General features: G+C 68.8%; 54 protein-coding genes, 1 tRNA gene, 2 pseudogenes and 2 riboswitches (2 of these 59 cut by a window edge). Of the genes and pseudogenes, 42 read left to right on the top strand and 15 right to left on the bottom strand.

What is annotated here, in order from left to right:
• Together BDD16_RS16435 and BDD16_RS16430 are read right to left on the bottom strand one after the other, a co-directional pair.
• On the bottom strand, positions 1-305 hold the 5' portion of the coding sequence (locus tag BDD16_RS16435; RefSeq protein ID WP_179634944.1) for a zinc-dependent metalloprotease. The gene continues 2,482 nt to the left of window position 1, outside the view; the window shows 305 of its 2,787 coding nt (coding positions 1-305); the start codon lies at positions 303-305; its stop codon lies off the left edge, out of view.
• An 85-nt stretch (positions 306-390) separates the two neighbouring features.
• Positions 391-2,445 carry an NAD(+) synthase gene (locus tag BDD16_RS16430; RefSeq protein WP_246332578.1) on the bottom strand — a complete coding sequence of 685 codons (2,055 nt, stop codon included), beginning with the start codon at positions 2,443-2,445 and terminating at the stop codon, positions 391-393.
• Between the two features lie 79 nt (positions 2,446-2,524).
• Between BDD16_RS16430 and BDD16_RS16425 the strand changes: the two genes are divergently transcribed.
• From BDD16_RS16425 to BDD16_RS16415, 3 genes are read left to right on the top strand one after another with little or no spacing between them, the layout of a single operon-like run.
• Entirely contained in the window at positions 2,525-3,682 is a 1,158-nt protein-coding gene (locus tag BDD16_RS16425; RefSeq protein WP_179634943.1) for a GNAT family N-acetyltransferase, read from the top strand.
• A 21-nt stretch (positions 3,683-3,703) separates the two neighbouring features.
• Entirely contained in the window at positions 3,704-5,038 is a 1,335-nt protein-coding gene (locus BDD16_RS16420) for a DUF1615 domain-containing protein (RefSeq protein ID WP_218897846.1), read from the top strand.
• Position 5,039: 1 nt separating this feature from the next.
• Complete coding sequence (locus BDD16_RS16415; RefSeq protein WP_179634942.1) at positions 5,040-5,981, top strand: LysR family transcriptional regulator; 942 nt, start codon at positions 5,040-5,042, stop codon at positions 5,979-5,981.
• Between the two features lie 9 nt (positions 5,982-5,990).
• On the opposite strand, the gene BDD16_RS16410 is transcribed toward BDD16_RS16415, so the two are convergent.
• Positions 5,991-6,911 carry a LysR family transcriptional regulator gene (locus BDD16_RS16410; RefSeq protein ID WP_179634941.1) on the bottom strand — a complete coding sequence of 307 codons (921 nt, stop codon included), beginning with the start codon at positions 6,909-6,911 and terminating at the stop codon, positions 5,991-5,993.
• Between the two features lie 39 nt (positions 6,912-6,950).
• Here BDD16_RS16410 and BDD16_RS23405 point away from each other — a divergent pair.
• The 7 genes and pseudogenes from BDD16_RS23405 to tcuB all read left to right on the top strand — a co-directional run.
• Positions 6,951-8,024, top strand: a pseudogene (locus BDD16_RS23405) (4-oxalomesaconate tautomerase); the annotation flags it as partial.
• Between the two features lie 132 nt (positions 8,025-8,156).
• Positions 8,157-9,119, top strand: coding sequence for a Bug family tripartite tricarboxylate transporter substrate binding protein (locus tag BDD16_RS23400; protein ID WP_375139097.1), 963 nt, complete (start codon positions 8,157-8,159; stop codon positions 9,117-9,119).
• A gap of 56 nt (positions 9,120-9,175) precedes the next feature.
• A complete protein-coding gene (locus tag BDD16_RS16400) occupies positions 9,176-10,279 on the top strand; it encodes a porin (protein WP_179634939.1) in 1,104 nt (367 codons plus the stop codon).
• A 159-nt stretch (positions 10,280-10,438) separates the two neighbouring features.
• Positions 10,439-11,194, top strand: a complete 756-nt coding sequence (locus BDD16_RS16395) for an SDR family oxidoreductase (protein WP_179634938.1) — start codon at positions 10,439-10,441, stop codon at positions 11,192-11,194.
• A gap of 53 nt (positions 11,195-11,247) precedes the next feature.
• Positions 11,248-12,231, top strand: a complete 984-nt coding sequence (locus BDD16_RS16390; RefSeq protein ID WP_179634937.1) for a Bug family tripartite tricarboxylate transporter substrate binding protein — start codon at positions 11,248-11,250, stop codon at positions 12,229-12,231.
• Positions 12,232-12,250: 19 nt separating this feature from the next.
• Positions 12,251-13,663 (top strand): FAD-dependent tricarballylate dehydrogenase TcuA, encoded by a 1,413-nt coding sequence (gene tcuA, locus BDD16_RS16385; RefSeq protein ID WP_179634936.1) that lies wholly within the window; start codon positions 12,251-12,253, stop codon positions 13,661-13,663.
• Positions 13,650-14,813: a tricarballylate utilization 4Fe-4S protein TcuB gene (tcuB, locus tag BDD16_RS16380; RefSeq protein WP_179634935.1), complete on the top strand. Its 1,164-nt coding sequence runs from the start codon at positions 13,650-13,652 to the stop codon at positions 14,811-14,813. Before tcuA ends, tcuB begins: the two co-directional genes overlap by 14 nt.
• Before the next feature lie 41 nt (positions 14,814-14,854).
• Here the strand turns inward: tcuB and BDD16_RS16375 are convergent, their stop codons facing one another.
• Positions 14,855-16,636 carry an ABC transporter ATP-binding protein/permease gene (locus tag BDD16_RS16375; RefSeq protein ID WP_179634934.1) on the bottom strand — a complete coding sequence of 594 codons (1,782 nt, stop codon included), beginning with the start codon at positions 16,634-16,636 and terminating at the stop codon, positions 14,855-14,857.
• 93 nt (positions 16,637-16,729) lie between these two features.
• Positions 16,730-17,269, bottom strand: a complete 540-nt coding sequence (ppa, locus tag BDD16_RS16370) for an inorganic diphosphatase (RefSeq protein ID WP_179634933.1) — start codon at positions 17,267-17,269, stop codon at positions 16,730-16,732.
• Positions 17,270-17,592: 323 nt separating this feature from the next.
• Here ppa and BDD16_RS16365 point away from each other — a divergent pair, with 323 nt between their 5' ends.
• From BDD16_RS16365 to BDD16_RS16350, 4 genes are all read left to right on the top strand, one after another.
• On the top strand, positions 17,593-20,049 hold the full coding sequence (locus tag BDD16_RS16365; RefSeq protein ID WP_179634932.1) for a sodium-translocating pyrophosphatase: 2,457 nt from the start codon (positions 17,593-17,595) through the stop codon (positions 20,047-20,049).
• Between the two features lie 299 nt (positions 20,050-20,348).
• Complete coding sequence (locus BDD16_RS16360; RefSeq protein WP_179634931.1) at positions 20,349-21,686, top strand: polyhydroxyalkanoate depolymerase; 1,338 nt, start codon at positions 20,349-20,351, stop codon at positions 21,684-21,686.
• A gap of 103 nt (positions 21,687-21,789) precedes the next feature.
• Positions 21,790-22,452, top strand: a complete 663-nt coding sequence (rsxB, locus tag BDD16_RS16355) for an electron transport complex subunit RsxB (RefSeq protein WP_179634930.1) — start codon at positions 21,790-21,792, stop codon at positions 22,450-22,452.
• Between the two features lie 21 nt (positions 22,453-22,473).
• Positions 22,474-22,549 (top strand) — tRNA-Ala (locus BDD16_RS16350).
• A 154-nt stretch (positions 22,550-22,703) separates the two neighbouring features.
• Here the strand turns inward: BDD16_RS16350 and BDD16_RS16345 are convergent.
• The 6 genes from BDD16_RS16345 to BDD16_RS16320 all read right to left on the bottom strand — a co-directional run bounded on the left by BDD16_RS16345 (position 22,704) and on the right by BDD16_RS16320 (position 26,263).
• Complete coding sequence (locus tag BDD16_RS16345) at positions 22,704-23,555, bottom strand: family 16 glycosylhydrolase (RefSeq protein ID WP_179636194.1); 852 nt, start codon at positions 23,553-23,555, stop codon at positions 22,704-22,706.
• Between the two features lie 222 nt (positions 23,556-23,777).
• Complete coding sequence (gene infA, locus BDD16_RS16340) at positions 23,778-24,038, bottom strand: translation initiation factor IF-1 (protein ID WP_179634929.1); 261 nt, start codon at positions 24,036-24,038, stop codon at positions 23,778-23,780.
• A 28-nt stretch (positions 24,039-24,066) separates the two neighbouring features.
• A complete protein-coding gene (locus BDD16_RS16335) occupies positions 24,067-24,816 on the bottom strand; it encodes a class I SAM-dependent methyltransferase (RefSeq protein ID WP_179634928.1) in 750 nt (249 codons plus the stop codon).
• A 170-nt stretch (positions 24,817-24,986) separates the two neighbouring features.
• The gene (locus BDD16_RS16330) at positions 24,987-25,232 is read right to left on the bottom strand and encodes a hypothetical protein (RefSeq protein ID WP_179634927.1); all 246 of its coding nucleotides are present in this window, start codon (positions 25,230-25,232) and stop codon (positions 24,987-24,989) included.
• A 63-nt stretch (positions 25,233-25,295) separates the two neighbouring features.
• Positions 25,296-25,877, bottom strand: a complete 582-nt coding sequence (locus BDD16_RS16325) for a DUF2242 domain-containing protein (RefSeq protein ID WP_179634926.1) — start codon at positions 25,875-25,877, stop codon at positions 25,296-25,298.
• A gap of 14 nt (positions 25,878-25,891) precedes the next feature.
• Complete coding sequence (locus BDD16_RS16320; protein WP_246332577.1) at positions 25,892-26,263, bottom strand: hypothetical protein; 372 nt, start codon at positions 26,261-26,263, stop codon at positions 25,892-25,894.
• Positions 26,264-26,361: 98 nt separating this feature from the next.
• Here BDD16_RS16320 and BDD16_RS16315 point away from each other — a divergent pair, with 98 nt between their 5' ends.
• A complete protein-coding gene (locus BDD16_RS16315; protein WP_179634925.1) occupies positions 26,362-27,834 on the top strand; it encodes a nickel-dependent hydrogenase large subunit in 1,473 nt (490 codons plus the stop codon).
• 9 nt (positions 27,835-27,843) lie between these two features.
• Complete coding sequence (locus tag BDD16_RS16310) at positions 27,844-29,205, top strand: sensor histidine kinase (protein ID WP_179634924.1); 1,362 nt, start codon at positions 27,844-27,846, stop codon at positions 29,203-29,205.
• Between the two features lie 15 nt (positions 29,206-29,220).
• On the opposite strand, the gene BDD16_RS16305 is transcribed toward BDD16_RS16310, so the two are convergent.
• From BDD16_RS16305 to BDD16_RS16295, 3 genes are all read right to left on the bottom strand, one after another.
• On the bottom strand, positions 29,221-30,408 hold the full coding sequence (locus BDD16_RS16305; protein ID WP_179634923.1) for a PilT/PilU family type 4a pilus ATPase: 1,188 nt from the start codon (positions 30,406-30,408) through the stop codon (positions 29,221-29,223).
• Between the two features lie 172 nt (positions 30,409-30,580).
• On the bottom strand, positions 30,581-30,736 hold the full coding sequence (locus BDD16_RS16300) for a hypothetical protein (RefSeq protein ID WP_179634922.1): 156 nt from the start codon (positions 30,734-30,736) through the stop codon (positions 30,581-30,583).
• Positions 30,737-30,903: 167 nt separating this feature from the next.
• Entirely contained in the window at positions 30,904-31,701 is a 798-nt protein-coding gene (locus tag BDD16_RS16295) for a restriction endonuclease (RefSeq protein WP_179634921.1), read from the bottom strand.
• Between the two features lie 507 nt (positions 31,702-32,208).
• Here BDD16_RS16295 and BDD16_RS16290 point away from each other — a divergent pair.
• The 21 genes from BDD16_RS16290 to BDD16_RS16190 all read left to right on the top strand — a co-directional run bounded on the left by BDD16_RS16290 (position 32,209) and on the right by BDD16_RS16190 (position 49,947).
• The gene (locus BDD16_RS16290) at positions 32,209-33,288 is read left to right on the top strand and encodes a hydrogenase small subunit (RefSeq protein WP_179634920.1); all 1,080 of its coding nucleotides are present in this window, start codon (positions 32,209-32,211) and stop codon (positions 33,286-33,288) included.
• Positions 33,289-33,326: 38 nt separating this feature from the next.
• Positions 33,327-35,183: a nickel-dependent hydrogenase large subunit gene (locus tag BDD16_RS16285; protein WP_179634919.1), complete on the top strand. Its 1,857-nt coding sequence runs from the start codon at positions 33,327-33,329 to the stop codon at positions 35,181-35,183.
• 35 nt (positions 35,184-35,218) lie between these two features.
• Positions 35,219-35,797 carry a HupE/UreJ family protein gene (locus tag BDD16_RS16280; RefSeq protein WP_179634918.1) on the top strand — a complete coding sequence of 193 codons (579 nt, stop codon included), beginning with the start codon at positions 35,219-35,221 and terminating at the stop codon, positions 35,795-35,797.
• Positions 35,798-35,808: 11 nt separating this feature from the next.
• Entirely contained in the window at positions 35,809-36,534 is a 726-nt protein-coding gene (cybH, locus tag BDD16_RS16275; RefSeq protein WP_179634917.1) for a Ni/Fe-hydrogenase, b-type cytochrome subunit, read from the top strand.
• A 1-nt stretch (position 36,535) separates the two neighbouring features.
• Entirely contained in the window at positions 36,536-37,192 is a 657-nt protein-coding gene (locus BDD16_RS16270; RefSeq protein WP_179634916.1) for a HyaD/HybD family hydrogenase maturation endopeptidase, read from the top strand.
• An 8-nt stretch (positions 37,193-37,200) separates the two neighbouring features.
• Positions 37,201-37,515: a HypC/HybG/HupF family hydrogenase formation chaperone gene (locus BDD16_RS16265; RefSeq protein ID WP_310732867.1), complete on the top strand. Its 315-nt coding sequence runs from the start codon at positions 37,201-37,203 to the stop codon at positions 37,513-37,515.
• Positions 37,512-37,994: a thioredoxin domain-containing protein gene (locus BDD16_RS16260; protein WP_246332576.1), complete on the top strand. Its 483-nt coding sequence runs from the start codon at positions 37,512-37,514 to the stop codon at positions 37,992-37,994. The genes BDD16_RS16265 and BDD16_RS16260 overlap by 4 nt, the downstream gene beginning before the upstream one ends.
• The gene (locus BDD16_RS16255; protein WP_246332575.1) at positions 37,985-38,914 is read left to right on the top strand and encodes a hydrogenase expression/formation protein; all 930 of its coding nucleotides are present in this window, start codon (positions 37,985-37,987) and stop codon (positions 38,912-38,914) included. Before BDD16_RS16260 ends, BDD16_RS16255 begins: the two co-directional genes overlap by 10 nt.
• Positions 38,911-39,156 carry a rubredoxin gene (locus BDD16_RS16250; protein WP_179634914.1) on the top strand — a complete coding sequence of 82 codons (246 nt, stop codon included), beginning with the start codon at positions 38,911-38,913 and terminating at the stop codon, positions 39,154-39,156. Before BDD16_RS16255 ends, BDD16_RS16250 begins: the two co-directional genes overlap by 4 nt.
• Positions 39,149-39,607 (top strand): [NiFe]-hydrogenase assembly chaperone HybE, encoded by a 459-nt coding sequence (hybE, locus tag BDD16_RS16245; protein WP_179634913.1) that lies wholly within the window; start codon positions 39,149-39,151, stop codon positions 39,605-39,607. Before BDD16_RS16250 ends, hybE begins: the two co-directional genes overlap by 8 nt.
• Positions 39,604-40,716 (top strand): hydrogenase formation protein, encoded by a 1,113-nt coding sequence (locus BDD16_RS16240; RefSeq protein WP_179634912.1) that lies wholly within the window; start codon positions 39,604-39,606, stop codon positions 40,714-40,716. Before hybE ends, BDD16_RS16240 begins: the two co-directional genes overlap by 4 nt.
• The gene (locus BDD16_RS16235; protein WP_179634911.1) at positions 40,709-41,056 is read left to right on the top strand and encodes a hydrogenase maturation nickel metallochaperone HypA/HybF; all 348 of its coding nucleotides are present in this window, start codon (positions 40,709-40,711) and stop codon (positions 41,054-41,056) included. The genes BDD16_RS16240 and BDD16_RS16235 overlap by 8 nt, the downstream gene beginning before the upstream one ends.
• A 20-nt stretch (positions 41,057-41,076) precedes the next feature.
• Positions 41,077-41,967, top strand: a complete 891-nt coding sequence (hypB, locus tag BDD16_RS16230; protein ID WP_179634910.1) for a hydrogenase nickel incorporation protein HypB — start codon at positions 41,077-41,079, stop codon at positions 41,965-41,967.
• A 2-nt stretch (positions 41,968-41,969) separates the two neighbouring features.
• Positions 41,970-43,184 carry a Kae1-like domain-containing protein gene (locus BDD16_RS16225; protein ID WP_179634909.1) on the top strand — a complete coding sequence of 405 codons (1,215 nt, stop codon included), beginning with the start codon at positions 41,970-41,972 and terminating at the stop codon, positions 43,182-43,184.
• Between the two features lie 3 nt (positions 43,185-43,187).
• A complete protein-coding gene (locus BDD16_RS16220; protein ID WP_179634908.1) occupies positions 43,188-43,442 on the top strand; it encodes a HypC/HybG/HupF family hydrogenase formation chaperone in 255 nt (84 codons plus the stop codon).
• On the top strand, positions 43,439-44,578 hold the full coding sequence (hypD, locus tag BDD16_RS16215) for a hydrogenase formation protein HypD (protein WP_179634907.1): 1,140 nt from the start codon (positions 43,439-43,441) through the stop codon (positions 44,576-44,578). The genes BDD16_RS16220 and hypD overlap by 4 nt, the downstream gene beginning before the upstream one ends.
• Before the next feature lie 74 nt (positions 44,579-44,652).
• Complete coding sequence (hypE, locus tag BDD16_RS16210) at positions 44,653-45,711, top strand: hydrogenase expression/formation protein HypE (protein WP_179634906.1); 1,059 nt, start codon at positions 44,653-44,655, stop codon at positions 45,709-45,711.
• A 150-nt stretch (positions 45,712-45,861) separates the two neighbouring features.
• On the top strand, positions 45,862-46,785 hold the full coding sequence (locus tag BDD16_RS16205) for a phospholipase A (RefSeq protein WP_179634905.1): 924 nt from the start codon (positions 45,862-45,864) through the stop codon (positions 46,783-46,785).
• Between the two features lie 12 nt (positions 46,786-46,797).
• On the top strand, positions 46,798-47,430 hold the full coding sequence (locus tag BDD16_RS16200) for a 3'-5' exonuclease (protein ID WP_179634904.1): 633 nt from the start codon (positions 46,798-46,800) through the stop codon (positions 47,428-47,430).
• Between the two features lie 31 nt (positions 47,431-47,461).
• Positions 47,462-48,943, top strand: a complete 1,482-nt coding sequence (locus BDD16_RS16195; RefSeq protein ID WP_179634903.1) for a sigma-54-dependent transcriptional regulator — start codon at positions 47,462-47,464, stop codon at positions 48,941-48,943.
• Complete coding sequence (locus tag BDD16_RS16190) at positions 48,940-49,947, top strand: NADH-quinone oxidoreductase subunit B family protein (RefSeq protein ID WP_179634902.1); 1,008 nt, start codon at positions 48,940-48,942, stop codon at positions 49,945-49,947. Before BDD16_RS16195 ends, BDD16_RS16190 begins: the two co-directional genes overlap by 4 nt.
• On the opposite strand, the gene BDD16_RS16185 is transcribed toward BDD16_RS16190, so the two are convergent.
• A complete protein-coding gene (locus BDD16_RS16185) occupies positions 49,940-50,509 on the bottom strand; it encodes a PadR family transcriptional regulator (RefSeq protein WP_179634901.1) in 570 nt (189 codons plus the stop codon). The two genes, BDD16_RS16190 and BDD16_RS16185, sit on opposite strands and share 8 nt — an antisense overlap.
• Before the next feature lie 108 nt (positions 50,510-50,617).
• Here BDD16_RS16185 and BDD16_RS16180 point away from each other — a divergent pair.
• The 5 genes and pseudogenes from BDD16_RS16180 to gcvP form a co-directional block, all read left to right on the top strand.
• Positions 50,618-52,636, top strand: a pseudogene (locus tag BDD16_RS16180) (NADPH-dependent 2,4-dienoyl-CoA reductase); the annotation flags it as partial.
• A 111-nt stretch (positions 52,637-52,747) separates the two neighbouring features.
• Positions 52,748-53,134: a nuclear transport factor 2 family protein gene (locus BDD16_RS23075; protein WP_246332812.1), complete on the top strand. Its 387-nt coding sequence runs from the start codon at positions 52,748-52,750 to the stop codon at positions 53,132-53,134.
• Between the two features lie 22 nt (positions 53,135-53,156).
• Positions 53,157-53,262: riboswitch (glycine riboswitch) on the top strand.
• 12 nt (positions 53,263-53,274) lie between these two features.
• Positions 53,275-53,414: riboswitch (glycine riboswitch) on the top strand.
• A gap of 59 nt (positions 53,415-53,473) precedes the next feature.
• A complete protein-coding gene (gcvT, locus tag BDD16_RS16175; protein WP_179634899.1) occupies positions 53,474-54,607 on the top strand; it encodes a glycine cleavage system aminomethyltransferase GcvT in 1,134 nt (377 codons plus the stop codon).
• Positions 54,608-54,669: 62 nt separating this feature from the next.
• The gene (gene gcvH, locus BDD16_RS16170; RefSeq protein WP_179634898.1) at positions 54,670-55,041 is read left to right on the top strand and encodes a glycine cleavage system protein GcvH; all 372 of its coding nucleotides are present in this window, start codon (positions 54,670-54,672) and stop codon (positions 55,039-55,041) included.
• 89 nt (positions 55,042-55,130) lie between these two features.
• Positions 55,131-55,671: the 5' portion of an aminomethyl-transferring glycine dehydrogenase gene (gene gcvP, locus BDD16_RS16165; RefSeq protein ID WP_179634897.1), read on the top strand. It continues 2,372 nt past the right edge of the window; 541 of the gene's 2,913 nt are visible here — the first part of the coding sequence; its start codon is at positions 55,131-55,133; its stop codon lies beyond the right edge, outside the window.

Here is a 55,671-nt window from a genome sequence, read left to right as displayed (position 1 = left end):
TTGAAGTCGTGCACCGACAACTCCAGCCAGACCTTCTCGTCTTTCTGCCAGGCGGTGATCATGCCGCCGAAGCGGCGTGCGTCACGGGTCACCAGCGCGAACGGTGGCAGCGGATTGGGGGCGACGGGCGTGGCCGCGGCGGCCGGCGCTCCGGCGGCGGGCGCGACACCCGCCGGGGCGCTGGCGGCGCTGGCCGGACTGCTGGCGGAGGCAGCCGCCACCGGGGTCGTCGCGGTCGGCCCGTGGGCACAGCCGGTCAAGGCCACCAGGGCGGCAGCAAGGGAGGTCAGGGAGCGCGGCGACATGCGGGTCCAGTGCAACGAAGGGATCAGGCCGATGGTTCAGGCTGGGGACGGAACGGAACCGCGGATTGTGGCCGCCACCGACCGCTCAGTCGGGCACCCGCTCCAGATCGCCCAGCCAGACCGTGGCTTCTGCATCGCTTGGCGCGCGCCAGTCCCCGCGCGGCGACAGCGAGCCGCCCGAGCCGACCTTCGGCGCATTCGGCACGCAGCTGCGCTTGAACTGGCTGGTCTTGAAGAAGCGCCACAGGAAGGTGCGCAGGTGGCGCTTGATCTCCGGCAGCGGGTAGGCGTTGTGCGCGCCGATGCCCTCGGGCCAGCGGCCGGTCTGCGCGTCGCCCCAGGTGTGCAGCGCGAGGAAGGCCACCTTCGACGGCGCGAAGCCGAAGCGCAGCGTGTAGTAGAGGTGGAAGTCCTGCAGCTCGTAGGGGCCGACGCTCGACTCGCTCGACTGCTGCGGCTGCCCGTCGGCATTGCCGGGCACCAGCTCCGGGCTGATCTCGGTGTTCACCACGTCGATCAGCGCCTGGCTGCAGTCCGGCCCGAACTCGCCCTTGCCCGCCACCCAGCGCACGAGGTGCTTGATGAGCGTCTTGGGCACGCTGGCGTTGACGTTGTAGTGCGACATGTGGTCGCCCACGCCATAGGTGCACCAGCCCAGCGCCAGCTCGCTCAAATCGCCGGTGCCCACGACCATCGCATTGTGGTGGTTGGCGAGGCGGAACAGGTGGCTGGTGCGCTCGCCGGCCTGCACGTTCTCGAAGGTGATGTCGTACTGCGGCTCGCCATCGGCAAACGGGTGGTCGATGTCGTCGAGCATCTGCTGGCAGCTCGGGCGGATGTCGATGGTCTGCGCCGTGCAGCCCAGGGCATCCATCAGCCGCAGCGCCTGGTCGAGCGTGCGCCCGCTGGTAGCGTAGCCGGGCATGGTGTAGGCGCGGATATGGGTGCGCGGCAGGCCGAGCCGGTCCATCGTCTTGGCGCAGACCAGCAGCGCGTGCGTCGAGTCCAGCCCGCCCGAGACGCCGATCACCAACTGTTTCACGCCCGAAGACTGCAGCCGCTTGGCCAGCGCCTGGACCTGGATGTTGTAGACCTCCTCGCAGCGCGCGTCGAGGCTGCGTGGGTCGGAGGGCACGTAGGGGAAGCGGTCGACCCAGCGCCGCAGCGGCAGCTCGGCATCGTCCGGGCGTTTCAGGCCGACAGGCACGGTTCGGAACGCGGCCACCTCGCTGCGGTGGCGCGCCGCCGACGCGGCATAGCTGGTCTGGCGCATGCGCTCGCGGGACAGGCGCTCCAGATCGACATCGGCGGTGAGCAGCTGCGCGTCCATGCGGAAGCGCTCGGACTCGGCCAGCATCGCGCCGTTCTCGCAGATCAGCGCGTGGCCGTCCCAGGCGAGGTCGGTGGTCGACTCGCCGTAGCCGGCCGAGCTGTAGAGATAGGCCGCGACACAGCGCGCCGACTGCTGCGCCACCAGCGCGTGGCGGTAGTCGGCCTTGCCGATGGTGACGTTCGAGGCCGAGAGGTTCACCAGCACCGTCGCCCCGGCGAGCGCGGCGAACGACGAGGGCGGGATCGGCACCCACACGTCCTCGCAGATCTCGATGTGGAACTTCAGGCCCGGCAGGCCGGTGCCCGCGTCGAACAGCATCTGGGCGCCGAAGGGCACCGTCTGGCCGCAGAGCGTCACCTCGGTGGAGATCGCCTGCGTGGCCGGCGCGAACTGGCGCGCCTCGTAGAACTCGCCGTAGTTCGGCAGGAAGGTCTTGGGCACGACGCCGAGCAGGCGGCCGTCGAGCACCACCGCCGCGACGTTGAACAGCGCGTGGTCGACCTGCAGCGGCAGGCCCACCACGGCCACCGCATGGATGCCGATCGAGGCCGCGACCACCGCGGCGAGGGCCCGCTCGCAGCCGTCGAGCAGCGCGCGCTGGTGGAACAGGTCGTCGCAGGAATAGGCGGACAGGCCGAGTTCGGGGAAGGCCACCAGCACCGCGCCCTGGGCGGCGGCCTGGTGGTGCAGCGCGATGGTCTGCTGGGCGTTGAACGCCGGATCGGCCACGCGGCAGACGGGCACCGCCACGGCGACACGGGCGAAGCCGTGGGTGTACAGGTTGAAGAACGGTTCCGTGGAAGCCAAGGCGATATCTCCAGAACGGTCGAAGGGGGTCGGGAACTGAGGCGAACTGTAGCCGCCCGGCATGCGAACATCCGCGGCCATGACCTTGACCCTCCGCCTGCACGAAGACCCGGCCGCGCTCGACGCCGACGCGTGGAACGCCCTGCTCGCCGACTGCCCCGCGCCGACGCCCTTCCTGCGGCACGCATTCCTCGCGGCCCTGCACCGCAGCGGCAGTGCTGTCACCGCCACTGGCTGGCAGCCCGTCTTCATGACACTGGCCGACGCGCACGGCACGCTGCAGGCCGCCGCCGCGCTCTACCTGAAGCGCCATTCCTACGGTGAATACGTGTTCGACTGGGCCTGGGCGGACGCCTGGCAGCGGGCGGGTCAGCGCTACTACCCGAAGCTGCTCGGCGCGGTGCCGTTCACGCCGGTGCCGGGTTCGCGGCTGCTGGCGCGGTCGGACGCGGCGCGGGCGACGCTGCTGCAGGCGATCGAGACCTTTGCGCGCGACCAGGGGCTGTCGTCCGCCCACCTGCTCTTCCTCGACGACGCCGACCGCGCTGCCGCGCAGGCCCAAGGCTGGTTGATGCGCGAAGGCGTGCAGTTCCATTGGTCGAACCGCACGCCCGCGCCCTACGCCGACTTCGCCGACTTCCTCGCCAGCCTGACGCGCGACAAGCGCAAGAAGATCCAGCAGGAGCGGCGCTATGTGCGCGAAGCGGGCGTGACCTTCGAGGCGCTGCGTGGCGCGGATATCACCGAGGCCGACTGGGACTACTTCTACCAGTGCTACGACAACACCTACCGCGAACACCGCTCGACGCCGTATCTCACGCGGGCGTTCTGGGCCGAGGTGGCGCGCACGATGCCCGACCACTGGCTGCTGTTCGTCGCCCGCCGCGGCGGGGAACGGGTGGCGGCGTCGCTGGTGGCGCTCGACCCGGCGCAGCGCGTGGCCTATGGGCGCTACTGGGGCTGCACCGAAGCCATCCAGCACCTGCACTTCGCCGCCTGCTACCACGAGCCGCTGGACTGGTGCGTGCGCGAGCGCTTCGTGCGCTTCGAAGGGGGCGCGCAGGGCGAGCACAAGATGGCGCGCGGGCTGCTGCCGGTGAAGACCACCTCGGCGCACTGGCTGCGGCACCCGGGATTCGCCGATGCGGTGGCGCGGTTTCTGGATGAGGAGACCGCCGGCATCGCGGCCTATGTGGGCGAGTTGCGGGAGCGCAATCCGTTCAAGTCGGAGCCATGAGAGCCCGGATAATCGCCGCCCATGACACGCACCCTGCGCCTTGCCGCCCTCGCCCCCGTGATGGCCGGACTGGCCGCCTGCGGCACGCTGCCCAGCGACCGCCTGCCGCCCGCCCCCGCCCCGGCGCCCGTGATCACGCTGCCGACGACACCCGTTCCGGCGCCCACGCCGGGACCGGGATCGGCGCCGACGCCAGCGCCCGTCCCGGCACCCGTCCCCGTGCCACCCCCACCGCCGGCCCTGCCCCCGCTGCCCCCCGCGCCGCCACCGCCGCCGCCTCCTGCGCCGGTCAGCGCGGCCGAGGTGCGCGCTGTCGCGCTGCGCGTGCTGCCGCCGAACATCACCGACCGCAGCGCCTGGGCCGACGACATCGCCACCGCCTTCGCCGCGCTGTCGATCCCGGCACAGGCGCACAAGGTCTGCGCGCTGGCCGCCGTGATCGAGCAGGAATCGACCTGGCAGGCTGACCCACCAGTGGCCAATCTCTCGAAGATCGCCAAGGCCGAACTCGACAAGAAACGCGAGCGCTTCGGCATCCCGAAGGCGGTGATGGACCTCGCGCTGTCGAAGACCTCGCCGGACGGCCGCACCTACCAGCAGCGCCTGGACCGGCTGCGCACCGAGCGCGAACTCTCGCTGCTCTACGAGGACATGATCCGCGAGATCCCGATGGGCGCGCAGCTCGCGGGTGGCCAGAACCCGGTGCGCACGGGCGGCTCGACCCAGGTCAGCGTCGCCTTCGCCACCGAACAGATGCGCGACAGGCCCTACCCGTGGCGGCCGGCCGGCACACCGCGCGAAGAGGTGTTCAAACGGCGCGGCGGGCTGTACTTCGGCGCGGCGATGCTGCTGGACTACCCGGTCTCGTACAACCGGATGCTCTACCGCTTCGCCGACTACAACGCCGGCCGCTACAGCAGCCGCAACGCCGCCGTGCAGGCCCTGCTGGTGCAGCTGACCGGCCAGAAGATCGACCCGGATGGCGACCTGCTGCGCTACAAGGGCGGCGAGCCGGTATCGCCGCGCACCGAGCCGAGCCAGGCGTGGCGCGCCCTGCTGGCGCTGCAGGCCGAGCTGGGCGTGAACGCGGCACAGATCGAGCGCGACCTGAAGCTGGAGAAGCGCTTCGAGTTCGAGCAGTCGCCGACCTACCGGCGGCTGTACCAGCTGGCCGACAAGCGCGGGCTGAGGCCACCGCGCGAGCAGCTGCCCGACATCGACCTGAACAGCCCGAAGATCTCGCGCAAGCTGACGACCGCATGGTTCGCTGATCGCTGCGAGGCGCGGTATCGAACCTGTCTGGCACGGGACACGGTGGCGCCGCCGGTGCCGGCCGCCAGCGATCCGCGGCCCTGAGATGGAACTGCGGCAACTGCGCTACTTCGTGAAGGTGGTCGAGCTGGGGGGCATGGGCCGTGCTGCACGCGATCTGGGCGTGGTCACCTCCGCGCTGAGCCAGCAGATCAGCCGGCTGGAGAGCGAGCTGTCCACCCGCTTGCTGCAGCGCACCCGGGATGGCGCGGTGCCCACCGATGCGGGCGTGGCCTTCTGGCACCAGGCCCAGCTGGTGCTGCGCCACGCGGACGCCGCGATGATCGCCGCGCAGCAGGCCCGCCTGTCCGGCTCGGTCAGTGTCGGGCTCGCCCCGTCCACGGCGGCGGTGCTGGGCTTGCCGCTGATGCAGGCCATGCGGGCACGCTACCCGGAGGTGCGCCTGCACCTGGTCGAGAACCTGTCGGGCCACCTGACGGCGATGCTCAACGCCCGGCAGCTCGACCTGGCGGTGCTGTTCCAGGTGGACGCGATGCGGCGCTGGAGCGTGCTGCCGCTGCTGGACGAGCTGCTCTACCTCGTCGGTCGGGCAGACCAGCTCGACCGGCCCGAGGACGCCGCCCCGATCGGCCTCGACCAGCTCGGCGCGCTCGGGCTCGGCCTGGTCCTGCCCAGCGGGCCGCACGGGCTGCGGGCCTTGCTGAACACGGCGTTTGCGCGCGCGCGGGTCGAGCCGCTGATCGTCGCGGAGATCGACGGGCTGGCGATGCTGATGGATGCCGTGCAGGCCGGCCTGGGCGCGACGATCCAGCCGGGCGCGGCCACCGCGCGCCAGCCGCCGGGCTCGTTGCGGCTCATCCCCATCGCCGACGCACACGCCCGGCGCAGCAACCTGCTGGTGAGCCTGTCGGACGACGAGCTGTCGCCCGCGGCGCTGGCCGCGCGCGTCGTGCTGGCCGACGTGGCGGGGGAACTGGTCCGCCAGGGGCGCTGGATCGGCGCCCGGCTGCTGCCCGAGCGGCCCTGAGCAGCCCGATCAGTCGCCCGCGCCCGGGCGGCCGGACATGCGCTCCATCTCCATCAGGAAGGCGTGCAACTGCTGGGCCGCCGGCGAGAGCGAACGCCCCTTGCGCCGGATCACCCCCACCGTGCGCTTCACCACCGGGTCGGACAGCGGCACGCTGACCAGCAGCGGGTGGTCCTCGTCCGGCATCGCCATGGACGGCACGGCGGCGACCCCCAGCCCGGCCTCGACCAGACCGAGCGTGGTCGTGACGTGCTGCACCTCGTAGATGCTCTGCGGCCGCTCGCGCAGGCTGGCCAGCGCCTGGTCGAGCAGCACCCGGTTGCCCGAGGACTGGCTGACCGAGATGAAGTCGTAGCGCCGCAGGTCGCTCCACGCGACGCTGCGCTCGCGGGCCAGCGGGTGGTCGCGGCGGCAGGCGGCGACGAAGCGCTCCTCCAGCAGCGGCTGGAAGTCGATGTCCGGCTCCTGGCTGCCGATGAAGTTGAGCCCGAAATCGGCCTGCCCGCGCGAGACGGCCTCCAGCACCTCGTTGGCGCTGGCGTCGAGGATGCGCACGCGGATCTTCGGGTAGACCTCGTGGTAGCGGCGGATCACCTTGGACAGGAAGTAGTACACCGCCGACGGCACGCAGGCGATGCTCACCTCGCCCATGCGCGTGGCTGACACACCCCGGATGCCCAGCAGCGTTGCGTCCAGGTCGTCGAGCAAATCGTTCACCTTGCGCGCGAAGTCGCGGCCCACGGCGGTGAGCGTCACGCTGCGCGTCGTGCGGTCCAGCAGCCGCACGCCCAGGGCGTCCTCCAGCTTCTCGATGCGGCGGCTGAACGCCGGCTGCGACAGGTTGATCGACTCGGCCGCCTTGCGGAAATTCTGCAGCTCCGCCACCGCGCGGAAGGCCAGCAGGTCGTTGAGGTCGAAGTTGAGGGCCATGGCGAACGTTTCCGGGCAGTGAAACCATGCGGTTGATTGATGCACTCAGTCTATCAATTGATCCCAACAATGCAATTCACACGCATGGATCGGAACGGGATGATGCGGCCCATGCACCCGATCACCCTCCCCTGTGTCCTGATGCGCGCCGGCACCTCGCGCGGCCCGTTCTTCCTGCGCGACTGGCTGCCGGCCGACGAGACCGCGCGCGACGAAACCCTGATCGGCGCGATCGGCGCGTCGGACCTGCTGCAGGTGGACGGCGTCGGCGGCGGCAGCACGCTCACCAGCAAGGTCGCCATCGTCTCGCGCTCCAGCCAGCCGGACTGCGACGTGGACTACCTGTTCGCCCAGGTCGGCGTCGGCCAGCGCTCGGTGGACACGCGGCCCAACTGCGGGAACATGCTCTCGGGCGTGGCGCCGTTCGCCATCGAGCAGGGCCTGGTCGCCGCGCAGGACGGCCAGACCACGGTCCGCGTGTTCAACGTCAACACCCGGGCGCGCATCGACGTGACCGTGCTGACCCCGGGCCGGCGCGTCACCTATGACGGGCTGACCAGCATCGACGGCGTGGCCGGCACCGCCGCACCCATCCGGCTGAACTTCCTCGACGCCTGGGGCTCGGTGACCGGCTCGGTGTTCCCGACCGGGCAGCGCATCGACGTGATCGACGGGGTCGAGGTGACCTGCATCGACGCGGCAATGCCGCTGATGATCGTGCGCGCCGCCGACCTCGGTGTGGGCGGACGCGAACCGCCGATCGAACTGGACGCCAACCGCGCCCTGCTGGAACGGCTGGAGCGGCTGCGCCTGGTGGCCGGCGAGCGCATGGGGCTGGGCGATGTCTCGACCAGCGTGATCCCGAAGCCGGTGCTGGTCAGCCGCGGCCACGACGACGACAGCGTCACCTCGCGCTACTTCACGCCACGCCGCTGCCACGCCTCGCACGCGGTCACCGGCGCCATCGGCGTGGCCACCGCCTTCGCGCTGCCGGGCACGGTCGCCAGCGGCCCGACCTCGGTGGCCGGCGTGCGCAAGCTCTCGGTGCTGCACCCGCAGGGCCGCATCGATGTCGAGGTGGCCATCGACGGCGACGGTGCCGACGCCCGCATCCAGCGCGCCTCGCTCGTGCGCACCGCCCGAAAGATCCTGCAGGGGGAGCTGCACATCCCCGACTACGTCTTTTCCCGCCCGATCCAGATCCGTGACCAAAACCATGACCAGATTCATGAAGGAGACAACCCCATGCTGAAGCACCTGATCGCCCCGACCCTGGCCGCCACCCTGGCCGCCACCGCCCCGGCCGCCCACGCCTTCCCGGACAAGGCCATCACCATCGTCGTGCCGACCGCCGCCGGTGGCGGCAACGACGCGATGGCCCGCACCATCGCGCAGAAGCTCGGCACGCTGCTCGGCCAGACCATCGTCATCGACAACCGCGCCGGCGCCAACGGCTCGATCGCCAGCGAGTTCGTCGCCCGCGCCCCGGCCGACGGCCACACGCTGATGTTCGGCTACATCGCCACGCACAGCATGAACCCGGCGCTGCAGAAGCTGCGCTACGACCCGGTCAACGACTTCGAGCCGATCGGCCTGGTCGGCTACTCGGCCACGCTGATGGTCGCCAACGCCAATGTGCCGGTCAAGGACGTGAAAGACCTCGTCGCGCAGCTCAAGGCCAAGCCGGACAAGTACACCTACGCCAGCGCCGGCAACGGCACCGCACCGCACTTCGCCGCCGAGCTGTTCAAGATGAACGCGGGTGTGGTGATGCTGGGCGTTCCGTACAAGGGCTCGGCGCCGGCCGTCAGCGACACCATCGGCGGGCAGACGCAGTTCATGTTCCCGAGCCTGTTCACCGCGCTGCCGCACGTCAAGGCCGGCAAGCTCAAGGCGCTGGCCGTCGCGGGCCCGAAGCGCTCGGCCAGCCTGCCGGACGTGCCCACGCTGAAGGAGGCGGGGGTGGACGGCGTCGACGTGATGCAGTGGTACGGCCTGTTCGCACCGGCCAGGACCCCGAAGCCGATCGTGGAGCAGCTCAACAAGGCGCTCAACCAGATCCTCAACGACAAGGACATCATCAAGCGCATCGAGGACCACGGCGCCGACGTCGAGTCCAGCACGCCCGAGCAGCTCGGGGCGCTGGTCAAGTCCGAGCTGACGAAGTGGAAGGGTGTCGTGCAGAAGGCCAAGCTGACCGCCGATTGATCGCCCTGAGACACCCACCAAAACAACAGCAACAGCAACAACGACAGCGACAAGCCATGAGCACCTCCCTGCACCTCATTCGCGCCTGTGCGGCGACCAGCCTGGTCCTCGGCGCCCAGACGACCTTCGCCCAATCGGCGTCCACCAGCAGCGTGACGGTCGCTGGCGTGGCCGACGTCGGCGTCCGGCAAGTCCGCAACGAAGGCCAGACCGCCCGCAACACCGTGGTCAACGGCTCCAATTCGACCAGCCGCCTCATCGTGCGCGGCACCGAGGATCTGGGCGCCGGCTGGTCCGCCGGCTTCCATCTGGAGCACGGGATCCTGCTGGACACGGGCACCGCGGCGTCGTCCACCCAGTTCTGGGACCGCCGCGCCACCCTCAGCCTGGCCCACACCCGGGCGGGCGAGGTGCGCGCCGGCCGCGATTTCGTGCCGAGCTACGTGGCCTGGAGCCGGCACGATCCGTTCAGCTATGTGGGCGTCGGCAGTTCGAGCAGCCTGGTCTCGGCCACCCCGACCGGTCCGATCAAGTCGGCCTTCGGATCGACACCCGCGACGACCGTGCGGGCCAACAACGCGGTGCAGTGGCTGCTGCCGGCCGGACTGGGCGGCGTGGAAGGCGGTGTCCTGCTGGCACCCGGCGAGGGTCGGGCGTCGGCCAGCGGTCTGGCGCGGGTCATCGGCCTGCGGCTGGGGTACGCGGACAAGCAGCTCAACGTGTCGGCCGCCACCACCCGCACCGACAACGACCTGACCACCACCAGCGGCCACTTGCAGGACACCACCCTGGGCGGCGGCTACGACTTCGGCATCGTGCGCGTCTCGGGTGCGCTGCGCCGGTTTGAACAGGCCGCGGCGCAGCAGACCAACCTGCTGCTCGGCGTGCGCGTGCCCATGCGCAGCGGTGAAGTCAAGCTGTCCTACAACCGCGCCCGCTTCGGTGGCAAGGTGGGCAACACCAGCATCGATGGGCAAGCCTCGTCGCAACTGGCCCTGGGCTATGTCCATGACCTGTCCAGGCGAACGGCGCTTTATGGCACGGTGTCCCGCATCAGCAACAGCGCGGCGCTGAATGCCGCCCTCTCCGGCGGATCCGGCACCCTGGTCAAGGGCGGCAGCTCCACCGGGCTGGAGCTGGGCGTGCGCCACAACTTCTGAGCCAGCGTCTTTCGGGTTTCAGGTCGTTCCGCCGTGTCCTGTGTCCATCGTCTGTTCACGAATCGTGAACAGGTCTTCGCTGGCGCTCGTCTTGGCGCGGCACGAAGCGCTCCTTACAGTCGCGGCCATCAAGCACTGGATGACCTGTACGGAGAACAGATGGACCTGCAACTCACCGGGCGCACCGCCCTCGTCACCGGCGCCAGCGTCGGCATCGGCCGCGGCATCGCCAAAGCCTTGGCCGCCGAAGGCGTGCGCGTGGCGATCTCCGCGCGCCGCGTCGAGAAACTGCGTGAAGTCGCCGCCGAGATCGTGGCCGCCGGTGGCGCCGAGCCGGTGCTGATCGAACAGGACATGTACGCCGACGACGCCGCCCGCCGCATCGCCGACGCGGCGGTGGCCGGTCTCGGCCGCGTGGACATCCTGGTCAACAACGCGGGCGGCTCGCGCAGCTTCAAGGAGCTGCACGTCAGCGAGGAGCAGTGGCAGGAGGCGATCACGCTGAACTTCCACCGCCCGCGCCAGCTCGGCGACGCGCTGATCGACCAGATGATCGCCGGCCAGTGGGGCCGCATCATCAACATCACAGGCAAGAGCGAGCCGGAGCACATCAACGGCGCCTTCTGCGCGAAGGCCGGGATGCACAGCTGGGCCAAGGGCCTGAGCCGCATGGTGGGCAAGCACGGCATCACGGTGAACTGCATTCCGCCGGGGCGCATCCACTCCGAGCAGATCTTCCGCAACTACACGCCCGAGTACCGGCAGTGGCAGTGCGAACACGAGATCCCCGCCGGGCGCTACGGCGAACCGGAAGACCTGGCGAACCTGGTGTGCTTCCTGAGCAGCCCGCTGGCGAGCTACATCACCGGCACGGTGATCCCGGTCGATGGGGGCCTGCGCCGCTACCAGTTCTGAACCCAGCCGGGCGCCAGACGCTGGCACGCCCCACGACAACCAGGAGACAAGCCATGACCATCGACCGCCGCCACTTCCTGTCCGCCACCGCGGCACTCGCCCTGCCCGGACTCGCCACGGCGCAGGCCACCGCCTCGGGCTGGCCGAAGCAGTCCATCCGCTTCGTCGTGCCGTTCGCGCCGGGGGGCACGTCGGAGATCGTGGCGCGCACCGTCGCCCACGAGCTGACGAAACAGCTCGGCCAGACCGTGTTCGTGGACAACAAGGGCGGCGGCGCTGGCATCCCCGCGATGCAGGACGTCGCCAAGGCGGCGCCGGACGGCCACACCATCATCCTCGGCCACGTCGGCTCGCTGGCGGTGAACCCGTACATCTTCCCGAACCAGCCCTACGACGTGAACAAGGACTTCATCCCGGTCACGCTGCTGGCCAAGGTGCCCAACCTGTTCGTGGTCCACCCGGACGTGCCGGCGAAGGACTTCAAGGAATTCGTCGCCTACGTGAAGAAGAACCCTGGCAAGCTCAACTACGGCTCGGCCGGCAACGCCAGCGCGGGACACCTTGCGATGGAGTACCTGAAGCTGGTCACGGGCATGTTCATGACCCACATCCCCTACCGCGGCACCGGCCCGCAGCTCACCGACCTGCTCGCCGGGCGCACGCAGGCGAGTTCGGCCGGGCTGCCTGCGATGCTGCCGCACATCAGGTCGGGCAAGCTGCGCGCCATCGCCGTCGGCACGCCGCAGCGGCTGGCGGCGCTGCCGGACGTGCCGACCGTGGCCGAGATGGGCTTCAAGGACTTCGAGACCTCGCAGTGGTACGGCATCCTGGCGCCCGCCGGCACCCCCGCCGACGTCGTGAAGAAGCTCCAGGAGGAATCGCTGAAAGCGCTGAAATCGAACTCGGTGACCGAGCGCTTCGCCAGCGACAGCGCGGTGGGCGGGGGCGGGCCGTCGAGCGAATTCGCGGCCTACATCGCGCAGCAGCAGAAGATCTGGAAAGAGATCGTCAAGCGCGCCAGCATCAAGGCCGACTGAGGCGGAACGGATTCCCACGATGGTCGATGTGCTCGTGATCGGCGGCGGCAACGCCGCACTCTGTGCCGCGCTGATGGCACGCGAAGCCGGTGCTTCGGTGCTGCTGCTCGAAGCCGCGCCGCGCAACCTGCGCGGCGGCAATTCCAGCCACACCCGCAACCTGCGCTGCATGCACGATGCACCGCAGGACGTGCTGGTCGATGCCTACCCCGAAGAGGAGTTCTGGCAAGACCTGCTGAAGGTCACCGCCGGCAAGACCGACGAGCACCTGGCCCGTCTGGTGATCCGCGCCTCGTCCAACTGCCGCGACTGGATGCGCTCGCATGGCGTGCATTTCCAGCCCTCGCTGTCCGGCGCGCTGCACACGGCGCGCACCAACGCCTTCTTCATGGGCGGCGGCAAGGCGCTGGTGAACGCCTACTTCCGCAGCGCCGAGCGGCTGGGCGTGCAGATCCGCTACGAAGCGCCGGTGGACCGGATCGAACTGGACGGCGACCGCTTCGCCGCGGCCTGGATCGGCGGCGAGCGCATCACGGCGCGCTCGTGCGTGCTGGCCTGTGGCGGCTTCGAGTCGGACCGGGGCTGGCTGCGCGAGGCGTGGGGCCAGAACGCCCGCGGCGAATGGCCCGCCGACAACTTCCTGATCCGCGGCACCCGCTTCAACCTGGGTACGCTGCTGCGCGACCTGATCGCCTCCGGCGCCGACACCATCGGCGACGCCACGCAGGCGCACATGGTCGCCATCGACGCCCGCGCCCCGCTCTACGACGGCGGCATCTGCACCCGCATCGACTGCGTGTCCCTGGGCGTCGTCGTCAACCGCGAGGCGCGGCGCTTCTATGACGAGGGCGAGGACTTCTGGCCGAAGCGCTATGCGATCTGGGGCCGCCTCGTCGCCCAGCAGCCCGGCCAGATCGGCCACTGCGTGATCGACGCCAAGGCGCTCGGCCGCTTCATGCCCCCCGTGTTCCCCGGCAAGCAGGCCAATACCCTGCCCGAACTCGCCCGCCTGCTCGGCGTGGACGAAGCCACCTTCATGCAGACCATCGACGACTACAACCGCGCCTGCCGCCCCGGCACCTTCGACCACACCCGGCTCGACGACTGCCACACCGACGGCGTCACCCCCGCCAAGACCCACTGGGCGCGGCCGATCGACACCCCGCCCTTCTATGGCTACACGCTGCGCCCCGGCGTCACCTTCACCTACCTCGGGCTGAAGACGGACGACCAGGCCGCCGTGCGCTTCGGCGGGCGCCGCAGCGACAACCTGTTCGTGGCCGGCGAGATGATGGCCGGCAACGTGCTGGGCCAGGGCTACACGGCCGGTGTGGGCATGTCGATCGGAACGGCGTTCGGGCGCATCGCCGGCACGTCGGCCGCCCGCAGCGCGCTGGCCCAACGCCAGGGAGCCGCCCATGCAGACGCTTGAGGCGCTGACCCGCGACGCGCTGGCGCTCGGGCGCGGCGAGTTCGTCCCCGCCACGCCGCAGACCGACGAAGTCGCCCGCGTGATGGGCATCTGCAACGCCTGCCGCTACTGCGAGGGCTTCTGCGCGGTCTTCCCGGCGATGACGCGGCGGCTCGACTTCACCCCCACCGACGCGCACTACCTCGCCAACCTCTGCCACAACTGCGGCGCCTGCCTGCACGCCTGCCAGTACGCACCACCGCACGAATTCGCGCTGAACGTGCCGAAGGCAATGGCCGAGCTGCGCGTGCAGACCTACGCCGACCACGCCTGGCCGCCTGCGCTCGGCCGGCTCTACCAGCGCAGCGGGTTGACAGTGGCGCTCGCGCTGGCGGGCGGGCTGGCGCTGTTCCTGGTGATGGTGCTGGCGATGACCGGCAGCCTCTGGCACGCGCCGATGGCGGGCAACTTCTACGCCGTGTTCCCGCACAACCTGCTGGTCGGCATGTTCGCGCCGGTGTTCGGCTGGGCGGTGCTGGCGCTCGCCATGGGGGTGCGGCGCTTCTGGCGCGGCGTCTCGCCGGGGTCGGCCAGCGGCGCGGCCGTGGCCGAAGCGACCCACGATGCCCTGCGCCTGAAGTACCTCGGCGGTGGCCACGGCGAAGGCTGCAACGAGGCCGACGACCGCTTCACCCTGTGGCGCCGGCGCTGGCACCACGCCACGTTCTACGGTTTCCTGCTGTGCTTCGCCTCGACGAGCGTGGCCACGCTCTACCACTACCTGCTGGGGCTGCAGGCGCCCTACGCCGTGACGAGCCTGCCGGTGCTGCTGGGCACGTTCGGCGGGATCGGGTTGCTCGTCGGTCCGGCAGGGCTGCTCTGGCTGAACCTGCACCGCGCGCCGCTGCACGGCGACCCGGCGCAGCGTCCGATGGACCGCGGCTTCATCGCGCTGCTGCTGCTGACGAGCGGCACCGGGCTGGCGCTGCTGGCCGGGCGCGACACCGGGGCGATGGCCGCGCTGCTGGCCGTGCACCTCGGCGTCGTGATGGCCCTGTTCGCGACCCTGCCCTACGGCAAGTTCGCGCACGGCATCTACCGCTGTGCCGCCTTGCTCAAGTTCGCCATCGAGAAGCGCCAGCCGAACCGGCTGGGCGTCGGCGACGACTGAGCCCGGGACGCCCGCAGCACCCGGCGGTGCCGCAGGGCCGTTCACACCGATTCGAGCTTCCAGGCCCCGTCACGGCCCAGCGTGAGCGCCTGGTCGTGGAAGGCGGCCAGCGTCTCGCGGTGGCCGACGCTGACGAGCATGGCCTGCGGCAGCTGCGCCCGCAGCAGCGCGTAGAGGCCGTGCTCCAGACCGCTGTCGGTCGCCGAGGTCGCCTCGTCGAGGAAGACGATCGACGGCCGGTTGGCCAGCACGCGGCCGAAGGCCAGGCGCTGCTGCTCACCGGGCGAGAGGACCTGCGACCAGTCCTGCACCACGTCGAGCTGGTCGGCGAGGTGGCCGAGCTGCACCTGGGCGAGGATCTGGCGCGCCGCGTCGTCGCTGATCTGGTCACCCGGATAGGCCAGCGCTCCCCGCAGGCTGCCCATCGGCAAATACGGCCGCTGCGACAGGAACAGGCAGGCGTTGCCACCCGGACGTTCGGCCTGGCCAGTCGAGAACGGCCACAGGCCTGCCAGCGTGCGCAGCAGCGTCGTCTTGCCGGAGCCGGACGGGCCGCGGATCAGCAGCGCCTGACCGGGCGACAGCGTGAGGTGGAGGTCGCGGGTCAGCGGCTGGCCGTCCGGACGCATCACGCTCAGGCCGCGCAGCACCAGCGCGTCCGGGTTGTCCTTCAGTTGCGGCAGGGCCAGCGCCGACGACGCCTTCACGTTGGCCTCGAAGCCGCTGAGGCGGTCGAGCACGGCGCGGTAGCCCGCGAAGCTGTCGTACGAACTGCGGAAGAACGACAGCGCGTCCTCGACCTGCCCGAAGGCCTGGCTGGTCTGCATCACGTCGCCGAGCTTGATCGTGCCGGCGAAGAGCCGCGGCGCCTGGATGATGAAGGGGAAGATCACCGCGATCTGGCTGATGACGAGGTTGTAGCCGTCGAGCTTGAGCGAGCGCCACAGGGTGTCCCAGGCGTTGCCGATCACCGCCGAGAAGCTCTTCAGCAGGCCCCGGCGCTCCACCTCCTCGCCGCGGTACAGGGCAATGCTCTCGCCGTATTCGCGCATGCGCACCAGCAGGTAGCGGTAGTTGGCGGTGAACTTCTCGTTGAGGAAGTTCAGCTCGATCAGCGGCCGGCCGATCCGGAAGGCGAACACCGACGCGGCGATCACGTACACATAGACAAGGAACACCATCGCACGCGGCACCTCGGTACCGAACACCGTCATCGACGCCGACAGGTTCCACAGGATGCCGGTGAACTCGTACATCGACACCACGGCGCTGACCAGCCCGAGCGCCAGCGTCAGCGTGGTGGTGATGAGGGAGGTGACGTCCTGCTGGATGCGCTGGTCGGGGTTGTCCACCGACGGCTCGGCAAAACGGCCGAGGTAATAGGACTGCCCGCCGAGCCATTCCGACACCGTGCGGTCGTTGAGCCACTGGCGCCAGTGGATGGTGAAGGCGCTGCGGATGTAACTCGCGACCAGGGCGCGCACCACGTGGATCGCCGCGAGGATGCCGAACAGGTTGAGGCTGAACCAGAACTTGGGCTGGTCGAGCGCCTGCAGCGCGCTGTAGAAATCGTTGTACCAGTACGAGAACAGCACGTTCATGCGCACCGAGAACAGCGTGAACAGCAGCAGCAGCGCCACCCCGAGCAGCGGCCGCCAGCTGCGTTTCGGCGAGAAGTAGCCGCCGCTGAGCGACCAGAACTGCCGCCCCCACACCGTCGTGCGCGCCAGCACGGCCATCACGAGCACGAAGACCACCAGCGTGATGGCAAAGGTCTTGCCGAGCCAGACGGCGCTGTTGAGTAGCTCTTGGTTCCAGTTCATGCCCGTAGTCTACGGGCGAAAAAAAAGGAGCCCGACCGGACTCCCTTCCCTGCCGCAGCACGCCGGACAAGCCGGCGATGCAGTGACCGGCGATCAGGCCTGGCCGGCCTTCTCGTACGCGGCCATGCCGTTGACGATCTCGGCCTTGGCGGCGTCCGGGCCTTCCCAGCCCTTGACCTTGACCCACTTGTTCGGCTCCAGGTCCTTGTAGTGCTCGAAGAAGTGCTGGATGGCCTTCAGGCGCATCGGGTTGATGTCTTCCGGCTTCTGCCAGTGGGTGTAGATCGGCAGGATCTTGTCGATCGGCACGGCCAGCAGCTTGGCGTCGCCGCCGGCTTCGTCGTCCATCTGCAGCACGCCGATGGCGCGGCAGGTCACCACCACGCCCGGGGTCAGCGCGAACGGGGTGATCACCAGCACGTCGACCGGGTCTCCGTCGTCGGCCAGCGTGCGCGGGATGTAGCCGTAGTTGCACGGGTAGTGCATCGCGGTCGTCATGAAGCGGTCGACGAACAGCGCGCCGCTTTCCTTGTCCACTTCGTACTTGATCGGGTCGGCGTTCATCGGGATCTCGATGACGACGTTGAATTGCTCGGGGGCTTTCGCGCCGGGGGTGACGTTGTGCAGGCTCATGTGGGAGTTTTTCCGAGTGGGGACGAACAATGCCCGGGATTCTACGGGGTGCGCTTGCACCGACCTTGCACGGCCAGTCCCGCTTTCTGGCGAGGCCCCCGTCCGACGCACCGGGAATGTGCTTCCACTGCTGGAAAACACCATGCTGGCGTGATTGTTTTAACGCTTCTCTTCTTCTAGGATGGCCATCAACTAGAGAAACCGGATGCACGCAGGATTGATTTGAATCAATTTTCAGCGTGCAGTTTCTCACCCGGCGCCCCGGCGGCGCACGACATCATTGCCCGAGTTCGACGACCCACCCCACGAGGAAGGAGACTCCGATGTCCATGACCACCGCGCTGACGGCGGCGCTGCTCTGCGGCCTGGCCGCAGTGATCTACGGCTTCATCACCCGAAGCTGGATCCTCAAGCAGGACGCGGGCAACGCCCGCATGCAGGAGATCGCCACGGCGATCCAGCAGGGTGCCGCCGCCTACCTGGCCCGCCAGTACCGCACGATCGCCATCGTCGGCGTGGTGCTGGCCGTGCTGATCGCGCTGTTCATCGGGCTGCCCACGGCGGTGGCCTTCGTCATCGGTGCCGTGCTCTCGGGCGCCTGCGGCTTCATCGGCATGAACGTGTCGGTGCGGGCCAATGTCCGCACGGCGCAGGCGGCCACCCGCGGCATGAACGACGCGCTGAACATCGCCTTCAAGGGCGGCGCGATCACCGGCATGCTGGTGGTCGGCCTGGGCCTGCTCGGCGTGGGCATCGTGTTCTGGGTGCTGACCGGCGGCGGCACCACCCCGGGCGCGGACCTGTCGGTGGCGCTCAAGCCGCTGATGGGTCTGGCCTTCGGCTCCTCGCTGATCTCGATCTTCGCGCGGCTGGGCGGTGGCATCTTCACCAAGGGTGCCGACGTGGGTGCCGATCTGGTGGGCAAGGTCGAAGCCGGCATCCCCGAGGACGACCCGCGCAACCCGGCCGTGATCGCCGACAACGTCGGTGACAACGTCGGCGACTGCGCCGGCATGGCGGCCGACCTGTTCGAGACCTACGCGGTGACGCTGATCGCCACGATGGTGCTCGGCGCGCTGCTGATCACCACGGCGCCGATGGTGGCGGTGGTCTATCCGCTGCTGCTGGGCGGGGTGTCGATCCTCGCGTCGATCATCGGCTGCAGCGTCGTCAAGGCCAGCCCCGGCATGAAGAACGTGATGCCGGCGCTCTACAAGGGCCTGATCGTCGCGGGCGTGCTGTCGCTGGTGGCGTTCTACGTCGTCACGACGCTGTTCGTGCCGGACGACGTGCTGGGCAGCGCCGGCAGCCAGATGCGGCTGTTTGGCGCCTGTGCGGTCGGTCTGGTGCTGACCGCGGCGCTGGTCTGGATCACCGAGTACTACACCGGCACCCAGTACGCCCCGGTGCAGCACGTCGCGCAGGCCTCCACCACCGGCCACGGCACCAACGTCATCGCCGGCCTGGGGGTGTCGATGCGCTCGACCGCCTGGCCGGTGCTCTTCGTCTGTCTGGCGATCCTGGTGGCGTTCCAGCTGGGCGGCCTGTACGGGATCGCCATCGCCGCGACCTCGATGCTGAGCATGGCCGGCATCGTCGTGGCCCTCGACGCCTACGGCCCGATCACCGACAACGCCGGCGGCATCGCCGAGATGGCCGAGATGCCCAAGTCGGTGCGCGACATCACCGACCCGCTGGACGCCGTGGGCAACACGACCAAGGCGGTGACCAAGGGCTACGCGATCGGCTCGGCGGGACTGGCGGCGCTGGTGCTGTTCGCCGACTACACCCACGCGCTCGAAGCCCGGGGCCTGCACATCAGCTTCGACCTGTCGAACCACCTGGTGATCGTGGGCCTCTTCATCGGTGGCCTGATCCCCTACCTGTTCGGCGCGATGGCGATGGAGGCGGTCGGCCGCGCGGCCGGCAGCGTGGTCGTGGAAGTGCGGCGCCAGTTCCGGGACATCCCCGGCATCATGCAGGGCACGGCCAAGCCGGAATACGGCCGCGCGGTGGACATGCTGACCTCGGCGGCGATCAAGGAAATGGTCGTGCCCAGCCTGCTGCCGGTGGTCGTGCCGGTGCTGGTGGGTCTGCTGCTCGGGCCGGCCGCGCTGGGTGGCTTGCTGATGGGCACGATCGTGACCGGCCTGTTCGTCGCGATCTCGATGTGCACCGGCGGCGGCGCCTGGGACAACGCCAAGAAGTACATCGAGGACGGCCACCACGGCGGCAAGGGCAGCGAGGCGCACAAGGCCGCCGTCACGGGCGACACGGTGGGCGATCCCTACAAGGACACCGCCGGCCCGGCCATCAACCCGCTGATCAAGATCATCAACATCGTCGCGCTGCTGATCGTGCCGCTGCTGTCGGGTGGCTCGGCCCCGGCGCCAGCCGCCAAGGTGGATGCGGCCCCAGCGGCGGTGGTGGCGGCGCCGGCGGTCGATGCCGACGCGGCCTCCATCAAGGTCGAGAACGGCGTCGTCAAGTTCTACTTCGCCTCGGGTGCCGCCACGCTGGCCGATGGTGCTCCGGCCGCACTGGCGGACATCGTCAAGGCGGTCGGAGACGGCAAGACCGCGGTGATCAGCGGCTTCCATGACGCCAGCGGCGATCCGGCCAAGAACGCGGAACTGGCCAGGCTGCGGGCCTTCGCGGTGCGCGACGCGCTCAAGGCGCTCGGCGTTGCCGAGGACAAGGTGGAGCTGAGCAAGCCCGCCGAGTCCACCGGCAGCGGCTCCGCAGCCGAAGCACGCCGGGTGGAGGTGACCCTGAAATGAGGTCGGCATGACGTCGCATGGCCCAAAACCATGTAGTACCGAGGCAACAGGCCTGCCGCCATGGCGGGCCCGTTGCTTCCTTTTGGAACAGTTCCGGGAATGTTCCTGACACGGAGATTTCAGATCTCTGCGCAGCAGGCCACAGGTGGTTCCGATCTTGGGGATTTGCCTGCTTGATTCCCGGTCTCTTGCGATTCATCCTTCCGGAAAAGCAGCGCAGGCATACAATGCTGCACTGCAACATATTCGCCCGCCACCCCACCCGGTGACGCAGCTCTCCGGTAGTCCGAGGAATCGCAATGCTTTATCAACTCTACGAAACCCAACGCGCGTTGCTCAGTCCGTTTGCCGAATTCGCCAGCGCCACCGGCAAGCTGTACAGCCACCCGCTGTCGCCCTTCGCCCAGGCCCCCGGTTCGCAACGGATGGCTGCCGGCTTCGACCTGATGCACCGCCTGACGAAGGAGTATGAAAAGCCGGCCTTCGGCATCAACTCGGTCCGGGTCGATGGCATCGATGTGGCGGTGCAGGAGCAGGTGATCGAGTCCAAGCACTTCTGCCGTCTGCTGCGCTTCAAGCGCTACACCGACAACGCGCAGATGCTGGAGCGCATGCGCGCACAGCCGGTCGTGCTGGTGGTTGCGCCGCTGTCCGGTCACCACTCCACGCTGCTGCGCGATACCGTGCGCACGCTGCTGCAGGACCACAAGGTCTACATCACCGACTGGGTCGATGCGCGCATGGTGCCGCTGAGCGCTGGCGAGTTCCACCTGGCCGACTACATCGGCTACGTGCAGGACTTCATCCGCCTGCTCGGCCCGGAGGTCAACGTGATCTCGGTGTGCCAGCCGACGGTGCCGGTGCTGGCCGCCATCTCGCTGCTGGCGTCACGCGGCGAGTTCACGCCCCGCACGATGACGATGATGGGTGGCCCGATCGACGCCCGCAAGAGCCCCACGGCAGTGAACAATCTGGCGATGAACCGCACGCACGAGTGGTTCGAGCAGAACGTGATCTACCGGGTGCCGCAGAACTTCCCGGGCGCCGGTCGCCGTGTCTACCCCGGTTTCATGCAGCACACCGGTTTCGTCGCGATGAACCCGGACCGCCACGCCAACTCGCACTGGGACTACTTCCTGGATCTGGTGCGCGGCGATGACGACAGCGCCGAGTCGCACCGCCAGTTCTACGACGAGTACAACGCCGTGCTCGACATGGACGCGGACTACTACCTCGAGACCATCAAGACCGTGTTCCAGGACTTCTCGCTGGTCTACGGCACCTGGAACATCAAGGGCGAACTGGTCCGTCCGCAGGACATCACCACCACCGCGCTGCTGACGGTCGAGGGTGAGCTGGACGACATCTCCGGCGCCGGCCAGACCGAAGCCGCGCAAGGCCTGTGCAGCGGCATTCCGGCGGACCGACGCCAGCACTACCTGGTGCAGGGTGCCGGTCACTACGGCATCTTCTCCGGCCGCCGCTGGCGCGAGATGGCCTACCCGGAAGTGCGCAAGTTCATCCTGCAGCACCAGCAGCCTGCGCAGACCGCCGCGCCGGCGGTCGCCGCAGCAGCGGCCGCTGCACCTGCCACTGCCGCTCCGGCCAAGGGCAAGAAGTCCACGGCGACGAGCTGATCTCTCCGCGCGCGGTTTCCGCGCTGCGACACAATGCGGGGCCGGTGACCAACCGGCCCCGTTTTTCATTGCGTCTGCGACACCGGGCGCCCTTCACCTCACCATGCCCACTCTCGCCGACCAGATCGACGCCTTGCTGCCGCAGACCCAGTGCACCCGCTGCGGCTATCCCGACTGCCGCACCTATGCCGAGGCCATCGCCACGGGCCAGACCGAGATCAACCGCTGCCCTCCCGGCGGCACGGAAGGGGTGGTCCGGCTGGCGGCGGTGACGGGTCGTGCGGCTCTGCCGCTGGACACCTCCTGCGGCGTGGAAGGCCCGCTGACCGTGGCCGTGATCGACGAACGCTGGTGCATCGGCTGTACCCTGTGCATCAAGGCCTGTCCGGTCGACTGCATCGTCGGCACGCACAAGCAGATGCACACGGTCATCGAGTCCCGGTGCACGGGCTGCGAACTGTGCCTGCCGGCCTGCCCCGTGGACTGCATCTCGCTGGAAGTCACCACACCCGGCCGGACCGGCTGGCTGGCCTGGACCGATACCCAGGCCAAGGAGGCTCGCACCCGGTACCTAGATCGGAACGAACGCCGCAGCCGGACCGGACTCCAGCACGCAGCGCAGCTCGAAGCCAAGGCGGCCCACAAGCTGGAGCATCTGGAGACGCTGACAAAGCAGGCCGAGGTACCTGGTGAACTGGACCGCAAACGCCAGATCATCGAAGCCGCACTGGCCAAGGCCCGCGCGCAACGCGTCGCGAAGTCGTGATATAGTTTCTGTCGTTGTGTCGGGGGGGTAGCTCAGCTGGGAGAGCGTCGCGTTCGCAATGCGAAGGTCGGGAGTTCGATCCTCCTCCTCTCCACCACCACAACAAACCAGTCCAGTCCGCCCGAAAGAGGTGGCCGGCACCAGAAAAAAGCCCCTGAGAATCACGCTCAAGGGCTTTTTTGTTGCCTGTGGAAGGCTGCGGCCACTGCGGCAAGGACCAGCGGATCCTCGCCGTTCGGAGTCTGTGGTCGTCAGGCCGTGCAGGCCACGACACGGTCCGCGCGCCGGCGGCGCCAGGCAAGCAGACCAGCGCCAGCGCTCATCAGCAGGGCTGAAGCCGGCTCGGGAACCGGCGTCACGGCGGCTTCGAATGCAATGCTGTCGAAGTACGCACGGGTGGGCGTGCCGGCATAGGTGCCGAACAGGGGGGCGACACTCGGGCTGGCCGCCCAGACGTCGCTGACGATGTACCCGTCGGCCATCGGCAGCGAGCCGCTGGCCACGCTGAAGACTTCGCTGTTGTCGACATACCAGCGCAGCGCACCCGCACTCGTGTCGAATGCGTAGGTGTGCAGGCCGGCCGAGGCGTCAAACCCCAGGCTGATGGTCTGGTACTGCGCGCCGACGCCCGCCTGGACGTAGCTGACCTGCAGCCGGGTCGGATCCTGACCCTGGATGTGCATGCCGACCAGATCGGTCGGCGCACCCACCAGGGAGCCGGTGTACTTCATGAAGTCGGTGACCACGCCCTGTCCGGCCGCTGCCTGCAGCACCGCCGTGTAGCGGCCCAGACCGTAGGTGTCGGTACTGACCAACTGGCCAGACGCGGACGAACGACCCCCGCACTGCTCCGGCGCCATCGAACACGGGGCCGTGTTCAGACGCAATTGCATCTGGCCGCTCGCATAGGCGATGTGGTCCGCTCGCCAGCTGTTGCTCACCGGCTCGCCGGCAAACACATCATTCGAGCGGGTCCAGCGGCCCGCGTCCTGGCTGTCGAGTCCGTCAGCAAACGACGTGCCCGCAGCATGGACCAGACCGGAGATCGGCAGCAGCGCCAGTGCCAGTGTCAGCGACTTGAGAGGGCGGAGATAAGCGGACATGAGTGGGTGCAATCTGGGTTAATTCGACCAATCTGAAAAATCAGACCGTGTTCATGACCCGGAGACTAGGCATTGCAAGCCCGCTCCACACCCCCTCAAACGGGGACTTCAACACACTTGCCCGGCATCAGGCCAGCCTAATGTGAAAAATTCACCTGACGAACAGCCGACTCGGCGGCGTTCTCCCTCTCATCTCCCCACAACAGGGAGTCGCTGCGTGTGTTAGCGGCGTGCGCCGCCGTGCGACGGAGCAGGGCCGCGACGCTCGATGTGACGGAAGGTGATGCGGCCCTTCGTCATGTCGTAAGGCGACAGTTCCAGCGACACCGCGTCACCAGCCAGAATGCGGATGTGGTGCTTGCGCATCTTGCCGGAGGTGTAGGCGATCAGTTGATGGCCGTTCTCCAGCGTCACGCGGAAACGCGAGTCGGGGAGCACTTCAGTGACGCTGCCATTCATGGCGATCAGTTCTTCTTTGGCCAAACGGGGCCTCCTGTGAAATGGATGAAATTCAAGACGCGGACCCGCATGGCGAACCCGCTGCCGATGCGACTCGGCGGTAATGCAGCAATCGGCCGCTGTACGGACTGTCCTCCACCGACTGGGGCCGGCGGATCGGTGTCTCGTTCAGCGTGTAACCCATCGCCGCCATGCGGCGGTGAAACGGCGATCGGTTGCCACGGTTGGGATCAATGATCATCACCTCGCACACAGGAGCCCCGTGGCGGCCGATGAAGGACGACAACACCCCTGCATCGTCCCGCTCGTAGAGCACGTCGCTGCCGATGATCAGGTCGAACAGTCCCTTGACCTTCGGACCGAAGACTGCCTGGTGGGTATCCACCTGCAGGTCCTCCATCGACGCCTCCTGCGCGCCCCAATGCCCGTGGCAATACGGCATCGGTGGCAACTCGTTCAATCTCAGATTCTCGCGCAGAAAGCTGCCAGCCAGTGGATGACAGTCGCTTGCCGTGACATCAACGCCGCGCCGATGTGCCACCAGACTGGCCAGACCAAGGCCACAGCCGATTTCAAGAATGCGCTCGGCAACCCGCAACGGCCGGATCGCCATGGCCGCCGCCAGATGCAGCCCGGACGGCCAGACCAGCCCGAACAATGGCCACGCAGCCGACGAAATGCCCAGCCCTTGCGCATCTCCCAGCGGATCGGCGAATTGCTGGCGATCCAGCAACGACCGAATGTTGAGCGATGCAGCACCGATCACCTCGATGATCTCGTGCTTGAGCAGGTATCCGGGCATGCGAGGCGGGTCCTCTGGGGCCGCCGGAACCCGACCAGCAGGGACACGGCCAGTGAATGGGCGCTAGCGCGACGCAAAAACAAAACCGCTGCAAAGTCGAACCGACTTTGCAGCGCCTTTGTGCAGTTTACTCTTGCAACGCCATCTTGACAAATCGGCAGACCCGACGGTCACTTTGCCCGCGTGGCCAATTGCGCGCACACATTGCGCCCGGTGACGGTGAGACGCAGGCTGCCACCGTGCCACTCCATCCAGTTCAGCGCCACATAGTCCTCGATGAGCGCAGTGTCGATCAGGTCGGCGCGGCGGCGGTTCAGGAATTCGACCGTTGGCAGCAACGCCGCCCGCAGCGCGTCAGCGTGCGTTCCCTGCAGTTCCCGCCGCGTCTGGGCGGATGGGATGCGTGAACCGGTCATGGAGCTCTCCAGTCGTTGGAGAACAATAGCACCATTCATGCCCGACCAGTGCGGGCAAGGTCCCTATGGTGCGTCGAGGTACCGCTCGATCAGGCCGAAGAAGCGGTCGTAGAACGCCCCGGCCGGGATGGTCTCGCTGGCGACCTTGACCAGCGAATCGTCGCTGGAGGACACCGGCAGCGACAGCGAACCGATCGCGCTGACCCCCAGGCTGGCGGAGTTGGGGTTTTTCTTGAGGGAATAGCGGTCCTGCACCGCGTTGACGAAGGCGATCGTCGAGGGCGGATCACCCGCGGTGGCCGGACCGGGCGACACCTCCGGCACGCAGACGATGTGGAACTCGATCTGCACGTGGACTTCGGATTCCGGCTGGAAGCTCTTGCGGCCGTTGACCGCATCGGCCCGGACCGGCGAGGTGATGACATAGCCCTGGCTGAGCAGGGCCCGCCGGGCCGCTTCGCAGGTCGCCGCGACACCGGAAGTGAAGACGCGCGAGAACGTCTCGGTCGTGGCGAACGCCTCGTCCAGGTAGACCCGGTTCGCCGTCTTGCTCGATGTGCCGTTCGAACCGGCGCAACCACCCAGAAGCGCCGCGACCACCAGCAGCAGCGCCGAGGCCGGGCGGAAGCGGGCGGACACCGGCATGGGGCCAGGTGGCGTCAGCGGGCCGGGCGACGTCCGGCAGACTTGGCCTTGGGCGCCGGCTTCTCCGGCGCGGCGGACTCCGGTGCGGCACTGAACAGCTTGGCCGCACGGCTCTTGATCTCCAGCAACTCGCTCGGCGTGACCGAATAGCGCGCGGCCATCACGTCGACCGTGATGCTGAACTCGACATCCTTCTTGCCATTGGTCAGCAGACCAGACGTGAACTCGTAGTCCTCGTCATGGGCCGGGAAACCGTCGGCCTCCAGATCATGGTCCTCGTAGCGGACGTTGCCGATCTCGCCGCTGGCCATGTCCAGCAGTCCGGTGGACTTGATGATCGTGTCGGACAGCTCGTCGATGATGACGATGGGCAGTTTCAGGTCCATGTGCAGAGGATTCAATTGAGGGCGCCGGATGATGCCACAGCGTCGGGCCGTGCCTGCCCTCACAATGAAACCATGCACTGCTGCACGGAACGCTGTCCATGTCACGCCTGATCGTCGGCCCCTTCAACCGCGTCGAGGGCGACCTCGAAGTCCGGCTCGACCTCGCCGACGGCCGGGTGCGCTCGGCCGAGGTCTCGGCGCCGATGTACCGCGGCTTCGAGCAGATCCTGGTCGGCCGCCCGGCGCACGACGCGCTGGTGATCGTGCCGCGGATCTGCGGCATCTGCTCGGTGTCGCAGTCGGTGGCCGCGGCGCAGGCGCTGGCCGACCTCGCCGGAATCGAGCCGCCGCCGAACGGGCGGCTGGCGACGAACCTGATGCTCGCGTGCGAGAACCTGGCCGACCACCTGACGCACTTCTACCTGTTCTTCCTGCCGGACTTCACCCGCGAGGTCTACGCCGCGCGGCCCTGGTACGCCGAGGCCCGCCGCCGCTTCGCCGCGCTGTCGCCGAACGGCGCGGGCGACCACCACCGCCAGGCCACCGCCGCCCGCCAGCGCTGGTTCACGCTGCTCGGCACGCTCGGCGGCAAGTGGCCGCACACCGGCAGCATCGAGCCGGGCGGCTCGGCGCGGGCGATCGACGCGGCGGAGCGGCTGCGGCTGCTGGCGAAGGTGCGCGAGTTCCGCAGCTTCCTGGAGCGCACGCTGTTCGGCGCGCCGCTGGAAGCCGTGGCCGCGATGTCCAGCGAAGCCGAGCTGCAGCACTGGCACGCCCGCGACCCGATGGGCGGCGACCTGCGTGCGTTCCTGACGATTTCGGCGGACCTCGGGCTGGACACGCTCGGCGCCGGGCCGGGGCGGTACCTCAGCCATGGTGCGTATCGACGGCCGGACGGCGCGCTGACCTTTCCACGCGGGCTGTGGCGCGCCGACACGGGTCGGCTGGCACCGCTCGACCTGGCGGGCATCACCGAGGACGTGACCCGCGCCTGGCTGGACGGCGCGGGCGAGCCGGTGCGCCACCCGTCGCGCGGCCTGACGTTGCCGGACGCCGACAAGCTCGGCGCCTACACCTGGAACAAGGCGCCGCGGCTGGCCGGCGAGGTGGTCGAGACCGGCGCCCTCGCCCGCCAGCTCACCGACGGACAGCCGCTGGTGCGCGACGCCGTGGCGCGGGTCGGCGGCACGGTCCACACGCGCGTGCTGGCGCGGCTGGTGGAGCTGGCGCGGGTGGTGCCGATGATGGAGCGCTGGCTGGGGCAGATCGTGCCGCGCGAGCCGTTCTGCCACACGGCGCCGCTGCCGGACGACGGCGAGGGCGTCGGCCTGACCGAAGCAGCACGCGGCGCGCTCGGCCACTGGGTGCGGCTGCGCGGCGGGCGCATCGCCAGCTACCAGATCATCGCGCCGACCAGCTGGAACTTCTCGCCGCGCGACGCCGCCGGCACACCGGGAGCGCTGGAAGCCGCGCTCGAAGGCGCGCCGGTCCAGCCGGGGGAAACCTCGCCGGTGGCGGTGCAGCACATCGTGCGCTCCTTTGATCCCTGCATGGTCTGCACCGTGCACTGACCCTTCGCCATGCCAGACCGCCCCCGCACCCCACCTGCCCTGCCCGACTTCACCGCACACGGCGCCCCCGGCCCGGACGGCGTGGACGACAGCGCCTGGATGGACGTGATCCACAAGATGGACGAGGTCTACTCCCAGCTCGTCGCCGACGAGGTGGCGCTGGAGGAGAAGAACGCCCAGCTGGAGCAGTCGCAGCAGTTCATCTTCAGCCTGCTGACCGCGATGAGCGACGTGCTGGTCGCCTGCAACAGCGCGGGGGAGATCGAGGAGACCAACGCCGCCCTGTGCGAGCTGACCGGCCGCAGCGACGCGGCGCTGCGCGGCGCGCCGGTCACCTCGCTGATGGCAGACGAGGCCGGCGTCGCGCGCATCCGCCACGCGATGGGCACGCCAGCGCTGCAGCGCGGCGGCACGGTGATCGAGGTCGAGCTGCGCGACGCCGCCGGGCAGCCGGTGCCAGTGGACTTCAACTGCACGCCGCGGCTGGACGCGACCGGGCGGCGGGTCGGGCTGGTCTTTGTCGGGCGGCCGATGGGCGAACTCAAGCGCGCCTACCACCAGTTGCGCGAAGCCCACGAGGCGCTCAAGCGCACGCAGCAGCAGCTCCTGCACTCCGAGAAGATGGCCTCGCTCGGCCGGCTGGTGGCGGGGGTGGCGCACGAGCTGAACAACCCGATCAGCTTCGTGCTCGGCAACGTGCATGCGCTGCAGCGCTACACCGAGCGGCTGCGGCGCTACCTCGGCGAGATCCATGCCGGCACGCCCGTGGACAGCCTCGCGCCAATGCGGCGGCAACTGCGCATCGACCACCTGCTGGCCGACCTGCCCTCGCTGATGGAGGGCACGCTCGAAGGGGCGCAGCGCACCGCCGACATCGTGCAGGGCCTCAAGCGCTTCTCGGCAGCCGACCGGGGCGAGCGAGGGGCGGTCGCGCTCAACGAGGTGGTCGAGCAGGCGATCCACTGGGTGCGCAAGGGCACGGCGCCGAGCTTCGACGTGCGCTGGTCACCGGGCCCGGACGCGACGGTCCAGGGCAGCGCGGGCCAGTTGCTGCAGGTGATGCTCAACCTGATCCAGAACGCCTGGGACGCCGCCAGCAGCAGCGGGGCCTCGCCGCCGACGCTGTGGATCACCGGCACGCTCGACGGCACGACCGCGCGGCTGACCTTCCGCGACAACGGGCCGGGGATCGCGGACGAGCACCTGGGGCGGCTGTTCGACCCCTTCTTCACGACCAAGCCGGTCGGCAAGGGAACGGGGCTGGGGCTGTCGATCAGTTACGGGATCGTCGAGCAGCACGGGGGGCGGCTGCTCGCGGGGAACGGGCTCGATGGCGGGGCGGAGTTCGTGGTGGAACTGCCGGCGATGTGACCAGCAAGCGGATCTTCAACGCCCCACGGGTGCCGCGGGTTCAGGCTCGGCCGGCGCCGGCTCCTTCTCGAAGTCCAGCGACATGAAGGCCGAGGTCGGCGGCTCGCCGCGGTGGCTCTTGAGCTTGATCTGCAGGCGCAGCTCGTTCGCGGAATCGGCATTGCGCAGCGCGTCGTCGAAGCTGATCAGGCCCTCGTTGTACAGCTCGTACAGGGCCGCATCGAAGGTACACATGCCCAGTTCGCGCGAGCGGGCCATGACCGATTTGATCTCGTTGAACTCGCCCTTGAAGATGCGGTCGGCGATGTTCGGTGTGTTGAGCAGGATCTCGATGGCCGCGGCCCGGCCGTTGCCATCCTCGCGCCGCACCAGGCGCTGCGAGACGATGGCGCGCAGGTTGGCGGACAGGTCCATCAGCAGTTGCGCGCGCCGTTCCTCGGAGAAGAAGTTGATGATCCGCTCGATGGTCTGGCTGGCGCTGTTGGCGTGCAGCGTGCCGAGGCAGAGGTGGCCCGTTTCGGCGAAGGCGATCGCGTGTTCCATGGTTTCAGCGTCGCGGATCTCGCCGATCAGGATCACGTCGGGCGCCTGGCGCAGCGTGTTCTTCAGCGCGTGGTGCCACGACTTGGTGTCCACGCCCACCTCGCGGTGGGTGACCAGCGACTTGCGCGAGGCGTGGACGTACTCCACCGGGTCTTCGACGGTGATGATGTGGCCGGCGGACTCGCGGTTGCGGTGGTCGATCATCGCGGCCAGCGTGGTCGACTTGCCCGACCCGGTGGCGCCAACGACCAGCACCAGCCCGCGCTTGTCCATCACCACGTCCTTCAGCTTGGGCGGCAGCTTGAGCTTGTCGATGTTCGGGATTTCCGACGCGATGGTGCGGATCACCATGCCCACGCTCTGCTGCTGGACGTAGACGTTGACCCGGAAACGCGACACGCCAGGGATCGAGATGGCGAAGTTGCACTCCATCTCGCGCTCGAATTCCTGGCGCTGGGTGTCGTTCATCAGCGACTGGGCGAGGCGGCGCGTGGTGTCCGCGTTGAGCTTCTGCGCGGTCAGCGGCTGCATGCTGCCGTGCGACTTGATGCTCGGCGGGAAGTCGGTGGCGATGAACAGGTCCGATCCACCGGCGCGCACCATCGCGGCCAGCAGCTTGTGCATGTACGTGCGGGCTTGGTCTTCGGTCAGGGCGGACATGGTGCTCCATCACGTGAGGGGCTGGGGCACACCGCCGCAGCGCAGCCGGAAGGTTGCCAGCGGCGTCAGATCTGGGATCGGTGGATAAGGCGGTGGACAGCGGCGTGTTCCGGTGTCGGCGCCGAGTCACCTCAATGGACGGACTCGTGGAATGCCAAGGAATTGACGAGCTTCACAGTTCGTCAAAATCAACCTCGACCGCGCTCGATTTTTCTGCCAACCCGGTCAGGACATTTTTGTACGAATCCTGATCGGCGATTTCTTCCATGATCGCTTCGAAAAGCTCTGGCGAAATCACACAGAATATCGCTTTATCGGCACTCAACACGGCGACCGATTTTATTAGCATCCAGAAGAATTTTTGTCAGATTTCTCCTAAATTCTGATATACCAACTGCCTAATTTATTTGATTTTTTACTACACATTGAATCTACCCCTGAATTTATAGGTTTTATTTTATTAAACCACAACAAACCCACTCAAAAATTATTTATTTATAACCAACGACCCCACCCTTGGGGAACTTGAATTTGCAAAATTGCTTCCTGGAGGAAGGCCCAATATTTATAAAAATCCTCCGATAGCTTTACTTCCGGTCGAGATACAACCTCATCAACAATTTCACGCCAACTCAACATTTGTTCAATATATCGGATTTGACCAATCTCGGCCCAATATGGGTCATTACAATATTTATTTACACATTTCTTGCACCCGTATATCAAATGGATGATTTTTTCACTATCTTCATAGAAGCCAACAAGTGACCTAGGAACATTCTCTTTTTTCAAAATATCGAGCTTGCATTTCATGCAGAAGAGAGGCTTATATTCAAAATCAGTATGACTCAATAAATTGCGCCCCATCTCTTGGGGACGTTTAAAATATTTTTGAAGTATGTACCCCTGCATACTTGGTATTATATCCATTACATTGTCAAGATAAATCTCTATCACATCAATAGATGCTTTATCTTTCAGCGCAATTAGCTTTCTTTTTAGTCCGGAAGTCGCGCCAACTGAATAAAAAGTAATAAACCCAGTGCAATCATGCTGCACAACCCGATCTTGTATATCACACTCTTCACGAACCCCAACGTTTTTTCTCGTTTTGTAATTATGCTTACAACTCACTAAATACCGTTTACCATCTAGTTCAGCAATCATATCAGAACCATCGTCAACCCCTTCTGATGGTCCCACAGCAATTGAAAAACCAAGATGGAATAAAACATCTTGCGCAAACCACTCCCAATTATTAGGAGTTATCTCATAAATATCTTCTTTGTACATTTAATTCTCTTTTGATGGCTACAGACGCGCCAAAACAATACGTTAACAACACAAAATAAGCAACTTAAAAATAAATGCGAAATTATGCTTTTTGACACAAAAGCATTTCAACTGCTGATCAGTGTTGCCTCAGCAAAAAATTGCAGCTCAAGATAGATTTTTTGGTTACTTATTCTCATAAAACGTCGTGGAAATATAAATGTTTGCGTACCGGGTTAAGCTGACTTTTTCGGCGACAGCATACCAAATGCGCAATTTTTCGTCTACGGACCTGCCCCCGTCTTTTCCTTGCTCGCCATAGTGGAATACGGCCTTCCATCATGACCAGATCACCGGATACAGACCTTCCACCCCCTGAGCCATCCCTCCCTGACCCCCGTCAATCCATCACGAATAGTTCAACGCTGACAAGCACTTGCGTGCGCCTCCCGGACTTTCCCGGAGAAGCCGCCGCGCAGGCACGCGACTTGTGTCTGGTCTCCACCATCGATCCGAGGAGACCCCCACATGGAAACGTTCTACGAGGTGATGCGGCGCCAGGGCATCTCGCGCCGCAGCCTGCTGAAATACTGCTCGCTCACCGCCACGTCGCTCGGCCTCGGCCCCGCGTTCGTGCCGCAGATCGCGCATGCGATGGAAACCAAGCCGCGCACCCCCGTGCTGTGGCTGCACGGGCTGGAATGCACCTGCTGCTCGGAGTCGTTCATCCGCTCGGCGCATCCGCTGGCCAAGGATGTCGTGCTGTCGATGATCTCGCTCGACTACGACGACACGCTGATGGCCGCCGCCGGGCACCAGGCCGAGGCCATCCTCGACGAGATCATCGAGAAGTACAAAGGCAACTACATCCTGGCCGTCGAGGGCAACCCGCCGCTCAATGAAGACGGGATGTTCTGCATCCAGTCCGGCAAACCCTTCATCGAGAAGCTCAAGCGCGTCGCCAAAGACTGCAAGATGATCATCGCCTGGGGTTCGTGCGCGTCGTGGGGCTGCGTCCAGGCCGCCAAGCCGAACCCGACCCAGGCCACCCCGATCCACAAGGTCATCACCGACAAGCCCATCATCAAGGTGCCCGGCTGCCCGCCCATCGCCGAGGTGATGACCGGCGTGATCACCTACATGCTGACCTTCGACAAGATCCCCGAACTGGATCGCCAGGGCCGGCCGAAGATGTTCTACAGCCAGCGCATCCACGACAAGTGCTACCGCCGCCCGCACTTCGACGCCGGCCAGTTCGTCGAGAGCTTCGACGACGAGTACGCCCGCAAGGGGTATTGCCTCTACAAGGTCGGCTGCAAGGGCCCGACCACCTACAACGCCTGCTCCACCGTGCAGTGGAACGAGGGCACCAGCTTCCCGATCAAGGCCGGCCACGGCTGCATCGGCTGCAGCGAGGACGGCTTCTGGGACAAGGGCTCGTTCTACGACCGCCTGACCACGATCCACCAGTTCGGCGTCGAAGGCACGGCCGACCAGATCGGCGGCACGGCAGCCGGCGTCGTCGGCGCGGCGGTCGCGGCGCACGCGGCGGTGTCCGTGCTCAAGCGCGTGGCCAGCAAGCCCGACGACGCGGCACCCCGGGCCTGAACACACGCCCCTCCCCCACACACGAAGAGAGACACATCATGGGCGTCATCGAAACCCAAGGCTTCCAGCTCGACAACACCGGCCGGCGCATCGTCGTCGACCCGGTCACCCGCATCGAAGGCCACATGCGCTGCGAGGTGAACGTCGACAGCAACAACGTCATCCGCAACGCGGTGTCCACCGGCACGATGTGGCGCGGCCTCGAAGTCATCCTCAAGGGCCGCGACCCGCGCGACGCCTGGGCGTTTGTCGAGCGGATCTGCGGCGTCTGCACCGGCTGCCACGCGCTGGCCAGCGTGCGCGCCGTGGAAGACGCGCTCGGCATCAAGATCCCGCTGAACGCGCACCTGATCCGCGAAATGATGGCCAAGACGCTGCAGGTCCACGACCACGCGGTCCACTTCTACCACCTGCACGCGCTCGACTGGGTCGACATCGTCTCCGCGCTCAAGGCCGATCCGAAGCAGACCAGCGCGCTGCAGCAGATGGTCTCGCCGTCGCACCCGATGTCCTCGCCGGGCTATTTCCGCGACATCCAGACCCGGCTGAAAAAGTTCGTCGAAGCGGGCCAGCTCGGCCCGTTCATGAACGGCTACTGGGGTTCGAAGGCGTATGTGCTGCCGCCCGAGGCGAACCTGATGGCGGTGACGCACTACCTGGAAGCGCTCGACCTGCAGAAGGAGTGGGTCAAGGTCCACACCATCTTCGGCGGCAAGAACCCGCACCCGAACTACCTCGTCGGCGGCGTGCCCTGCGCGATCAACATCGACGGCAATGGTGCGGCCGGCGCTCCGATCAACATGGAGCGGCTGAACTTCGTCGAGGCGCGCATCAAGGAGATGATCGAGTTCAACAACAACGTCTACATCCCGGACGTGCTCGCCATCGGCACGATCTACAAGCAGGCCGGCTGGCTGCACGGCGGCGGCCTCTCGGCGACGAACGTGGCCGATTACGGCACCTACGAGAAAGTCCCCTACGACTTCAGCACGCACCAGTTGCCCGGCGGCGTGATCCTGAACGGCAACTGGGACGAGATCCTGCCGATCGACCCGCGCGACCCGGAGCAGGTGCAGGAGTTCGTCACCCACAGTTGGTACAAGTACGGCGACGAGACCAAGGGCCTGCACCCGTGGGACGGCGTGACCGAACCGAACTACCAGCTCGGCGCCAACACCAAGGGCACCCGCACCAACATCGAACACATCGACGAAGGCGCCAAGTATTCGTGGATCAAGGCCCCGCGCTGGCGCGGCCACGCGGTGGAGGTCGGGCCGCTGTCGCGCTACATCCTCGGCTACGCGCACGCCAGCAAGGGCAACAAGTTCTGCCAGCGCGTCAAGGAGCAGGTGGACAGCGCCGCGGTGGCGATCAACAGCGCGATCCCGAAGGCGCTGGGCATGCCGGAAACGAACTACACGCTCAAGCAACTGCTGCCCACCACCATCGGCCGCACGCTGGCCCGCGCGCTGGAAAGCCAGTACGCCGCCGAGATGATGTACGACGACTTCAAGCAGCTCATCGGCAACCTCAAGGCCGGCGACACCGCCACGGCGAACGTCGAGAAGTGGGATCCCGCCACGTGGCCGAAGGAGGCCAAGGGCGTGGGCACGGTCGCCGCCCCGCGCGGGATGCTGGGCCACTGGATCAAGATCAAGGACGGCAAGATCGAGAACTACCAGTGCGTCGTGCCGACCACCTGGAACGGCTCGCCGCGCGACGCCAAGGGCCAGATCGGCGCCTTCGAGGCCAGCCTGATGAACACGCCGATGGTCAACCCGGAGCAGCCGGTCGAGATCCTGCGCACGCTGCACTCGTTCGACCCCTGCCTGGCCTGCTCGACCCACGTCATGAGCCCGGACGGCCAGGAACTCACCACCGTCAAGGTGCGCTGAGCCTGCACTCCCCCACGCCAACAAGGAGACTTTCCATGAACAACACCCTCCGCACCCTGGGCACCATCGCGGCGCTCACCGCCAGCGCCAGCGTCAGCGCCCACACGGGGCACGGCACCGAGACGCTGCTCACCGGGCTGGCGCACCCGCTCGGCCTGGACCACCTGCTGGCGATGGTCGCCGTGGGCGTCTGGTCGGCGGCGGCGCTGCCGATCGGTCAGCGGATCACGGGGCCCGCCACCTTCATGGCCGCGCTGCTGGCCGGCGCACTGGCGGGCGCCGCCGGGCTGGTGCTGCCGGGCACCGAGGCGTTGATCGCGCTGAGCGTGGTCGTCTTCGGCGCGATGCTGGCGTTCGCCCAGCGGATTCCAGCCCGCGGCGGCCTGGTGCTGGTGGGCCTGGCGGCGTTGATGCACGGGCTGGCCCACGGCGCCGAACTGCCCGCCGGTGGTGGCTTCGTCGGCTACGCGCTCGGTTTCCTGGCCACGACCGCGCTGCTGCACAGCGCCGGCCTGGGCCTGGGGCACGCGATGCTGCGCCTGCACGGCGTGGCATGGCGGCTGCTCGGCGCGGGGGTCGGCGTGACCGGCCTGGTTCTGCTGACCCGCGTGTGAAGGGGCTCGCCATGAGCAACCACCACTCCGCCGTGACGGCCACCGGCATCGACACCGACGCCGTCGTCCACGGCCAGTCGATCCAGTCGGTCTACGTCTACGAAGCTCCGGTGCGCCTGTGGCACTGGGTCAACGCGCTGGCGATCACCGTGCTGGCCGTCACGGGCTACTTCATCGGCGCGCCGCTGCCGACGATGCCCGGCGAGGCCAGCGACCACTTCCTGATGGGCTACATCCGCTTCGCGCACTTCGCGGCGGGCTACGTGTTCGCGGTCGGGCTGCTGGGGCGGATCTACTGGGCGTTCGTCGGCAACCACCACGCCCGGGAGCTGTTCACGCTGCCGGTGTTCACGCCCGCGTACTGGCGCGAGGTGATCAGCATGCTCAAGTGGTACGCCTTTCTCTCCCCGCGCCCCAACCAGTACGTCGGCCACAACCCGATGGCGCGGCTGGCGATGTTCTGCGGCTTCTTCCTGTTCTCGGTGTTCATGGTCTGCACCGGCTTCGCGCTGTACGGCGAAGGCGCGCAGATGGGCTCGTGGCAGGAGCAGCTGTTCGGCTGGGTCATCCCGCTGATGGGCCAGTCGCAGGACGTCCACACCTGGCACCGCATGGGCATGTGGGGCATGGTGATCTTCGTGACGCTGCATGTGTACGCCGCGATCCGCGAGGACATCATGGGCCGCCAGAGCATCGTCAGCACGATGATCTCCGGCTACCGCACGTTCAAGGACTGACATGACCGTCTCCCTGAACGACACCACCAGCACCACCGACACCGCCGGTCCCATCGTCGTGCTCGGCATTGGCAACGTGCTGTGGGCGGACGAGGGCTTCGGCGTGCGCTGCGTCGAGGCGCTGCAGCAGCAGTGGTCCTTCGCGCCGCACGTCGACCTGATCGACGGCGGCACGCAGGGCCTGTACCTGATCCACCATGTGCAGGGCGCCGAGCGGCTGCTGATCTTCGACGCCATCGACTACGGGCTGGAGCCCGGCACGATGCGGCTGATCGAGGACGACGAGGTGCCGCGCTTCATGGGCGCCAAGAAGATGAGCCTGCACCAGACCGGTTTCCAGGAGGTGCTGATGCTGGCGCTGCTCACCGAGCGCTACCCGCGCCAGGTGCTGCTGATCGGCTGCCAGCCCGAGGAGCTGGAGGACTACGGCGGCAGCCTGCGCCCGCGCATCCGGCTGGCGGTGGACGACGCCGTGGCGCTGGCTGTCGAGCGGCTGCGTGAATGGGGTGCCGCGCCGCAGCCGCGCGAGGCACCGCTGGCGGGCGACGAGTCGGTGACGGTGCCGACGCTGTCGCTCGGCGCCTACGAGGCGGGGCGGCCGGCGGCGGAACAGGCCTGCCGTGTCGGCGACGAACGTTTCATGCCGAGGAGTGCCTGAGCATGTGCATGGGACTGCCGATGTGCATCACCGAGCGCCGCAACACGCCCGCCGGCCATGCCTGGGCGCACGGTCGGGGCGAGTCGCGGCTCGTCAACACCGCGCTGGTCGGCGACTGCGCGCCGGGTGAGTGGGTGCTGGTCTTCCTCGACAGCGCGCAGGAACGCCTCAGCCCCGAGCGTGCCGCCGAGATCGACGCCACGCTGGACCTGGTCGCCGCGGCGATGCAGGGCCATGAACTGACGAACACCGCGGCGGCCTTCGTGCTGCCGTCGGCCATGGATGCGGCCCAGCTGGCCGCGCTGACCGGACAGACCCCATGACGATGACGACGATGCCCACCACCACCCTGTCCCCGGACACCACCGACCTGCACCCGCTGGTGGCCCGCCTCGTCCGCGCGTTCGACGCCCGACTCGTCACCCCCGACAGCGTGGACGCCTGGTCCGCCGAAGGAGGCGACCGGGTGCTGCTGCTCGGCGGCGACCCGGTGCGGTTTCCGGAAGCGCTGGACGTGGCCGTCGTGCTGCCGGAGCTGCAGCGCGCCGTCGGCGGCCGCTTCCGGATCGCCGTCGCGGCCCGCGGGGACGAGGACGCGCTGGCCCGCCGCTACGGCGTGCTGCGCTGGCCGGCGCTGGTCTTCCTGCGCGAGGGCCGCTACGTCAGCGTCCTGCCCGGCATGCACGACTGGACCGACTACGTCGCCCAGGTGCAGGCCGCCCTGGCGACGGCGCCGTCGCGCGTGCCCGGCGTCGGCATTCCCGTCGTCAGCGCCACCGCTGGCGCCAGCGCATGCCACTGAACCTGGAACCGGAACCGATCGCCATGGCCCTGCCCTTCGACATCAAGCCCTTCCCCATCCCGGTCGTCGCCCTCGGCCCCGGCAGCCAGAGCGGCGACGAGGACGAGTCGCTGAACTACATCGCCATGCCCCAAGGCATGAGCACCTTCCGCGCCCCGCCACTGCCCGAGCCGGAGGAACTCGCCGGCCACGCGGGCGCCGTGTCCACGCTGCACGAGGTGCTGGCGCGGCTGCAGGCGGTGCTGCGCGGCGAGGCGGTCGCGCCGGTGCGGCTGGACGGGCTGGCAGCGGCCGATCTGGCGCTCATCAACCAGGTGCTCGGCGAGGGCGAGGTCAGCGCGCAGGTGCTGGCCGAGCCGGGCCGCGCACCCAGCGCGCCGCGGGCGCAGATCCAGGAGTCGGTCTTCGCCGGGGTCTGGCGGGTGATCGAGCGCTGCGACGACGGGCGCGTGCTCGACACCATCGAGGTCGGCGCGGTCCCGGCGCTGCTGCACCGCATCGCCGCCGAGGACACGCGGCCGGTGCCACCCGAGCCGGCGGTGCTGCCGCCGAACGTGCTCAACGCCGGCTCGATCCTGGTCGAGCTGGCCGCGCACCGCCAGCACTGGCGCGCGGGCGATGCGCCGCAGGTCGTCAACCTGACGCTGCTGCCGGTGACGCTGGAGGACATCGCCTGGATCGACCACCAGCTCGGCACCGGCCGCATCGTCATCCTCTCGCGCGGCTACGGCAACTGCCGCATCACCAACGCCTGCGCCGCCCACACCTGGCGCGTCGTCTACTACAACTCGCAGGACACGGTGATCCTGAACGCGGTCGAGGTCTGCGGGCTGCCGGAGGTGGCGTGCGCCGCGCCGGAGGACCTGGCGGATTCGGCCGAGCGGCTGGTCGAGGTGCTGCAGTGGGTGGAGCAGGCATGAGCACGGCGACCGGCGCCGCGGGCTTCCAGGGCTTCGAGGGCAGCTACCTCGGCGACGCGGCGCGGCTGCCAGCCGACGCGCGGCTCGAATGCAAGATCTGCTGGTGGGTCTACGACCCGGCAGTCGGCGACGAGGTCTGGCAGATCGCGCCCGGCACGGCCTTCACCGCCCTGCCTGCGCACTGGCGCTGCCCGCAGTGCGACGGCGAGGCCGAACAGTTCATGGTGCTCGGTGATGGCTGACCGGCTGGAGGTCTTGGAGGCCACCTTCCGCCGCATCGCCACGACGCGGATGCGCGGCGTGCCGGTGCTGCACGCGGGGCTGTCGGTGCAGGCGGTCGGGTTCGTGCGGGAACCGGTCGCGGTGGGATCGAAGTCCGCGTCGGTGGCGCTGCCCATGCTGATGGGCGTGCTGGTGACGCCGTGGTTCATGAACGTGCTGCGCCTGCCTGTCACCCCGGTGGCCGACGCGGCTGCGGCCGGGCTGCTGCCGGTCGGCGCCACCGCCGTGCGGCGCTACGGCGCACATCCGCTGGACTTCCTCGGCGCGCACGAGCCGTCGATCGGGGCCTTCGAGCAGGCCTCGCTGTTCTCGCCGATGTTCGGCTTCGCCGACCAGCCCGCCGCGGTGGCCACGGCGCGCGAGGTGCTGCGCCTGCTGCGCCAGCCGACCACGGCCGAGGCCTGCGCATGACACTCGCCCCGGAACCGCTGGCCGGTCGCATGCACCTGCGCCCCGGCGTGGCCCCGCCGGCGGCGATCCACAGCACCCGCCCGGACCTGCTGCCGCGCCTGGCGCCGGGCCGCCGCGCGGGCGAGATGCCGGCGCTGCTCGGCGCGGTGTTCACGCTGTGCGCCGCGGCCCACCGGCTGACCGCCATCGCCGCGATCCGCGCCGCCCGGGGCGAGCCGGCCGACGACCCGGCAGCGGCTGCCCAGACCCTGCGCCTGGCCACCGCCCGCGAGCAGATCCTGCGCATCGGCCACGACTGGCCGCGCCTGCTGCGCCAGGACGGCCGCAGCGACGAAGGCGCGCTGCTGCTGCGCACCTGCCCGCTGTGGCGCGACGACCTGCCCCCGGCCGACCGGCTGGAGGCCCTGCCCGTCTGGCTCGCCCACAAGTGGCTCGGCCACACCCCCGCCGACTGGCTGCAGCGCCACGACGCCGATCCGACCGGCTGGGCCACGCGCTGGGTGGAGCAGACGGTGCGCTTCGGCACGCCCGGCGCACTGGTCCGGCTGCTGCACCAGATCGGCCCGGCCGCGCGCACGCTGGCCACACCGGGCCGGTCGCTGCGGCCGGCCGCCAGCGACTGGGCGCTGCTCGGACAGGCGATGGCGGACGACCCGGCCTTCTGTGCCCGCCCGCACTGGCATGGCCAGCCCGCCGACACCGGACCGTGGAGCCGCCGCGCCGACGTCGACGCCAGCACCCCGCCGCTGGACGGCACGGTGTGGCTGCGGCTGGTCGCGCGGCTGGTCGAGGTGCTGCGGCTGGGTGCGCCGGACGGCGCGGACCGGCTGGACCACGGTGCCTGCGCGCTGGGCCGCGGCGCCGGGCTGGCCTGGTGCGAGACGGCACGCGGGCTGCTGGTCCACCGCGTGCAGCTCGACGCAGACGGCCAGCGCGTGCAGGCCTGGCAGGTGCTCGCGCCGACCGAATGGAACTTCCACCCCGCAGGCACACTGGCGCACGCGCTCGCGGCGCTGCGGGACACCGACCCGGCGCAGCGGGACGCGGCGGCGCGGCTGCTCGCGGTCGCCTTTGATCCCTGTGTCGAATTCGAGGTGCGCCATGCATGAACTCAGTCTGGCGGGCGGCGTCGTGCGGCTGGTCGAGGACGCGGCCGAGCGCGAAGGCTTTCGCCGCGTGTCGCAGTTGCGGCTGGAGGCGGGCGCGCTCAGCGGCGTAGAGGTGCGCGCGCTACGGTTCGCGCTGGACGCCAGCATCCCGGGCACCTGCCTGGAAGGCGCCGAGATCCTGATCGACGAGCCGCCCGGCACGGCGTGGTGCCTGCGCTGCTGCGAGACGGTCGAGATCACCTCGCGCGCCGACGCCTGCCCGCGCTGCGGCGGCTTTCAACTGCAGCCGACCGGCGGCACCGAACTGCGTGTCGTGGACCTGCTGGTGCACGACGACTGAACCCACGAAAGGAATTCCCCATGTGCGTCATCTGCGGCTGCTCCACCGGCACCCCCGGCGCGGTGCATGAACACCCGACCGCCCCGGTGGTCACGGCGACGACGGGCAACGACCTGCACTTCGGCGCCGGCCCGGCCCGCGTCTCGGTGCCCGGCATGAGCCAGGCACGCGCCATCAAGCTCGAAGCCGACGTGCTCGGCGCCAACCAGCGCATCGCCGACGCCAACCGCGCCCACTTCGCCGGCCACGGCGTCGTCGCCTACAACCTCGTCTCCAGCCCCGGTTCGGGCAAGACGACGCTGCTGTGCGCGACGATCGAGGCGCTGAAGGCCCGCGCGCCGGACCTGCCGCTGGGTGTCATCGAGGGCGACCAGCAGACCTCGAACGACGCCGACCGCATCCGCGCGACCGGCGCCCCCGCGATCCAGGTCAACACCGGCAAGGGCTGCCACCTTGACGCGCCGATGATCGCCGAGGCGTTCGCGCGACTGCCGCTGCACAGCCACCATGACCACGACCCTGCACACGATCACGGTCACACGCACGACCATGACCACGGTCACCACCATCACCACGCCCCGACCTCGCTGCTGATGATCGAGAACGTCGGCAACCTCGTCTGCCCGGCGATGTGGGATCTGGGCGAGCGCGCCAAGATCGCCATCCTCTCGGTCACCGAGGGCGAGGACAAGCCGATCAAGTACCCGGACATGTTCGCGGCGGCCAGGCTGATGGTGCTGACCAAGACCGACCTGCTGCCCTACCTCGATTTCGATGTGGCGCAGTGCATCGCCTACGCGCAGCGGGTGAACCCGGGCATCGAGGTGCTGCTGCTGTCGGCGCGCACCGGAGTCGGCATGGACGCCTGGCTGGACTGGCTGCTGGAAGCGCAGGAAGCGCAGGCGGCGTGAGCATGACCGCGATCACGCCGCCCCCGCTGCACCTGCCACGCCCCGCGGCGAGGCGGGTGCTGGCTGTCGGCGCGTGGCTGAAGAACACGGCGGGGCTGCTCGACGGGGATCGCTACACCGCGTCGGCGCTGCATGGCGACCTCGGTACGCCGGACGCCTGCGCGGCGCTGGAGGCGTCGGTCGAGGCGCTGGTGCGGGACGCGCGCGGGCCGATCGACGCCGTCGCGCACGACCTGCACCCGGACTTCCACAGCACGCGGCTGGCGCTGCACTGGGCCGATCGGCTCGGCGTGCCGGCGATCGGCGTGCAGCACCACCACGCGCACCTCGCGGTGGTGCAAGCCGAAAAGGGGCTGGACGGGCCGCTGCTCGGACTGGCGCTGGACGGCGTCGGGCTGGGCACGGACGGGACGGCGTGGGGCGGCGAGCTGCTGCGGCTGGACATGGACGGCGGGTTCGAGCGGCTCGCGCACCTGCCGCCGCTGGCGCTGCCCGGTGGCGATGTGGCGGCGCGGGAGCCGTGGCGGTTGGTCGCGGCGGTGCTGCATGCGCTGGGGCGCGGTGACGAGATCGGGCCACGGCTGGCGCCGGTGGTCGGGGCGGCGGCGGCGCAGGGCGTGAAAACGATGCTGGTGCGTAGCTTGAACTGTCCGGTCAGCACGGGCGCGGGGCGCTGGTTTGACGCGGCGGCTGGGGTGCTCGGCTTGTCGGTGCGGCAACGAGAAGAAGCCGAGGCGGCGGTCGCGCTGGAGCGGTGTGCGGCAGCGTGGCTGGAGTGGCATCCGGGGGTGGTTCCGGGGGTGGGTCCTCGCGTTCGCGAGGATGACGGGATGGGAATCTGGGCGCTGATGGAGGCGCTGCTGGCCCTGGATGTCCACGACGCTGACGCCCGCGGGCGGGGGGCGGCACTGTTCCACGTCGGGCTGGCCGATGCGCTGGCCGACGCCACGATTGCTGCGGCCACCCGCGACGGTCTGCACGCGGTCGCCCTCGGGGGCGGCTGTTTTTTCAACCGGCTGCTGAGCCAGCGGCTGACCGAGCGGCTGACGGCGGCTGGCTTGCGGGTGCATCGCCCGCAAGGCGTGTCCTGCGGCGACGCCGGGCTGGCGCTCGGGCAGGCCTGGGTGGCGGTGCAGCAGCTCCGTACGCGCCCCGCGGCCACCCAAGGCGCCACCGCCACCGCGACATCCACAACAACCACCATGACGGAGACCTGATCCATGTGCCTCGCCCTGCCTGCCCGTGTGGCGGCCCTGTTGCCCGACGAGATGGCCACGGTCGATCTCGGCGGCGTCCGCAAGGACATCTCGATCGCGCTGACGCCGGAAGCCCGGGTCGGCGACTACGTCATCGTCCACGTCGGCCACGCCATCGGCTTACTCGACACCGAGGAGGCTGAGCGCACGCTGGCCCTGTTCGCCGAGCTGAATGCCCACGACGCCGAGCAAGACACCCAGCAGGGAGCCGCGTCATGAAGTACATCGACGAGTTCCGCGACGGCGAGATCGCCAAGGCGCTGGCCACGAAGATCCGCGCCGAGGCCCAACCCGATCGCCGCTACCACTTCATGGAGTTCTGCGGCGGCCACACGCACGCGCTGTCGCGTTACGGCGTGCCGGCGCTGCTGCCGGACAACGTGCAGATGGTCCACGGCCCCGGCTGCCCGGTGTGCGTGCTGCCGATCGGGCGGATCGACCAGGCGATCGGGCTGGCGCTTGACCATGGCGCCATCGTTTGCACCTACGGCGACACCATGCGCGTGCCCGCGTCGGGCAGCCTGTCGATGCAGCGCGCCAAGGCCCGCGGCGCCGACATCCGCATGGTCTATTCGCCCGCCGACGCGCTGAAGATCGCCCGCGCCAACCCGACCCGCGAGGTGGTGTTCTTCGCCATCGGCTTCGAGACGACGACGCCGCCGACCGCGCTGGTGATCCGGCAGGCGGCCAAGGAGAACCTGCCCAACTTCAGCGTGCTGTGCTGCCACGTGCTGACGCCGAGCGCGATCACGCACATCCTCGAATCGCCCGAGGTGAAGCAGTGGGGCACGGTGCCGCTGGACGGTTTTGTCGGCCCGGCGCACGTCAGCATCCTGATTGGCTCGGCCCCCTACGAAGGCTTCGCCCGCGACTACCGCCAGCCGGTGGTGATCGCCGGCTTCGAGCCGCTGGACGTGATGCAGGCGATCCTGATGCTGATCCGTCAGGTCAACGAGGGCCGCCATGAGGTCGAGAACGAGTTCACCCGCGCCGTGAACCGCGAGGGCAATCTGGCGGCCCAGAAGCTGGTCGCCGAGGTGTTCGAGCTGCGCGAGAGTTTCGAGTGGCGCGGCCTGGGCGAAGTGGCGCACAGCGCGCTGCGCATCCGACCAGCGTTCGCGCAGTGGGACGCCGAGCAGCGCTTCGACCTCGCCTACCGCCCGGTGCCGGACCACAAGCAGTGCGACTGCGGCGCCATCCTGCGCGGCGTGAAGCGCCCGACCGACTGCAAGCTCTTCGCCACCGTCTGCACGCCGGAAAACCCGATGGGCTCGTGCATGGTGTCGAGTGAAGGCGCCTGTGCCGCGCACTACAGCTACGGCCGCTGGAAAGACATCGCCATCGTCCCCGCCTGAGCCTCCCCCCGCCCCGTCATGCCCCCTCCCCGTCATTCCCGCGAAAGCGGGAACCCACCCCCGCGCAGCCCACCATGTCCATCAAAAAAGACTACCTCCGCCCGATCGACTTCAAGACCGGCCGCATCGACATGAACCACGGCGCCGGGGGCCGCGCCGCCGCGCAACTGATCGAGGAACTGTTCGCCCGCGCCTTCGAGAACCCCGCGCTGCGCGAAGGCAACGACGGCGCCGTGCTGCCCGCGCCACCGCCCGGCCACCGGCTGGTGATGGCGACCGACGCGCACGTCATCTCACCGCTGTTCTTTCCCGGTGGCGACATCGGGGCCTTGAGCGTCCACGGCACGGTCAACGACGTGGCGATGATGGGCGCGCAGCCGCTCTACCTTGCCGCGAGCTTCATCCTGGAGGAAGGCTACCCGCTGGCGGACCTGAAGCGCCTCGTCGACTCGATGGCCGCCGCGGCCCGCGAAGCCGGCGTGGCCATCGTCACCGGCGACACCAAGGTCGTCGAGCAGGGCAAGGGCGACGGTGTGTTCATCAGCACGACCGGCGTCGGCTGGCTCCCGCCCGGGCGCCGCATCGCGGGTGACCAAGCCCAGCCCGGCGACGTGGTGCTGGTATCCGGCACGATCGGCGAGCATGGCGTGGCGGTGCTGTCGCTGCGCGAGTCGCTGGAATTCGAGACTGCGATCACTTCCGACACCGCCGCGCTCAACGGCCTGACAGCGGCGATGCTGGCCGCCGTGCCCGAAGGCAGCGTGCGCGTGCTGCGTGACCCCACGCGCGGCGGGCTGGCGACCACACTCAACGAGATCACGCGCCAGTCCGGCGTCGGCATCACGCTGGACGAGGCGGCGATTCCCGTGCTGCCGCAGGTCGAAGCCGCATGCGAGCTGCTCGGGCTCGATCCGCTCTATGTCGCCAACGAGGGCAAGCTGGTGGCGGTCTGCGCGCCGGATGTCGCCGACACGCTGCTGGCCACGATGCGCGAGCACCCGAACGGGCACGCGGCGGCGCGCATCGGCGTCGTCACCGAAGACCCGCACCGCTTCGTGCAGATGACGACGCGCTTTGGCGGGCGGCGGGTGGTGGACTGGCTCAGCGGCGAGCAGTTGCCGCGGATCTGCTGAACCAATCGGGCAGAGCGCGGATGGCGAAGGGCCGCGGGCGGACGAGACACACCCGATTACAAGGACACCCCGCAGCGCAGAACGAAACCGTACCAATGTCACGAACCACGCCCTACCATCGGCGCCGTCGTCGGACTTCTGGCCTGCCCCATGCCCTCTTCCCTGCCGCTGCACTGCGCATCGACCGCCGCGGCCTGCGCCGCACTGCTCGGCGCGCTGGCGCCACTGCACGCCACCGCCGCGGACGCCCCCGCCAGCGAACTCTCGCGCTACTGGGAACTCGACCCCGAGGACAAGCGCGGCGAGCTGCGCTTCGTCTCGTACCGACCGAACTACATCCTGCCGCTGCACGTCACCAGCCGCATCAACCGCGCGCCGCAGTCGCCGACCCAGGCCGCCGTGGCGATGCCGGCCTACAAGCGCACCGAGGCCAAGTTCCAGCTCTCGCTGCGGACCAAGCTGGTGCAGGACGCCTTCGACTCGGGTGCCGATCTCTGGGCTGGGTTCACGCAGCAGGCGCTGTGGCAGGTGTTCAACGGGCAGGATTCGGCACCGTTCCGCAACACCGACTACGAACCCGAGCTGATGCTGGTGCTGCCCACCCGGCCGGCATGGCGCGGGTTGCCGGGCGGCTGGCAGTGGCGCTACACGCAATTCGGGGTGGCGCACCAGTCGAACGGCCAATCCGATCCGCTGTCGCGGAGCTGGAACCGGGTCTACCTCGCCGGCGGCATCGAGCAGGGGCCGTGGTCCCTCACGGCAAAGGTGACCCAGCGCCTGAACGAACCGGTCGAGACCGACAACAACCCCGATCTGGCCAGCTACCGCGGCCGGGCCGAGCTGCGCCTGCGCTGGGGCGCCGGCACGTCGGTCGCCTCGCTGCAGTTCAATGGCTCGGTGCGCCGACCGGACAAGGGCGCGCTGCTGGCCGAGTGGAGCCGGCCGATCCGCCTGGACCAGCCAGAAAGCCTGCGCTGGTATGTGCAGGCGTTCTCGGGCTACGGCGAGACGCTGACCGACTACAACTTCCGGCAGACCAGCGTCGGCGCGGGCGTGATGTTCTCGCCGTTCTGAGATCATCGGCGGATGCCCGCCGCCGCCCACACCGCCACATCCAGCTCCCGCATCGCGGTCATCGACTTCGAGACCACCGGCATCTCGCCCCAGATGGGCGACCGCGCCACCGAGGTGGCCATCGTGCTGCTGGAGGCAGGTCAGGTGGTCGACCGCTTCCAGAGCCTGATGTTCACCGGCGCCTACATCCCCGCCTTCATCAGCCAGCTCACCGGCATCACCAACGAGATGGTGCGCAATGCACCGACCGCGGTGCAGGTCATGTCGGACGCGGCCCGCTTCGTCGCTGGCGCGCCGATGGTGGCGCACAACGCCGCCTTCGACCGCAAGTTCTGGCAGGCCGAGCTGGCGCAGGCCGGGCTGGCTGCGCCGCACCCCTTTGCCTGCACGGTGATGCTGTCGCGCCGGCTCTACCCGCAGGCACCCAACCACCAGCTCGGCACGCTGGTCGATTTCCACCGCCTGCCCCGCACCGGCCAGGCGCACCGGGCGCTGGCGGACGCCGAGATGGCCGCAGCGCTGCTGTGCCGCATCCAGCAGGATCTGCGCGGCCCGTCCGGCACCGGCCGCGCCGACCACGACTGGCTGATGCAGGTACAGGCCTGTCCCAAGGCGAAGATCGGGCGGCTGCTGGCCAGCGCCTGACCCGGCCCGCAGCGCACCGCGCCGACTCCCCATGACCGACGACGACCTGCTCCATCCGGACTACCTGCCGCTGGTGCTGCTCGTCGACGACGAGGTGCGCTCGCAGGACGCGATGCGCCGCACGCTGGACGAGGATTTCCGCATCCTGTGCGCCAGCTCCGCCGACGAGGCCCGCGCGCTGCTGGAGCGGCACGAGGCGGCCGTGATCCTGTGCGACCAGCGCATGCCGGGGCTGACCGGCGTGGCCTTCCTGCGCGAGGTGCGCGAGCGCTGGCCGGAGACGGTGCGCATCGTCATCTCGGGCTACACCGACAGCGAGGACATCATCGCCGGCATCAACGAGGCGGGGATCTACCAGTACATCCTCAAGCCGTGGGTGCCGGACCACCTGCTGCAGACCGTGCGCCAGGCGGTGGAGGCGCGCACGCTGCAGCGCGGGGTGCACCGGCTGGAGCTGGACCTGCGCGCTGGCACGACCGCGCTGCGCGCCCGGCGCGGCGACCGGCTGGCGCAGGCCCGCGCGGCTTTCGGATTCGACCGCATCGAGCGCGCGCCGGGCAGCCCGCTCGACGGCGTTTGCGAAATGGCGGCGCGGGTGGCGCGTTATGACCTGTCGGTGCTGGTCCTCGGCGAATCGGGCACCGGCAAGGAGCTGCTCGGCCGCGCGATCCACTACGGCAGCCCGCGCGCCGAGGGGCCGTTCGTGCTGGAGAACTGCGCCGCCATCCCCGACACGCTGCTGGAGTCGGAGCTGTTCGGCCACAAGCGCGGCGCGTTCACCGGCGCGTTCGAGGACCACATCGGCCTGTTCCAGCGCGCCCATGGCGGCACCGTCTTCCTCGACGAGATCGGCGAGACCTCACCGGCGTTCCAGGTCAAGCTGCTGCGCGTGCTGCAGGAAGGCGAGCTGCGGCCGGTCGGCTCGCCGCGGCCGATCCCGGTCGATGTACGCGTGATCGCAGCGACGCACCGCAACCTGGAGGACGAGGTGCGCGCGGGCCGGTTCCGCGAAGACCTGTACTACCGGCTCACCGGCATCACGCTGAACATGCCGCCGCTGCGCGAACGTGTCGGCGACATCCCGCCGCTGGCGCGAAGGCTGCTGCGCGAGGTCGGCGCTGAACTGGGGCGGCCGGGCGTCGTGTGGGCGGACGACGCGATGGGCGTGCTGATGGGCTACCCGTGGCCGGGCAACATCCGCGAGCTGCGCAACGAGATCGCCCGCGCCATCGCGCTCAGCGACGGCGAGCGCATCGAGGCCCGCGCCTTCTCGACCCGCGTGCTGCATGGCCAGGCCGGCCGGCACGCTGCGGCCCAAGGCCAGGACGGTGTCGCCACGCTGCCGCAGACCGGCACGCTGCAGGAGCGGCTCGACGCGATCGAGGCCGTGGTGCTGCGCGAGGTGATGCTGCGCCAGCGCTGGAACAAGACCCGCGCGGCGGCCGAGCTGGGGCTGTCGCGGGTGGGGCTGCGCGCCAAGCTGCAGCGCTTCGGACTGGAGGACCCCAAATGAACAGGCCCATGAACATGCTCTGGCTGCAGTCGGGTGGCTGCGGCGGCTGCTCGATGTCGCTGCTCTGCGCCGACACCACCGATTTCGCCGGCCAGCTCGAACAGGCCGGCATCCGACTGCTGTGGCATCCGTCGCTGTCGCTGGCCGGCGGCGCGGAGCTGGTCGCGCTGCTGGAGGACTGTCTGGCCGGCCGGGTCGCGCTGGACGCGCTGTGCATCGAAGGCGCGCTGCTGCGCGGGCCGAACGGCACTGGACGCTTCCACGTGCTGGCGGGCACCGGCGTGCCGATGGTCGACTGGGTGCGGCGTCTGTCGGCGGTCGCGCGCCACGTCGTGGCGGTGGGCAGTTGCGCGGCCTGGGGCGGCATCACGGCCGCGGGCGCCAACCCGACCGAGGCCTGCGGGCTGCAATACGAGGACGACCGGCCCGGCGGCCTGCTCGGCGCCGACTTCCGCAGTGCCAGCGGGTTGCCGGTGGTCAACGTGGCCGGCTGCCCGACACACCCCGGCTGGGTGCTCGACACGCTGATGGCGCTGGCGGCCGACCTGTTCGGCGCCGACGACCTCGACCCGCTCGGCCGCCCGCGTTTCTACGCCGACCAGTTGGTCCACCACGGCTGCACGCGCAACGAGTTCTACGAGTTCAAGGCCAGCGCCGAGAAGCCCTCGGACCTCGGCTGCATGATGGAACACATGGGTTGCAAGGGCACGCAGGCCCACGCCGACTGCAACACCCGGCTGTGGAACGGCGACGGCAGCTGCACACGCGGTGGCTACGCCTGCATCAGTTGCACCGAACCCGGCTTTCAGGATCCCGGCCACGCCTTCCACGCCACGCCCAAGATCGCCGGCATCCCGATCGGCCTGCCAACGGACATGCCAAAGGCCTGGTTTGTTGCCTTGGCGTCCCTTTCCAAGAGCGCGACGCCGAAGCGCGTGCGCCAGAACGCCACCGCCGACCACCTCGTCGTGGCGCCGCAGGTCAAGCGCACGCGGCTCAAGTAGCCGGCGGCGCGGCCGTGCTCGCCGAGAGGGGCATGTCCAGCAGCGCCAGCATCTCCTCGCACCAGCGCAGATTGCCCTCCTCGTAGCGCAGGCCCTTCTGCAGGATCATGTGCTGGATCGCGGCGGCCCGGCTGAGCGGGCGGTCGGGCGGGAAGTCGCGCTGCGCCAGGGCGCGGTAGAGGTCGAGCCGCTCGGCGTGGCTGGCGATGCGCTGGCGCAGTTCGGCGCGCAAGTCGATCTCGCCCAGCGCCGCCTCCGCCCGCAGCTTGACCGAGAGGTCGTCGCGCAGATCGGGCGGCGGTGTCGGCTCGGCCGCCCAGCGCGCCAGCTCCTCCCGACCGGCCGGGAGCACCTCGTACAGCCGCTTCCGGGTCAAGCCGGCATCGGGCGCTGGCTGTGAGGCAATCCAGCCCGCCGCCTCCATGCGCGCGAGTTCGCGGTAGATCTGCTGGTGCGTGGCGTGCCAGAAGTAGCCGATGGACTTGTCGAAGCGCCGCGCGAGGTCGTAGCCGGACGAGGCTTTCTCGATCAGCGAAGTGAGCACGGCGTGGGACAGGGACATGCGGCGCAGTCTACGGGCCTCGGGAAAACCATGCAACCCGTTGCATAGTCGCCGCCACCTGCCTACACTGCGCCATCCATGCAACTGGTTGCATAGCAAGGACACGCCATGACAACGACCACCGCCTATCCCCACCTGCTCGCCCCGCTCGACCTCGGCTTCACCACGCTGAAGAACCGCGTGCTCATGGGTTCCATGCACGTCGGGCTGGAGGAAGCGAAAGACGGCTTTGCCCGCATGGCCGCGTTCTACGCCGAGCGCGCCCGCGGCGGCGTCGGCCTGATCGTCACCGGCGGCATCGCGCCCAACGATGCGGGCCGCCCGATGCCCGGCGGCGCCTGCATGACGACGCAGGCCGAGGCCGACAAGCACAAGGTCGTGACGCAGGCCGTGCATGACGCGGGCGGCAAGATCGCGATGCAGATCCTGCATTTCGGCCGCTACGCTTACCACCCCGAGCTGGTCGCCCCCAGCGCGCTGAAGGCACCGATCAGCCCATTCCGCCCGCGTGCGTTGACCGGCGACGAGATCGAGCAGACCATCGAGGACTACGCCCGCGCCGCCGCCCTCGCGCAAAGCGCCGGCTACGACGGGGTAGAGATCATGGGCTCCGAGGGCTACCTGATCAACGAGTTCATCGCCGCGCAGACCAACCAGCGCGACGACGAATGGGGCGGCGCGTATGAAAACCGCATCCGTTTTGCGCTGGAGATCGTTCGCCGCACGCGGGCGCGGGTCGGCGCCGAGTTCATCCTCATCTTCCGGCTGTCGATGCTGGATCTGGTCGAAGGCGGCTCGACGCAGGAGGAAGTCATTCAGCTCGCACAGGCGCTGGAAGCCGCGGGCGTCACGATCCTCAACACCGGCATCGGCTGGCACGAGGCCCGCATCCCGACCATCGCCACCAAGGTGCCACGCGCCGCCTTCGCCTGGGTGACCCAAGGGCTCAAGGGCAAGGTCGGCATCCCGCTGATCACCACCAACCGCATCAACACACCCGAAGTCGCCGAGCAGATCCTGGCCGACGGCATGGCCGACATGGTCTCGATGGCGCGGCCCTTCCTCGCCGACGCCGATTTCGTGCGCAAGGCCGCCGAGGGCCGGGCCGACGAGATCAACACCTGCATCGGCTGCAACCAAGCCTGCCTCGACCACACCTTCGGCGGCAAGATCACCTCATGCCTGGTGAACCCGCGCGCCTGCCACGAGACGATCCTGATCGAGCGCCCCGCCACGACGAAGGCCCGTGTCGCCGTGGTCGGTGCTGGGCCGGCGGGGCTGGCGTTTGCGACGACGGCGGCGCGGCGCGGCTTCGACGTGACGCTGTTCGACGCGGGCAGCGAGATCGGCGGGCAGTTCAACATCGCCAAGCAGGTGCCGGGCAAGGAAGAGTTCTACGAAACCTTGCGCTACTTCGGCAAACAGATTGCGCTGACCGGCGTGACGCTGAAGCTGAACCACCGGGTTGCGGCGCAGGAACTGGTGGACGCCGGCTTCCAGCATGTCGTGCTCGCCACCGGCGTCACGCCGCGCACGCCCGACATCCCCGGCATCGACCACCCGAAAGTGGTCGGCTACCTCGACGTGCTGCGCGACAAGTGCGCCGTGGGGCGGAACGTGGCGCTGATCGGCGCGGGCGGCATCGGCTTCGACGTGGCGGAATACCTGCTGCATGAAGGCACCAGCCCGAGCCTCGACAAGGCCAAGTTCTTCGCCGAATGGGGCGTGGACACGGCCTACGCCCACCGCGGCGGCCTGACCCCGGCGCACATCGAACCGAACCCGCGCCAGGTGATGCTGCTGCAGCGCAAGGCGAGCAAGGTGGGCGACGGCCTGGGCAAGACCACGGGCTGGATCCACCGCACCTCGCTGAAGAACCGGCAGGTCGAGATGGTGCCCGGCGTGACCTACCGGCGCATCGACGACGACGGGCTGCACATCACGGTCGGCGAGCGCGAGATGACGCTGCCGGTGGACACGGTCGTGCTGTGCGCGGGGCAGGATCCGCAGCGCGAACTGCAGGCCGCGCTGCAGGCGGCGGGCTGCAGCGTCCACCTGATCGGCGGCGCGGACGTGGCCGCCGAGCTGGACGCCAAGCGCGCGATCAAGCAGGGCACCGAGCTGGCGCTGGGCTTCGACCCCGCGGCGGCCGAGGCGAGCGCGCAGGCCGCACCCGTCGCCACGCTGTCCGAGCGCCTGCCGGCCGCCGTCGCCAAAAGCCTCGCGCACTGGCACCGCATGGTTGCGCAGGGCGACCTGAGCGAACTCGGCGCGATCCTGCACCGCAAGGTGGTCTTCCGCTCGCCGATGGCCCACACGCCCTACCCCGGCGCGCAGGTGGTGCAACTGATCCTGTCCACCGTGGCCAAGGTGTTCGAGGACTTCACCTACCACCGCGAGATGGCCAGCGCCGACGGCCTGAGCGTGACGCTGGAGTTCAGCGCCAGCGTCAACGGCAAGTCGCTCAAGGGCGTGGACGTGATCCAGTTCGATGCGGAGGGCAAGATCACCGAGTTCGAGGTGATGGTGCGCCCGATGAGCGGGCTGCAGGCGCTCGGCGACGAGATGGGACAGCGGCTGGCGCCGTACCTGGCCGCTTACAAAGCCGCGAAACCGGCCGCCTGAAACGGCGAATCTGCGGTTAAACTGCACGCCGCCAGGAGAGAGCCGCGCCCCGAGCCGGCCGCCGAAGGCGCAGAGGCCCCCTTGAAACGGGGTTTCGAACGCTCAGGCAAAAGGACTGGCAAACGTCGCCCGCAGGGCGGCGTCACCTCACTGGAGAGAGACCGCGCGCTGCGTCGACCCACAGGTCGGCGGCGATCGCGGTCCACCGAAGGGGCAAGCGCGGCACCGGCCACACCGGGGCCGCGTCAATCTCTCAGGTAAAGCGGACAGCGAGGGCACCACCACCGACCATCGGTGGACCGATCCTTTCAAGATCAGTTGCCCTTCTAGAGCCTGTCCATGTCCGCCGACGCCACCTCCTCCTCGCCGCTGCTGCAGACGCCGCTGCACGAACTCCATCTGGAACTGGGCGCCCGCATGGTGCCCTTCGCCGGCTATGCAATGCCGGTCCAGTACCCCGCCGGCATCATCACCGAGCACCGCCAGTGCCGCGCATCGGCCGCGCTGTTCGACGTCTCGCACATGGGCCAGTTGCGCCTGGTCGGCCCGGACGCCGCCGCCGCGCTGGAGTCGCTGGTGCCGCAGGACGTGCTGGACCTGCCGGTCGGCAAGCAGCGCTACGCCTTCTTCACCAACGCCGCGGGCGGCCTGCTCGACGACCTGATGATCACCCGCCGCGCGGACGACCTCTTACTCGTCGTCAACGCCGGTTGCAAGGACGCCGACACGCGCCACCTCGTCACCGAGATCGGCCACCGCTGCCAGATCGTGCCGATGCCGGACCACGCGCTGCTGGCGCTGCAGGGACCGAAGGCGGTCGATGCGCTGGCGCGGATCAATGGCGGCGTCGCGGCGCTGACCTTCATGAGCGGCGGCCACTTCGCGCTCGCCGGCACCGACTGCTTCGTCACCCGCTCGGGCTACACCGGCGAGGACGGCTTCGAGATCTCCGTGCCCGCGACCCACGCCATCGCGCTGGCCCGCACGCTGCTGGCCCAGCCCGAAGTGGAAGCCGCCGGTCTGGGCGCGCGCGACACGCTGCGCCTGGAAGCCGGGCTGTGCCTCTACGGCCATGACATCGACACCGCGACCACCCCGGTGGAAGCCGGCCTGACCTGGGCGATCCAGAAGGTGCGCCGCCCCGGCGGTGCGCGCGCAGGCGGCTACCCGGGCCAGGACGCCCTCGGCGCGCAGCTCACCCAAGGTGTGGCCACCAGGCGCATCGGGCTGACCGGGCTGGAGCGCACACCCGTCCGCGAAGGCGCGCCGCTGGTCGACGGCCACGGCCACCCGGTCGGCCGCGTCACCAGCGGCACCGTCGGCCCCACGGTCGGCCAGCCGATCGCGATGGGCTACGTCGCCGCCAACCACGCCGGCATCGGCAGCGAGCTGTTCGCCGAGGTGCGCGGCAAGCGCGTGCCGATGCGGGTCACGGCCATGCCGTTCGCGCCTCACCGATACTTCCGCGGCTGAGGCGCTGGCGCTTCACCGTCCCCCGCTTTTGATTTTGATTGCCTTTCCCCAGGAGCCCGACCATGTCCCTCAAGTTCACCGCCGACCACGAATGGATCAACGCCGACGACACCGCTGCTGCCGTGGTCGGCATCACGGTCCATGCCCAGGACGCCCTCGGTGACGTGGTGTTCGTCGACCTGCCGGCCGTCGGCACCACCTTCGCGCAAGGCGACGTCGCCGGCGTGGTCGAGTCGGTCAAGGCCGCCGCCGACGTCTACGCCCCGCTGTCGGGCGAAGTCACCGAAGTCAACGAAGCCCTGCGCGACGATCCCTCGCTGGCCAACACCGACCCGCTGGGCGCCGGCTGGTTCTTCAAGATGAAGCTGTCGGACGCCTCGCAGCTCGACGCGCTGATGGACACCACCGCTTACGACGCCCTCACCCAGGGCTGATCCACCCGCCAACCACGCCGTCCGACCGCGCATCCCGCCTGGTCGAGGCCGCGCCTTTGCCTGAACCGCCGCCCCGAAGCCCCGCCGCCATGCCACACACCGCCCTGCCCCGCCTCGCCGATCTGGAAAACGCCAGCGAATTCACCGCCCGCCACATCGGCCCGGACGCGGCCGACGAGGCGCGCATGCTGGCGGCCATCGGCCCGGCCAGCCGCCGCGCGCTGATCGACGCGATCATTCCGCGCGCGATCGCCCGCCCCACGCCGATGGAGCTGCCCGCCCCGCTGAGCGAGGCGCAGGCGCTGGCCGAACTCAAGGCGCTCGCGGCGCAGAACCGCGTGCTGACCAGCCACCTCGGCTGCGGCTACTTCGGCACGCTCACGCCCGGCGTCATCCTGCGCAACGTGCTCGAAAACCCCGCCTGGTACACCGCCTACACGCCGTATCAAGCCGAGATCAGCCAGGGCCGCATGGAGGCGCTGGTCAACTTCCAGACCATGGTCACCGATCTGACCGGCATGGCGATCGCCAACGCCTCGATGCTCGACGAGGCCACCGCCGCCGCCGAAGCGATGACGCTGGCCGCCCGCGTGGGCAAGTCGAAGGCCACGCGCTTCGTCGTCGCGCACG

Origin of the sequence: Sphaerotilus montanus (assembly GCF_013410775.1) — a bacterium.
Taxonomy (GTDB): domain Bacteria; phylum Pseudomonadota; class Gammaproteobacteria; order Burkholderiales; family Burkholderiaceae_C; genus Sphaerotilus; species Sphaerotilus montanus.
This window is presented reverse-complemented; position numbering and strand designations above follow the sequence as displayed.

Coding starts and splice junctions, on each gene's coding strand:
- BDD16_RS16280 (WP_179634918.1), top strand. CDS start 35,219: ATGAACAACACCCTCCGCACCCTGGGCACCATCGCGGCGCTCACCGCC.
- hypE (WP_179634906.1), top strand. CDS start 44,653: ATGTCCATCAAAAAAGACTACCTCCGCCCGATCGACTTCAAGACCGGC.
- BDD16_RS16235 (WP_179634911.1), top strand. CDS start 40,709: ATGCATGAACTCAGTCTGGCGGGCGGCGTCGTGCGGCTGGTCGAGGAC.
- BDD16_RS16205 (WP_179634905.1), top strand. CDS start 45,862: ATGCCCTCTTCCCTGCCGCTGCACTGCGCATCGACCGCCGCGGCCTGC.
- tcuB (WP_179634935.1), top strand. CDS start 13,650: ATGCAGACGCTTGAGGCGCTGACCCGCGACGCGCTGGCGCTCGGGCGC.
- BDD16_RS16225 (WP_179634909.1), top strand. CDS start 41,970: ATGACCGCGATCACGCCGCCCCCGCTGCACCTGCCACGCCCCGCGGCG.
- BDD16_RS16335 (WP_179634928.1), bottom strand. CDS start 24,816: ATGCCCGGATACCTGCTCAAGCACGAGATCATCGAGGTGATCGGTGCT.
- BDD16_RS16270 (WP_179634916.1), top strand. CDS start 36,536: ATGACCGTCTCCCTGAACGACACCACCAGCACCACCGACACCGCCGGT.
- BDD16_RS16185 (WP_179634901.1), bottom strand. CDS start 50,509: ATGTCCCTGTCCCACGCCGTGCTCACTTCGCTGATCGAGAAAGCCTCG.
- BDD16_RS16260 (WP_246332576.1), top strand. CDS start 37,512: ATGACGATGACGACGATGCCCACCACCACCCTGTCCCCGGACACCACC.
- gcvT (WP_179634899.1), top strand. CDS start 53,474: ATGTCCGCCGACGCCACCTCCTCCTCGCCGCTGCTGCAGACGCCGCTG.
- BDD16_RS16310 (WP_179634924.1), top strand. CDS start 27,844: ATGCCAGACCGCCCCCGCACCCCACCTGCCCTGCCCGACTTCACCGCA.
- BDD16_RS16285 (WP_179634919.1), top strand. CDS start 33,327: ATGGGCGTCATCGAAACCCAAGGCTTCCAGCTCGACAACACCGGCCGG.
- BDD16_RS16425 (WP_179634943.1), top strand. CDS start 2,525: ATGACCTTGACCCTCCGCCTGCACGAAGACCCGGCCGCGCTCGACGCC.
- BDD16_RS16345 (WP_179636194.1), bottom strand. CDS start 23,555: ATGTCCGCTTATCTCCGCCCTCTCAAGTCGCTGACACTGGCACTGGCG.
- cybH (WP_179634917.1), top strand. CDS start 35,809: ATGAGCAACCACCACTCCGCCGTGACGGCCACCGGCATCGACACCGAC.
- hypD (WP_179634907.1), top strand. CDS start 43,439: ATGAAGTACATCGACGAGTTCCGCGACGGCGAGATCGCCAAGGCGCTG.
- tcuA (WP_179634936.1), top strand. CDS start 12,251: ATGGTCGATGTGCTCGTGATCGGCGGCGGCAACGCCGCACTCTGTGCC.
- BDD16_RS16195 (WP_179634903.1), top strand. CDS start 47,462: ATGACCGACGACGACCTGCTCCATCCGGACTACCTGCCGCTGGTGCTG.
- BDD16_RS16190 (WP_179634902.1), top strand. CDS start 48,940: ATGAACAGGCCCATGAACATGCTCTGGCTGCAGTCGGGTGGCTGCGGC.
- ppa (WP_179634933.1), bottom strand. CDS start 17,269: ATGAGCCTGCACAACGTCACCCCCGGCGCGAAAGCCCCCGAGCAATTC.
- BDD16_RS16365 (WP_179634932.1), top strand. CDS start 17,593: ATGTCCATGACCACCGCGCTGACGGCGGCGCTGCTCTGCGGCCTGGCC.
- gcvH (WP_179634898.1), top strand. CDS start 54,670: ATGTCCCTCAAGTTCACCGCCGACCACGAATGGATCAACGCCGACGAC.
- BDD16_RS16390 (WP_179634937.1), top strand. CDS start 11,248: ATGACCATCGACCGCCGCCACTTCCTGTCCGCCACCGCGGCACTCGCC.
- BDD16_RS16330 (WP_179634927.1), bottom strand. CDS start 25,232: ATGACCGGTTCACGCATCCCATCCGCCCAGACGCGGCGGGAACTGCAG.
- BDD16_RS16220 (WP_179634908.1), top strand. CDS start 43,188: ATGTGCCTCGCCCTGCCTGCCCGTGTGGCGGCCCTGTTGCCCGACGAG.
- BDD16_RS16325 (WP_179634926.1), bottom strand. CDS start 25,877: ATGCCGGTGTCCGCCCGCTTCCGCCCGGCCTCGGCGCTGCTGCTGGTG.
- BDD16_RS16360 (WP_179634931.1), top strand. CDS start 20,349: ATGCTTTATCAACTCTACGAAACCCAACGCGCGTTGCTCAGTCCGTTT.
- BDD16_RS16375 (WP_179634934.1), bottom strand. CDS start 16,636: ATGAACTGGAACCAAGAGCTACTCAACAGCGCCGTCTGGCTCGGCAAG.
- BDD16_RS16305 (WP_179634923.1), bottom strand. CDS start 30,408: ATGTCCGCCCTGACCGAAGACCAAGCCCGCACGTACATGCACAAGCTG.
- BDD16_RS16415 (WP_179634942.1), top strand. CDS start 5,040: ATGGAACTGCGGCAACTGCGCTACTTCGTGAAGGTGGTCGAGCTGGGG.
- rsxB (WP_179634930.1), top strand. CDS start 21,790: ATGCCCACTCTCGCCGACCAGATCGACGCCTTGCTGCCGCAGACCCAG.
- hybE (WP_179634913.1), top strand. CDS start 39,149: ATGGCTGACCGGCTGGAGGTCTTGGAGGCCACCTTCCGCCGCATCGCC.
- BDD16_RS16410 (WP_179634941.1), bottom strand. CDS start 6,911: ATGGCCCTCAACTTCGACCTCAACGACCTGCTGGCCTTCCGCGCGGTG.
- BDD16_RS16255 (WP_246332575.1), top strand. CDS start 37,985: ATGCCACTGAACCTGGAACCGGAACCGATCGCCATGGCCCTGCCCTTC.
- BDD16_RS16200 (WP_179634904.1), top strand. CDS start 46,798: ATGCCCGCCGCCGCCCACACCGCCACATCCAGCTCCCGCATCGCGGTC.
- BDD16_RS16420 (WP_218897846.1), top strand. CDS start 3,704: ATGACACGCACCCTGCGCCTTGCCGCCCTCGCCCCCGTGATGGCCGGA.
- BDD16_RS16290 (WP_179634920.1), top strand. CDS start 32,209: ATGGAAACGTTCTACGAGGTGATGCGGCGCCAGGGCATCTCGCGCCGC.
- BDD16_RS16315 (WP_179634925.1), top strand. CDS start 26,362: ATGTCACGCCTGATCGTCGGCCCCTTCAACCGCGTCGAGGGCGACCTC.
- BDD16_RS16240 (WP_179634912.1), top strand. CDS start 39,604: ATGACACTCGCCCCGGAACCGCTGGCCGGTCGCATGCACCTGCGCCCC.
- BDD16_RS23075 (WP_246332812.1), top strand. CDS start 52,748: ATGGTTGCGCAGGGCGACCTGAGCGAACTCGGCGCGATCCTGCACCGC.
- BDD16_RS16400 (WP_179634939.1), top strand. CDS start 9,176: ATGAGCACCTCCCTGCACCTCATTCGCGCCTGTGCGGCGACCAGCCTG.
- BDD16_RS16295 (WP_179634921.1), bottom strand. CDS start 31,701: ATGTACAAAGAAGATATTTATGAGATAACTCCTAATAATTGGGAGTGG.
- hypB (WP_179634910.1), top strand. CDS start 41,077: ATGTGCGTCATCTGCGGCTGCTCCACCGGCACCCCCGGCGCGGTGCAT.
- BDD16_RS16265 (WP_310732867.1), top strand. CDS start 37,201: ATGGGACTGCCGATGTGCATCACCGAGCGCCGCAACACGCCCGCCGGC.
- BDD16_RS23400 (WP_375139097.1), top strand. CDS start 8,157: ATGCTGAAGCACCTGATCGCCCCGACCCTGGCCGCCACCCTGGCCGCC.
- BDD16_RS16395 (WP_179634938.1), top strand. CDS start 10,439: ATGGACCTGCAACTCACCGGGCGCACCGCCCTCGTCACCGGCGCCAGC.
- BDD16_RS16250 (WP_179634914.1), top strand. CDS start 38,911: ATGAGCACGGCGACCGGCGCCGCGGGCTTCCAGGGCTTCGAGGGCAGC.
- BDD16_RS16320 (WP_246332577.1), bottom strand. CDS start 26,263: ATGGACCTGAAACTGCCCATCGTCATCATCGACGAGCTGTCCGACACG.